The organism is Paenibacillus sp. NPDC057934, assembly GCF_042887565.1.
Taxonomy (GTDB): domain Bacteria; phylum Bacillota; class Bacilli; order Paenibacillales; family Paenibacillaceae; genus Paenibacillus_AQ.
This window is the reverse complement of sequence record NZ_JBHVPB010000002.1, coordinates 57,420-115,090: the sequence shown is the minus strand read 5'-3', so window position 1 is coordinate 115,090 and position 57,671 is coordinate 57,420. Positions and strand designations below refer to the sequence as shown.

Below are 57,671 nucleotides of genomic sequence, written 5' to 3'. Positions count from 1 at the left end.
CGACCAGCATAAACACCGCAACAGGTGAGGCCAGCGAAGGCAGAATATGCCCGAAATACGTATTATTTAGCCCTAATCCGTTGATGATGAGGTAGCGCGGGATCGACACCGTCTCCGGAGCAAACATCAGAGACAGCGTAATCAAAGATAGAATCAGTCCCTTGAAATGGAATTTGTACTTCGCCAGTACATAAGCCGCCATCGTGCTGACTACAATGACGCTGAACAGCGTCAGCGATACTACGAACAAGCTGTTAAACAAATAGCGTGTGAAGGGCACCGTCGCGTTAGATGCGTGCAGCAATAGCACTTCAAAATTGTGAATCGTAGGATGCTGTACTAAAAATCGTGGCGGGAACAGAAACAGCTCATTTTTCGGCTTGAAGGCATGGCTGAATATGAAGATGATCGGCAGTGACATAAAGGCTGCCAATGCAGTGAAAACCGTAACCAGCACTACCTGAAAAGGCGAGACTTGGCGGAGCTTGCGCAGTCTTGCGATCATAGGCTACTGCTCCCCTTTCGAGTTAAACAGACGATAGGCAAACCGCATGACAAAATAACTGATGAGCAGCAGCATGACCGATACAGCCGAGGCATAGCCAAGCTCAAATCGGATAAAGGCATAGTCATCCACATGATTAATAATCAAATGCCCTGAATATTGCGGGGTAATCGCAAGTCCGGTCAATTGAGTGGAGATCGCTCCTGCCTTCAACGTGGATACGATCGTCATGACGGCACTGAACAGCATTTGCGGCTTCATGGACGGAATCGTGATATAGAATACTTCCTGAAGACGGCTGGAAATTCCGTCAATCCGTCCAGCTTCATACAGCTCGCGATTCACTGTCTGCAGGCCAGCCAGCATCGCCAGAAAACCTACGCTGAAGCTCATCCACAGCGATACGAGAATCATGACTTTCAGCAAATATTTCGGGTTCTGCAGCCAGGTAATAGGTGCATCGGCCCAGCCCATCTGCAGTAGGAAATTATTGAGATAACCGACCCGGTCTCCACTGAAAGCAGCGATCCACACCACGGATAACGCCACTCCGCCAGCCATTGAAGGGGCATAGAATACCAGCGTATAGTAATCCCGCACACGCAGTGGAAGCTGATGAATCAGCCAAGCGAACAGGAAGGACAATAGATAGCCACCCGGCCCCACAATCAAAGCGAACAAGAAAGTATTCGGAAGCGCTTTGGTCAAAAACACAATATCTTGTGTGAACAAGGAAATGTAATTATCAAATCCGATGAAATGCGGCTTACCGAATCCGTCGTAAGAAGTAAATCCCAATGTAGCTGCCATAATGACGGGGATAACGATGAATATCAGAAAGCTGATCAGAAACGGCGCCAGGAATAGATAGCAGAACGCATCCTTCCGAATTTGCTTCACGAATCTTCTCCACCGGAGTAGTACCGGAGAGGGCGGCTTTGCCGCCCCCGGTGACGGTATGACTGGAACAACTTCTGTCTTCACGGTTTCGTATCCTCCCATTCAAAAGGCTTCGTGATCTGCGGAATATGCAGGTCTGCGCCAGAGATCCCGAAGTTCCGCTGCCTCCGCTCCATCTCGCGCTGCAATGATAGGCTCGCCTCTTCCAACGACTCGTCAGCCGGTATTCCGTCAAACACCGTCTTGTTCCAGGCGAAATCCATTTCCCGGACCAGGAAGTAATAACCAGGAACATTGGGCATGTTCTTAGCCCAACGCGTTTGCTCACGGATCACCTTCAAATCCTCAGAAGGCCAGGAATGCGCTTTCATAGCATTCACGTTGGCGGTGTTCCAGCGATATTCAATGCCATAATACGATTCCATATCAGCGGCGTATCTGCGCTGTGTTTCATCGGAAGTCCACCATTTCAGAAATGCCCAAGCGGCATCCTTCTTATCGCTCTTCTCCATAATCATCCCTGCGGTTAGTGCTTGAGGAGACCAGCGGGCCACCTGACCGTCCGACTGAGCAATGCCTGGCAGCGGAGCCACCTTCCAATGCCCTGTTATTTCGGGTGCAGCCACCTGTAGTTGAACATACGTATTAAAGTCCGAGATGCCAATCGGGATGTCGCCGTCCCGGAAATGCTGGAAGAAAGCCGGGATATCTATCGGCATGTTGTATTTGGTGAACATTTCTGTCCACAGCTTGAATGCTTTTTGTCCCTCTTCGCTGAACAGATTGGATTTTTGTCCGCTACGGGAATAAGGATCAGCACCATTTTGTAGGAACAGGGTCGAGAAATCCGCTTTAGGGAAATTCATCATCATCCCGTTTTCCTGAAGCGTAGGCAGGATATCAAATACATCCTCCCATGTATCCGGCACTTTCAGCTTCAGACTTTCTAAGATATCGGAACGATAGAACAATAACTGGAAGTTCTGTACCTCCGGAAGCCCATAGGTCCCTCCGTTATAATTCAGCGCCCGGGAAACGCCGGGAATAAACCGCTTTTGCACGTCCGCAAAGCCTGGATATTTCGACAGATCCTCTACTGCATTCCGCATCGCATAATCGGCCGGCATTGCTTCAGCGACGCCTAACGCCACATCGGGAACCTCGCCTGCGGCATTTCCTAGAATCAGCATATTGGGGTTAGGCATGAGGTTGATATTCACTTCAATACCCGTACTAGGTGTGAAGTCCTGACTAACCAGTTCCCGAAGCTGGTCGACATAGTCCCGTCCACGTCCCACCCAGATCGTCAGCGACTTGTCATCCTGATTGCCGTCCTGATCATAGTTCAAGTAGAAGGAACGGGCAAAATCCATCACTGTATAAGGCACACGGGACAGCATTGTAGGTTCCTTGAGTCCTGTCTTCGTACCCGGCGTCCGCAGCACGATGTAATCTAGCAGTAACGGCTGCTGGGTCAGTGTCGTTAGCCAGGTGCCGATGTTGGCCTGGATACTTGAGAAATCGTTAACCCGACTAGGGATTTCATTCACATCCTGGAGCATATGGTTCAGAATAGAGATGGAAGATTTCAAGGACTGTGACAAATCCGAATCGCTCTCATTTACGAAGTTAGTATACTCGCGAATCTCTGCAAGCCGGTCTGCAATGGCCTGAAGCTTCTTCTCTACATCAGGATCATATTTTTTCATCTCCCAGGTTCGAGTAGAATCCACGTTGGCATCGGCTGCATTCTTACTGTAGTTGCCCGTAATCAGCCGGATATGACGATCGAATTCAGCAATCTGCCCCAGTGTATCCCTCAGGGCCATCAGGATCGGCTGCATCTTGGAGGAGTCCGCCACCATGCGCATGGTGTGCTTGCCCTGGTTTAGATAGAACTTGTAAGGAACTCCTTGCTTGTCAGCAAGTGAATTAATTTCAAATTCCTTATGATGGTCGAAAGCATAATGCAGCATTTCCTCGAAGGGAACCTCTCCATCAATTTGAATGGTCCGATAGGCTTTGAAACCAGATCGATAGTTCTGGTAATCCTTGATGTCAATGACATACCAGCCGTCAGCAGGAGCTTCAATCTCCCATTCCACCCACTCACCGGTATTTTTCCAGCGATTTCCTCCAAGCACGTTGTAAGTGGTCCGGCCTTTAGGTTCAGGAGAAACGTATGGCTCAGACCAGTGATCGGTTTGGATGGATAAACTGGACTTGCGCTGGAACTGCTCGGTCTCCCTAATGCTGTACCAATCTTCCTGCTTACCGGCCTCAGGCTGCGCGGCAATATAATGTTCGTACGCCAGTAGTGGCTTTCTGGAATGGAACGAAATGCCGCCGATAGCGACCCCTCCCCGCTCTCCTATGAGTCTCAGGTTGTGTTCTCCTGCGTCCAGATAGTACAGCAGCGGCCTTGAAGAGGCTGTATAATCGCTTACCGCCTTATTGTTCCACCCTGTGAGCTCAATCTGCTGCGGTCTAATCTGCATCCCATTGTTATTGCGGTCGTATGGATATTTGGCATCCTTCCACAGCCGTTCCAGTTCAATCCGTTCCGATTCAGCAAAGGGATAGCTGCCATCAATCATCACACCGCGAACAACGGAGCTATTGTCGCCGGGGAGCGGCTTATAATCGATATGAAGCTCATACCAGCCGGCTTCCTTTACCTCAAAAGGCCAATCCACCGATCCGCGATCATTTTGCCAAGCCAGCGCACGTACCCCATCTTTGGTGATTTCACTAACGTCCGCATCTGAAGAGGCTTCCCCGGAAGTCAGCGCGTTCAGTATAATCTGTCGCTCTTCCTTGTAGCTAAGTTCCTTCTCGCTCTTACCATGAATCAACTGAATATAAGGGGCAGGCCCGCTCCCATGGTCGAAATCCACCATTTGCGCCTCAGACACCCGGTCGGAGAGGACGATCTCCTCCTTGGAGGTTGCCCAGAGGATCAGGATAACGACAATGGCTGCAGTCACTACCACCCGCACAGTGATTCGGATGGACCGTGGAACCTTTTTTAGCCTCATGCCTCATCTCTCCCGATGGCTAATTCCGTCGCTTCATCAAAAAAGTGAAGTTTGTTCATCTGCAGGTTCACCGATACTAACTCTCCCTGCTCATACAATACTTCAGGCGCTGTTCTTACAATCAACCGGATCTTCCCCAGTTCCACGTACACATAAGAATCCGCTCCCGTCTGTTCTGTCATTTGCACTACACCAGGTATATAATCATCATCCTTTTCATAACTCCCCCGTTTAATCAATACATGTTCTGGTCTGATACCGAGAATAATGTTGTGCGTCAGTCCAGCCAAACGCTGAAAGCGCTGCCCTTTCTCCCCGGAGAGCGGTACACGCATTCTTTTATTGGAGAAATAGTAGTTCCCGTCACTCACTTCAACCGTTCCGTTCATAAAATTCATCTGTGGAGAACCGATAAATCCGGCAACGAAGACATTAGCCGGTTCATCATACAATTGTCTGGGCGGAGCAACCTGCTGGATGATGCCATCCTTCATAACCACGATTCGCGACCCCATGGTCATCGCTTCAACTTGATCATGTGTAACGTAAACGGTTGTACGCTTCAAATCCTGTTGCAGCTTGATTAATTCTGCCCGTGTCTGTGACCTTAGCTTCGCATCCAGATTAGAGAGCGGCTCATCCATCAGGAATACTTGCGGTTCCCGTGCAATGGCCCGCCCAAGCGCAACCCGCTGCTTCTGCCCGCCCGACAGCTGGCTGGGCTTGCGCTCTAGCAGATGCGAGATCTCCAATATTCCCGCTACCCGCTTGACCCTGGAATCAATCTCGTGCTTGGCCGTCTTTCGCAGTTTAAGACCCAGTGCGATATTCTCCTGCACGGACAGATTCGGATACAGCGCATAATTCTGAAACACCATCGCGATATCCCGATCTTTTGGGGACACATAGTTGATGAATTTCCCGTCCAGATAGAGCTCCCCGCTGCTAATCTCCTCCAGGCCAGCCAGCATGCGCAGCGTCGTCGACTTCCCGCACCCGGAGGGCCCGACCAATACAAGGAATTCCCCTTCATCAATCGTTAAATGAAAGTCATTTACAGCAGGGCGGGATTCGCCTTTGTAGCGTTTGAAGACATGATTAAAAGAAATGCTTCCCACCTGTTCTCACCTCACGCTTTACTCGTCTGCGGTTCATATTTTTATGATAGCGCATTCATAAAGAAGCAAAAATGAGGGGGAATTAATTTTTGTTGTGGTTTATTAATGGGTTGGATTCCGAGTTACCACTAGTAATCTCAGTGCCCGGCTCCCCAAAATCGTTATTTTTTTGCAGCAAATTATATTCTTTTAACTTTAAACTGGCTTTCTTTAAAGCCTGTATAGTGATTCCAGGCAAACTCAAACAGCGCGCACCAATTGAATATCGGCACGCGCTGGCTTCGTAGTTTTTTCATCTGTCTACTTAACAAGGATATGACCACCCAGGGGACTTACCGGCCACGTTCAACGCTGATCCACCGCTCTCGTCAACATTTACATTGTGGGTCCATTCATCTGTTTGATCTCTTTTGTGCTCTCTTTTTGCTTCCAAGCAGTAGCTTGATGCCCCCGCCAATCAGCACCAGAGACAGAAGTATTGGTTTAAAATAAACATTGAGTCGGTGTTCTAGCCGCCACTGGGGAAAGAGTCCATCCAGGCCCGGAATCGCGAATTCCACAATGATAAAATATAGCCCCATACAGAGCAGTAGCGCTCCCAGCCAGCCTTGATGATTCATGAGGCCCTCAATGATCGGCCGGTCTTCCATCTCCTCTCTGCCATAGCGGCTGATTTGCTGCAGAGCGTCGAACAGGCTGTAGAACCAGATGACCGGTATCAGGAAGAACAACGCCGACAGGCGGAGCAAGTCCACGACATAGATGCTGCCTAGAAATAGGAGCATCAATTGAAGCCCTCTTTTCTGCAGACCCAAATACATTTGCCCTGCCCCTGGAAACACACCCAGCAATGTCGCCAGAACCTTACTTCGACGTCCACCTGCACGTCCTGCCTCCAAATCCTCGAACAACGTCCGGTCGGACATGAGTTCTCCTGCCTGTTTCCGGTGGATATGCTGAACAGCATCGAACATACAGTACAGCCAAATAACCGGTAATACACCGAACAGCAGCAGGAATGCATTACTGGATGTGATTCCGGTCAAAAATAGCAGGATCGTTATGAAGCCAAAGAAGGAAATCAGGAACGACAGCCCCCGCTGCATTAGGCCCATCTGAAAATGTCCTAGCCCGGGAATAAGAGACAGCAGAATGACATGAAAACGTTCATTATCTACGCTCTTTACTGGCGGCGTATATTGCAGCCTCTCGAGCTCTTCTGGCGACAGTACAATCGGCGGAGCCGGCTCTTTTAGCAGTTGAATCAGAAGATGAACCATACTTAAAAACCATATCACGATAAAGCCCACAAACCCGAGCAAGGCAAGTTCATCTTTTCTGCTCGCCAATGCCAGTAATATGGACAGAAATAATCCGCCAAAGCTGACCAGGAAATAGATGATGCCCGAGGTACGTCCTCCCATATAATAATGACCTACCCCGGGGAAAATATTGATAAATAAAGCTTTCAGTTTACTTTGCTGCTGCATCATTATCTCTCCTCTCACTTGCGATTACCGTTCATCAAATAATCCAGCCAGCCGCTGGTCACCTGCTTCATTTGTTGACTGTAAGACGAATGCTCCCCCTCTGGAATGAACACTCCTAGCTCCCCCGAAAGCATCCGATCAAATACACCAGAGGACAGAAAGATCAGCGTTAGTGAAGCGGCAATTACATAATGGACAATCGCTTGCTCATACCAGCGACTTCTCCGCTGAGCTTCTTGGGATGGCCCGATGTCCTCGCTATGTTGTTTTGCTAGCTTCTGCACAGCGGTTAAGCTTTCCATCACATTCTCCGTAAAATGACTAGGGCTTTCCAGCGAAGGAAGTTGTCCTTGAAGCTCATCCAGTGTTTCCAAATAACAAAGAAGCGCATCGTCATCCTCCAGTAGTCGCTGCTCCCAGACATCCCGCTCTTCCGGGCTTCCTTCGCCTGTAAGATACTGTCGTGCACGGGCGACATCCTGCTGTAATTCTCCGTCTTGTCTCATAGCCAATCGTCCTCCTTCCAATGTTTTCGAATCCAATGCCGGGCCCGGTAAAGCCGAGATTCCACCGTTTTCAATGTAATCCCCTCTTGGACTGCTATCTGTTCATAATTTTTCTGTTCAATATAGTAGGCGACGATCACATCACGATGCATCTTCGGCAACGTCTGCACTTCATTCCACAGTCGATCTCTGCGTTCGCGCCGGACAACACCCGCCAGGATGTCCTCATCATCCGAGCAGATCTGACTAAGTGTCCTCTCGCTGTCAATGTACTGCTCCCGATGGCGATCCCGTTTACGTTTGGAGTCAATTGCCTTATGTAAGGCTATACGAGAGATCCAAGTTACTAATCCCTGAAAACGATAGTCGGGGAGAGATTTGTATATTTGGAGAAAAGCTTCCTGAGCCGCGTCTTCGGCTCCCCTGGTTTCGCGCAACACCGAGTAGGTGATCTTGTATACTTGCTCGGCATATCTGTCCACGAACTGCCGGAAGGCATCCTCATCTCCCTGACAAATTCTCCTGATTAATAGTTCATCCTCGATGGCTCTCCCCTCCTTCCACAGCAACCCCCACAGTAATAGACGTAGCATGCTTCACTTGCCCCTGCGTTATGAGTCAATTTTTTCGCTGTGGAACATAAAGGGAATACAGCATTTATTAGTATCCTATATGTAAAAAAACCGTATTGGCCGGCGATAGCCAGCGCAATACGGTTCAATTTCTCTTAATACGGGGGAATCTATCTCCCGCCATTACGGAATTTCTGCGAGTATGCCTTCACATCTTGGGCATTCTTGACCCGGTTGCGGGCCCACTCTAGTAGAATTCTGTCGATATAGCGGAAGTGCAGCTTCCCTGCAAAAACAGATTCCTTGAGTGCGAGCAGAATCAACTCCTCAGGATACTGATCCTGATCAACCCAGCCGGAAATCGTCTCACACTCCATCGGGGAGAGCGGACGCCCGAATTCTTTTTCAAAAACACTGAACAAGCTTCGGCTCTCTTCTTCACCCTTGCTCTGGAGAGAAGCAGGATTCCAGCCTGACCCACCGCCTGACAAAACGTCTATAGAGGAACGCTGCGATGTCAGTAGCTCCTGTGCCTGTCCAGCCTGCTGCGCAGCTTCCGCTAGATAAGCTCCTAACTTGCTGTATAGCCCAGAAAAGTTGTAGCGTTCATAATGGATACCCCGCAGTTCGTCATTATCCTCATCGATGCCAATAAATCCATCCTTCATCAGCTTCTGGAGCTCGCCTGCGATTACGGACACACTGCGTCCGGTTACCCCCTGCAGGTCTTCCAAGGTCGGGAACTCCATTCCCTCCACCTGTCTGAACGCTAGCAGATGAATCAGCAACATGGCCTCACTTCCCGCCAAGCCAAGCTTGCGGTAATGCTTCAGCAGCGCGTAAGGAATGATGGCCATTCCGCTCTCCAAGCCGAAGGAGACGCCTTCGCCCCAGGCATTCCATCCCTTGCTGTCCATGTACGCCCCCCTTTGTTAAAAAAACAACCTATCATAAAATCCATCTAACTTGTAATTCTATAAGAAACTGCGCCTCCTTGTGAAAGGACGGCGCAGTTGTTATTGCCGAATATTATGGATATAGACGGTAAAGTGTACGTGGGAATGGAATCGTCTCACGCACGTGGTCAAGCCCGCAAATCCAGGCTACCGTGCGCTCCAGGCCCAGACCGAAGCCGGAATGTGGAACGGAACCATAAGTCCGCAGATCCATGTACCATTTGTACGTCTCCAGGGACAAATCATGCTCCTTGAAGCGTTCTTCCAGCAGTGCCGGATCATCGATCCGCTGCGAACCACCGATAATCTCACCGTAACCTTCAGGCGCGATCATGTCAGCACATAGCACGACTTCCGGACGATTCGGATCTGGCTTCATGTAGAAAGCCTTGAACGAAGCCGGATAGTGAGTGATGAATACAGGTTTATCATTCATCTCGGCAATAGCCGTTTCATGCGGCGCACCAAAGTCCTCGCCCCAAGCAATTTCGAAGCCCTTCTCGTTCAGGAACTTGATGGCATCATCATAAGTAATGCGTGGGAACGGTGCTTGAATGGCCTCCAGCTTGGAGACATCGCGGCCAACCGCTTCCAGTTCTGTACGGCAGTTCTTCACAACAGATTGCACCACATAACTGATGAATTCTTCTTGCACCCGTAAACTTTCTTCATGATCGGTGAACGCCATTTCCGGCTCGATCATCCAGAATTCAATCAGGTGACGGCGAGTCTTGGACTTCTCCGCACGGAAGGTTGGCCCGAAGGAGTATACACGGCCCAGTGCCATCGCAGCAGCTTCCATGTATAGCTGGCCACTTTGCGTCAGATAAGCATCTTCTTCAAAGTATTTGGTATGGAACAGGTTGGTCGTGCCTTCTGCCGAAGTTGGCGTCAGAATCGGCGGATCGACTAGCGTGAATCCATTGGTGTCGAAGTACTCCTGAACCGCACGGATAATCTCCGCACGAATGACGAGCACTGCACGCTGCTTCGCGGAACGAAGCCACAGGTGGCGGTGGTCCATCAGGAAGTCTACACCATGCTCTTTTGGCGTGATCGGATAGTTCTCAGTGATGTACAGCACTTCGATGCCGGTAACCGTCATCTCGTAACCAGATTGGCTGCGCGGTTCTTCACGAATGATACCAGTCACGTACAAGGAGCTTTCCTGTGTCAGGCTCTTGGCTGCATCCCATACCTCTTCAGGTACTTCCGATTTCACGACAACACCCTGGATATAACCTGTACCATCCCGCAGCTGCAGGAACTGGATTTTACCGCTGGAGCGCTTGTTGTTAACCCAACAGCCGATTACAACACTTTCTCCAACATGCTCGTTCACTTTCTTGATTACACTTTTGTTAGCCATGCCTACACTCTCTCCTCTAATTTAGCCGTTAATTCCTTGCACAATACGGTGTGTATCGCGTGCGATGACAAGCTCTTCGTTTGTCGGCACTACGAGCACCTGTACCTTGGAATCAGCCGTCGAGATGCGGCGCGGATCGCCGGAGCGGACTTTGTTGGCTTCAGCATCCAATTCAATTCCAAGGAACGTCAGGTTATTCAGCACTCTTTCGCGAAGCAGCGAAGCATTCTCGCCGACACCAGCTGTGAATACGATCGCATCCACGCCGTTCATTGCAGCCGCGTAAGAACCGATGTATTTGCGCAGACGGTATTCGTACATTTCAAAAGCAAGCGTAGAATTAGCTTCGCCTTTCTCTGCACCGTCAATAATATCACGCATATCGCTGCTGACGCCCGAAATCGCAAGCAATCCACTGTGCTTATTAAGCATCGAATTCACTTCGCCTACGGACAGCTCTTCCTTGTTCATTACATATGGAACAATAGCAGGGTCAAGATCACCGCTGCGTGTACCCATCATCAGACCTTCCAGCGGAGTCATCCCCATGGAAGTATCAACAGACACACCGCCTTGAACAGCGGTTACGCTCGCACCGTTACCGATGTGGCAAGTGATAATTTTAAGCTCCTCAAGCGGACGATCCAAATACTCGGCAGCAGCTTTGCTCACGAAATCATGGGATGTACCGTGGGCACCGTAACGGCGAACCTTGTATTTGTTATACAGCACTCTTGGAATAGCATACATATAGGCCTTCTCAGGCATAGTTTGATGGAACGCAGTATCGAAGACAACAACCTGTGGCACGCCCGGCATATTGGTCTCGGAAGCGGAAATCCCCATCATTGCAGCAGGGTTATGCAGTGGCGCTAGGTCGAACAACTGACGAATCTTCGTTTTGGCATCGGCATCTACCAGCGCGGAAGCTTTGAAGTACTCGCCCCCGTGTACCACGCGGTGCCCAACAGCATTGATTTCTTTAATGGACTCGATCACGCCGTGTTCCTTGTCAGTGAGGATAGCAAGGACTTTACGAATCGCTGTATTATGTTCCAGGATTTCGCTGACTTCTGTCACTTCCTGCTTGCCAGTCGGCTTGTGATTCAGGATGGAGGAATCCATCCCGATCCGTTCTACCAGACCTTTTGCCAAAACAGATTCATCAGTCATGTTGTACAGTTGGTATTTCAGAGAAGAACTACCGGAGTTAATTACTAGAATATTCATATACGGTCACCATCCTTGTCGTACTTGAAGAAGCCTTCGCCCGATTTCATACCCAGTTGTCCCGCACGCACCATCTTTTTCAGAATGGTCGATGGACGGTATTTCAGTTCACCATATTCGCGGAACATCCGCTCGAGCGCAGCCTGCACCGAATCCAGGCCAAACCGGTCAGCCATTTCCAGTGGTCCATATTGGAACTGGTAGCCAATCCGCATAGCATCATCAATATCCTGAGGAGAAGCGACTCCTTCTTGCAATACGTGCATAGCTTCGTTGATGAGCAAACAAATGAGGCGTGAAGTTACAAATCCCGGGGATTCATAAATCATTACGCCCTTCTTCTCTACAACCTCGTCTACAAAAGCTTTTGTATCTTCGAATGTTTTGTCTGATGTTTTCAGACCGCGTACAATTTCGACCAGATCCACTTTCGCTACAGGGTATATAAAATGCATGCCAATGACGCGTTCCGGATACATTGTGGAGCTGGCAAGTTCAGTCAAGCTGAGTGTGGAAGTATTGCTCGCCAGGATAATGTGGCTCGGACACACTTGGTCAAGCTGATGAAATACTTTTTGTTTGGCTTCCAGATCTTCAATGATTGTCTCAATAACCATATCACAGGAACTGAGCTCTGCAAAATGTGTCACTTTTTGGATGCGGCCGAGAATCAGTTTCTTCTCTGCCTGGGTGATGGCCCATTTCTCCAGTTGTTTGTCCAGACTGGTTTCGATCATATCATAGGAATAGTCCAGTCTTTCTTCTGTTTTCTCCACCAGCATTACATCCAAGCCCTTGGCTGCGAGCATTTCTGCGATGCCTTGTCCCATCGTACCGCCGCCGATGACACCGATTTTCTTAAAATTCATAAAAAAGTCTCCATCCTTTCAGGTATCTATACCTTAGTATTGTACCTTGTCTGTCGTAAAAATTTAAATAGCCCGACATATAATGATATCTTAGCATGCCTGAAAAGTAAAAAAAAATAACCGGCATAAAGAATTATGCCGGTAAAAGGACGCTGTCACGAAATTGACAACGAAATTGCTCTCCAGAAAGGACTTCTTCTTTCATTAAAATGTCAAGAGAGTAATCAAATACATTCCGTTGATTCTCCAGCATTTCACGCGTCCGAAGCATAAGTTCGTCCAGGATTTTACTGTTTTCCTTCATTAACTCTTCTGTGGTAACCATATCCAGATTGGCAATTCCCAGGGAGGTTAGTCCAGACTTCATCATCGTTTCGACAATATTCAGCGCTTGGTCGAAGTCTCCCCTTGAACCGGTACTGCGCCCGCCATAGAAAATCTCCTCGGAAGCAGCTCCGCCCAGCGCGATCATGATCTGATCCTCCAAATAATCCTTGGTGTACAGATACTGCTCTTGCTGCGGATTATGCCGCACATAACCCAGTGCCTGTCCGCGTGGGGTAAGTGTAACCTGACTGACACTGCCCGGACGCAGTAGTTCTGCCATGATCGCATGTCCCAACTCATGAATAGCAACGCGCTTCTTCTCTTCCAGATTGGTCTCGCGGTCTGTCTTCTCGCCCATCATCACCTTATCAATGGCCATGGACAAATGACGATGCTCCACCTCTGTCAGATTCTCACGCATCATGTAGATGGCTGCTTCGTTCATCACACTTTCGAGCTGGGCACCGGAAAAGCCATAAGCTTCCTCGGCGATTTTATCGAGACTCACTTCAGGGCTCAGCGGCTTGTTCTTGGCATGAAGAGCCAGGATCGATCTGCGGCCCTTGATATCAGGCATATCCACCTGAATATGACGATCGAACCGGCCTGGACGCAGCAGCGCCGAATCCAGCATTTCCTTGCGGTTCGTAGCAGCCACCAGGAGAATACGCGGAGTCTCATTGTTATAGATACCGTCCATCTCCGTGAGCAACTGATTCAGCGTCTGGTCATACTCACGCTGCTGTCCACCTTCGCGCTTACCGCCAATGACGTCAATTTCGTCGATAAAAATAATCGCGCTCTGCTTGTTCTCCTTCACAGCCCGAGCACGGGCGTCTCGGAACAAATCACGGATACGCCCTGCGCCTACCCCAACATACATTTCAACAAACTCACTGCCGGAGGCGGCAACGAATACCGAATTCGTATAGTGTGCAGCTGCTTTAGCCATCAGTGTCTTTCCGGTTCCCGGAGGACCGGTCAGCAGGATGCCCTTGAGCGGACGAATCCCGAACTTGCTAATCTCCTCATGGCGAATCAGGAAATCCAATGCCTCACGCAGTTCCTGCTTGGCATTATCCTGGCCGCCGATTTCTTCAAAAGTGAGCTTGGACGGTCCGTCCTTCTTGCGCTTCTTCTCGGCTCCGGCACCAACAGCGATCCCGCCACGCATATGCGCTATCAGCAGCAGCGCACCGATCATGCCAGCCGCAATGATGACCGGAAAAATATTAATACCAACAAATACCATGAAAATCAATACGACAGGAATAAATCCCACCAGCACCTCTTTAGTCCATTTAGGCATTGTTCCAAACCCCCATCTTGGCCGGCTTGCGCGGCAGAATAATGAATTTGCTGTCTTTGCCGCTGCTCAGGCTTACATAGACATTGCTATCATCAATCTCAGTCGTTGCAATAACACCCTTGTATTCCGTATGATTCTCCTTCAATCCATCAAGCGTTGACGGAATCAATGTATATTTTCCGCTCTCCATGGCTTCTGCCACTGAGAACATTGCTTTATTCCAATAATCATCCAGCATTGCGTTGGAGTGCTGATCAACATCCAGCTTCAACGTACGGCCGTTAATAGCCGACTTGCCTTCTGTCGAAACATATTGAACCAGTTCGCGCATTTTCGTGCCTGGCTGAAGATCAAGTTTCAAAGTCACCTGATCGCGGTTAATAGTAATCTGAGACTTGTTGACACCTTCATAGCCAGCCACAATCTTTTGGAGCGGTTCCTGAACCACGAATTCACGATAGAGAAACCATCCACCAAATAACAAGGCAGCCGTCAACAGTGACGTTAGTAGTACAGGTACAAGACGCAGTTTCAAGAAACGTCCTCCTCTCGATGATTACAACAAGTAATATGAATACGTCCTGGTATGCTATGATCCCTATACTCGGGGATTCAGTTCAGCATGCCCTCTTGAATACAAATAGTAGTATATCACAGGTGTATATACGAAAACGAAAAAAAGTGTGAATATATTTTAAATTTTTGATTCTAATTTTTACAGATTTATCTAACCTCTTTTTAATGTTTATCGACAAAAAAAGCCGCAGAACTAAGTTCTGCGGCTTTTTTTGATAAAATATCTGGCCGTGGATGTGATGTCTGCATCTATTCGAATCATCACCGCTACACCATCTGATATAAATTAATCAACCTATTTGATATACCTTAATCAATACGAAATGATATATAAGACGAACAAAAGAAAGTAAGAAAATAAATTTAGTAAAAGAAATTCACAAAAACTAAGAGGAGTAAACGTGGAATTTGGAACTGTAGGAGCGGAGCATTCGCCTGAAAGCTTACATAGGAATGGTTTACATCCGGATATTTCACATATATAAACCCCTCCCAGAATTCTTATATTCCATAACATGTAATACATTGTTTTTGCTCATTGGCTGCCACCTGATTTCAACCGATATTCCCCTACATCAATCCTTTTAACAGCGAGAAAAATAGCCAGTCTCCCTAACTAACGGCATTTTTGTATCTTATTTCGAAAAAAACACGGTTCTGCGATTATTTTAGAAGATTTAAGGTACAATTTTGCACTTAATTGCCGTTAACCGTTGGCAGTCGAGAATTTAAGGTACAAAAATGCCTTTAATCCAACTTCAGGCCTCCTAATTAGACCATGAGTCCCCGTAAAAAATCGTCGTTAAGCACTCTCGTTAATGAAAATTATCAGACAGCATATTCAATTTCCAATTTGTACGCAAACAAGCGAACCGCCATCCGGTTCGCTTGTTTGTTTTTTCTTAAATCCTCTAACTTCCCCTTACTTTTCCCGTCAAGGAGTGTCCAAGCAGGTTCAAACTCAGCGCTTCGGCAAACTGAAACGGCCTCCGATAGGACTCCCGTCAGAAAAACGGTAGAACTGATAATAATATCGGTCTGCCTGTTGATAAAAAAGCTGCCAAGTATATTCCCCATTGTATACACCCGGGATCAGCCTTTGAATTTTAATATCCGGAAGCTGTGCGCTGATGATGGACCTGATTTTTGCCTCCGATGTGCCCTTACTCACTTCTTCGCTGAATACCACGTTGTCGCCCTCAGCGACCTTTCCGTCCGTTGTAAAGCGAACCCACACCATTAGCTCGGTACCCGCCTCATTTTTACCTGTCAGCACCCAATACACCGAGTTTTCATCCCAGACCGATTTCTGGGCCTTCTCCATCAGAGTCAAGCCCGCACGGCTCTGGGCAACCACCTTCGCTGCATCCCGTTCTTTCCATTGGTCTTTCATGATAAAGGCATAGAACTGAATTAGGCCGAGCAGCAAGAGCAGAAACAGCGCCACTCCTAGCAGGATCCATTTTTTCCTCTTTTTCAAGTTACAGCTTCCTTTCTACATGTTCCGCGGCGGTGGTGCCTATTCCTGCCTACCGCTTCAGCAGGCCTTCAAAAGCTTCCTGTGCTTTGCGACGAATGGCCTCTTCATCCAAGGTCAGGCATTCCCCGTTCTTCACAATTTGCTTTCCGTTCACCCAAACATGGAGCACGTCTTTGGCACTGGCTGAGTATACCGCATGCGAGAGCAGATCCGTATGTGGCAAGAGGTGGGGCTGATCAATATCAATGGCAAGAAAGTCAGCCTTCATGCCGGGAGCAAGTCGGCCCACCCCATCCAGGAAGAGCGATTTTGCACCGTACTCCGTAGCCATCTGCATGGCTTCTGCAGCCGGAATAGCTGTTGGGTCTCCGCTGAATCCCTTATGAATAAGCGCCGCCAGACGCATCTCTTCGAACAAGTCCAGATTATTGTTGCTGGCTGCACTGTCCGTACCCAGCGATACGGTGACGCCTGCATTTAGCAGGTCGATAACCCGGGCAATCCCGCTGGCCAGCTTCAGGTTACTTCCAGGGTTATGGGAGACACCGACATGGTGTCGGGCCAGGACCCCGATCTCCTCGTCATTCAGATGCACACCATGGGCAACTAGAGACGGTCGTGTAAACATGCCTACCTTTTCCAAGTGCTCGACTGGGCGTAGTCCATATTCCGCAACGTTCTGCTCCACTTCTCGCTTCGTCTCCGACATATGCGTATGTAGCGGCAGATTCAGATCATGGGCCGCCTGCACGAACTTTACAAAAAATTCCGGCGGGCAAGTATATGGGGAATGCGGGGACAGCATCGTTGTAATTCTGCCGTCTGCCTTACCATGCCAGTCGCGAGCGAACCGTACAGCATCAGCTAGCTTCGTATCTTGTACCTCCGGCGGACATAGACCGATAACCCCGCGTGTCAGCACCCCACGCATACCGGACTGCTCCGTAATCTCAGCTACCCGGTCCATTTTGTCATACATGTCCAGAAAGGTCGTCGTGCCACCCTTCATCATTTCCAATATGGACAGCGAGCTTCCCCAATAAATATCTTCCGGGGTAAACTTGCCCTCCATCGGCCACATTTTCTCCTGCAACCAGACCTGAAGAGTCCGATCATCACCATAACCGCGCAACAGCGACATCGCCGCGTGACCATGGGTATTCACCAGACCAGGCATGAACAGTTGGCGGCTGCCATCGATCACTTGCAGCTCTTCTTCAAGGAATGGCTCTTCTTCGCCTATGTATGTGATGAGATCATTCTCTATGATCATACAGCCGTTCAACACAGACAGAGGAGTCCCAGGCACAAGAAACTTCCCGTTACGAATAAGAATCTTACTGTTGCTCATGCCCAAGCTCTTCCTTTCCATCCTGCAAATAATAAGCCAGGCTTTGCAAATCCGTTGTAAAGTCGGCTGCATGGACACGGATATGGGACGGCGTTTTCAGAATCACAGGTGCAAAGTTCAAAATCGCTTCAATGCCAGATTCCACCAGGATATCGGCCACATTCTGCGCTTCGGTATCCGGTACGGTGATAATGCCGATGCGGATGCCCTGCTCACGAATGGTGCTGCCCAGATCCTTCATTGGTTGTACAGTGAGCGAGTTGATTTTCTGACCTACCTTGGGTTCATAGGAATCAAAAATAGCGCTTATTTTCATCGTGTCCTTCAAGTAAGCATTGTAGTTGGACAAGGCGTGTCCAAGATTACCTGCGCCTACCAGTGCCACGTTAATTTGCTGATCCAGTTTCAGGATATGACGGATCTTCTCAATGAGATAAGATACATCATAACCGATGCCTTTACGGCCAAAATCGCCAAAATAAGCCAGATCCTTACGGATCTGGGCGGGGTTAAGATCCAGCTTCTGACCAAGTTCTTGAGAAGAAACTGTCGAGATTTCACGTTTTTGAAGATCGTTGAGGAATCGCAGGTATACAGGAAGTCTGCGTACCACCGCCTCCGAGATTTTATCCGATTTCATGTTTTCTCCTCCTAAATTAATCTGATTGTTGAAAATAACGCCTACCAAACGGAATGAAAGGGGCTCTAATTGCCCCCCTCCTCCAACCATTCTGCAATTCGGGGAACCATCTGCTCGGTCTTCATATGCTCCATCTTGGGACCGGGCAGCGAATACAGAAAATATTTACCGTAATAGGATTCAATCACCCTGGTATCATAAACAATAACGATCCCCCGGTCTTGTGCCGTCCGAACGAGACGACCAAAGCCCTGCTTGAAGCGGATAACCGCCTGCGGCACGGAGAGCTTCATGAACGGGTTCTTCTTCTGCGCCTGTAGCAGCTCAGCCTTAGCCTCCGCGAGCGGATGGTTCGGCGGCTGAAACGGCAGTCTGACAATGGCCAGACAGGTTAGGGCATCGCCGGGAATGTCTACGCCTTCCCAGAAGCTGCTTGTGCCAAGCAGTACTGAAGCGTTGCTATCCTGAAAACGGCGGATCAGCTTGCTGCGGCTTCCACCTTCTACTCCCTGGCCCAGTACACTGATATCCTGTGAAGCCAGAGCTTCCTTCAGAGGATCATAGACCTGCCGTAGCATACGGTAAGAAGTGAACAGTACGAGCATCCGTCCGCGTGTGATTACCGCAGCCTCCGCCAGAGACTGCACCAGCGTATCCACAAAACGGGCATCGCCAATGCTACCCTTGACGCTCGGGAAGTCGCGTGGAATGACCAGCAGGGCCTGTTCACGGTACTTGAACGGAGAAGGCAGCAGCGAGGTCATCAGACGCCCCTGCTCCGCAGCTTCGCCGAGCCCCAGATTGTCAATCATGAATTGGAATGATTTATCGACCGACAATGTGGCCGATGTCAGCACGATGCTATTCTTCTTGTCGAAGAACAGCTCCTTGAGCTGGGTGCTGACATCGACAGGCACCGCATAGAGCTGCAGGGACTTGCTGCGGTAATTAGTGCTGGCTTCCAGCCAATAGACAACATTCACGTCGTTCAGATTCATAAAGAAACGCACCTGTTCGCGAATGGCGCCCAGATCCTTAAAGAGACCACCAAGATCGGTCACCAGACTGTCCGAACTGGACTGACCGTCCTGTTCACGCATCTCGCTCAGCATCTTCTCACCCTTGCGGATAACTTCGCTGAGGCTCAGGTGCATTGTATTCTCCAATGCCGCAAGCTCTTCCCAGTCCTTCGGCTTGCTTCCCGGCTGGAGACGAAGTACGAGCTGTCCCGCTTCCCCTGCGGCCGCATCGCTTCGCTCTGGCAGGAGAGTGTACAGCTTCTCGCTTAATACATCCCATGTCTCTTTTACCGTAAGCAAGTCCGGATAAAGCCTGTCAATGATGACACTCCATTCGGAAGCCTGCTCGCTACCAGAAGTTTGCAGAATCTGACGCAAGGCCGGAAGCTGTCCGTTACGGCTGTCCTTGTAGAGTCTGCCGAGCGTATGTGACACCGTAAAATGCTTCATGTGCATGCCGAGATGCTTCCCGGCTACATCCTCCAGATGATGGGCCTCATCAATAACCAGATGCTCATAGGCTGGCAACAATTGATGCCCGGCCTTCACATCTGCAAACAGCTTGGAATGGTTCGTAATTACCACGTCCGCTATACCGGCCTCATGTTTGGCCCGGTGGTAATAGCACTTACGGAACCAAGGGCAGGACCGGCCCAGGCAGGAATCGGTGTCGCTTGCCACCGTCTCCCAGAAATCCCCGCCGCGTCCACCGAGGTTCAACTCCTCGTCATCCCCGGACTCACTCTGAGTCAGCCAAACGATCATCTGGGCGGCAATGATAGCATCTTCCCGCGGGCTGGTAAAGTCCCTTTTATTTATTTTATGTTCAAACTTGCGCAGACACAAATAGTGCCCTCTTCCCTTGAAGATAGCAGCCTTGAACGGAAATGGAACAACTTCGGTCAGCAGCGGAATATCGCGCTCCCGGAGCTGGTCTTGCAGATTAATCGTATGAGTGCTGACCATGACCTTTTGTTCGCTACGAACGCTCTGATAAATAGCCGGAAGCAGATAACCCAGCGATTTGCCGGTTCCTGTCCCTGCCTCAATCAGCAGGTGCTTGTCCTCAGAAAGTGCGGTTATAACCTCGTTAAACATAATATCCTGCGCTTCTCGGCTTTCATAATGGGGCAACTTGTCCTTAAGCCGTTGTCTAACCTCATCCATATAATCGGAGAAAGATAATGAATGCAGCGGATTAGCACCATGTTGATCCCTTGGAGGCTCCAGCTCTGTCCAGTCGCCTATCTTGAGAGCAAGCTGCCGATAAAAAGTTAAATCGCTCTCCGGCTGGAAAGTCTCCATCTCCCGCTCCCGCAGCAACCCGTCGAAATACCAGCCGAGATCGCTGTCTTCTGCGGCGAACAACTCGCTAAGCCGCTGTATCGTAAGCAGCGGCAAGCTATACAGCTCCTCTAGACATTGGAGCAGCACGAGCGCGGTAGCCAAGGCATCGCTGTCGGCCTGATGTGGCCGTTCATGCGTAAGGCCGAAATGGCTGCTGACCGCCCCGAGCTGATATGTTGTCAGCGAAGGAAAGCAAATTTTCAGGAAATCCATCGTATCCAGAATACGGCCTTGAAACGGCAAATAGCCGCATCGATCCAATGCATTTTGCAAAAAATGGAAGTCAAAGGCGACATTATGCCCTACCAGAACCACATCGTCCAGTAAAGGCACAAGCTCCATCATCATCTCATCCAGCTCTGGCGCATCCGCCACGTCGCTGTCGGTTATGCCTGTCAAGCCCGTAATAAAAGGAGGAATCGGCGCTCCGGGCTTGACGTAGGAACCATAGACCCGGGAAATGGACCGGTCTTCTTCTATAATGGCAAGACCCACCTGGATGATTTCACCCACCGATTGGGTTCCCGTTGTTTCAAAATCAAGCACGGCAAATTTCATTGTAAGTTCTATTCCCTTTCACTTGAGACTCTTAATCAGCATAACAGAAGTTGCGAAAAAAGGCGATGCACCCCGCTGTCAACAGTGGAGGCATCGCTTCTGTGGCAAGACTGATGGTTATAAAAGCGAGACAAGCTGGCTGCCATACTGGAGTTGTCCCCCACGTTTACGGCACACTTCCAAATTCACAGTCGGTTCCGGCAGGGCCGGATCATGCTGGAGAGACAGACCGAACAGCTCCTGCGCTTCAGGGAAGCGCTCCTGCGAGGCCCGGATACAACCCATGGCATTATAGATCATCGCCTTGAGCTTACGTTCCCGGACGAGATTCAGCATATGATTCAGATGAACCCATGCGGCTTCGCCCTCCCCTTCCTGCAGATAGGCCATGGCGAGATACAGTCGAGCGGCGAGGCTGTCCGGGTACTCCTGAACGACGCCCTTAAACTGTTCGATACACTGCCGATACATCAGCAGCTTGTAATAGCCCTGACCTCTGACGAAGGACTCCATGGACAGCTCTGGAGCTTCCTGCGGAGCAGCAGGCTCCAGAGGTTCATCCGGCAGCTCCATGTTGTCACGGAAATGGCTGAGCTTCTCCGCAAAGACCAGCCATTCATCCATGACATGGTCGCTGATTCGGTGCAACAGATTATACTTGCATAAAAGCTCTTCCCGGCGGGCACCCTGCGCTTTAGGATAGTCAGTGACGACCTCCTGTAGCATCTGGTTCATTTCAGCAAATAAATGTTGAAACATGACTTCATCCCACCCTTACTGAAAATGGTATCAGTTCAGTCCAGCTTGCCTGACTTCATTTTTCGCAAGGTAAGGGCCTTTCATGCCTGCCATTGATTACATGCTCGTCAGACCAGTCAGACTATGGTCGCGTGGATCTCATGATCGGCGAGTTTGACCGGCTTGTTCAGTTCATCTACAAAAACTACAGTTGGCTTGTGGCCCTGAAGCTCCTCTTGGGAAAGCATCGCATAAGAAATAATGATCACCGTATCGCCAGGGTGCACCAGCCTTGCTGCCGCACCATTGAGACAAATCACTCCGCTGCCACGCGGACCGGGAATGACATAAGTCTCCAGACGGGACCCGTTGTTGTTGTCCACGATCTGCACCTTTTCATTCTCCAGCAAGTCTGCGGCTTCCATCAAATCCTCATCAATGGTAATACTGCCCACATAATTCAAATTGGCTTCTGTCACCGTCGCGCGGTGGATTTTGGATTTCATCATATGTCTAAACAATTGCAGCTACCTCCTTAGGAGTAAACACAATATTGTCGATCAGGCGGGTTTTGCCGAATTTGACGGCCAGTGCCATAATGATCTCACCATCAGCCTGTGTCAAAATGGAATCGCCAGTCAGTGGCTCAAGGTCTGGAAAGCTCAGGATTTCCGCGTAATCTATCACCGCGAGTGGCGAAGAAGAAATGATCGTTGTCAGCAATTGCCGGATTTCATCAGCCGTCTTGGCTGTTCCCTCTTCAACGGCTTCACGAGCCGCCCGCAGGGAACGTGACAGTACGAGCGCCTGCAGTCGTTCTTCCTCCGACAGATACACATTGCGGGAACTGAGCGCCAAACCATCGGCTTCACGAACAATAGGACAGGCAACAATCTGTACATTCATATTCAGGTCAGACACCATTTGGCGAAGAACCGCTACTTGCTGGGCATCCTTCAGACCGAAAAAGGCATAATCGGGTTGCACCATATTGAATAGCTTGGAAACTACGGTAGTGACTCCGTCAAAGTGACCCGGGCGTGAAGCCCCGCATAGTACATTCGTCAGTGAAGAGACGGACACCCCTGTACGAATGGGACGTGGATACATCTCTTCCAGAGAAGGGATAAATACGATATCCGCACCTTCCCGCTCCGCAAGCTCCAGATCACGGGCTTCGTCACGGGGATATGAAGCGAAATCCTCATTTGGCCCAAATTGCAGCGGATTGACAAATATGCTCATTACCACTGTACCGGACATTTCCACTGCCCGGCGCAGCAGGCTAGCATGTCCGTCATGCAAGTAACCCATGGTCGGCACAAAGCCAATCGGCGTATGACCACCGCCCCGCATATATTCCAGCGCTTCGCGCAATTGTTCTACTGTTCTGACCACTCTCATCTTATTTCGCTCCTTTTGACACGGTGCCGTACAATGATTCTAGAACCGTCTCATCCGCTTTGAAAACATGGCTCTCATCAGGGAAGGCGCGCTGCTTAACTTCCTGTACATATTGAGTGATCCCTTCACGGATTTGTGTTCCGATATCAGCATAGGTTTTGACAAAACGTTTCTCCCGGTAAGGGGAGGCATAACGCAGTACATCATGGTACACGAGAACCTGACCATCCGTATAACGTCCGGCTCCGATACCAATAGTTGGAATGCTGATGGCTCGGGAAATGGCCTCGGCTACTTCCTCTGTCACAAGCTCCAGCACTATGGCAAAAGCACCAGCAGCCTCAAGCGCCTTAGCCTCATCCATCAACCGCTGTGCGTCCGCCGGGTCTTTACCCTGGATCCGGTAACCGCCAATAGTATTCACGGACTGCGGAGTCAAGCCGATATGTCCAAGTACGGGTACACCTGCAGATACAATTTGCTTAACGGTCTCACAGATCTCAACGCCGCCCTCCACTTTAACCGCATGAGCACGTCCCTCTTGCATTAGTCTGCGCACTCCGCGGAGACTTTCGTCAATGCTACCGTGGTAGGTCATAAAGGGCATATCCGCCACAATAAAAGTGTTATGTGCTCCGCGCACTACGGAACGTGTGTGGTATACCATATCATCTAATGTGACCGGAAGGGTCGTATCATAGCCCAACACCACATTGCCCAGCGAATCGCCAACAAGGATGATGTCGATGTCAGCCTCTTCGGCCAGACGGGCTGAAGGGTAATCATATGCAGTAATCATAGTTAGCGGAATACCGTCCGCCTTCATTTTTTTCATTTTCACAATGTTCAATGCCTGTTTGTCTGCCATTGCTCCTCATTCCCCTTTTCCTGAGTAGATAGCGCGTAAACGCGCAAATAAAAAACCCTTTAGCATTAGTCCGCTAAAAAGGTCCGAAGGGCAAAAAAGAGTCACTCGCGATCGTCCCTTCTGTCTCGGTCCTTACGGCTCAGAGCAGAATCCAACGTAACCGTTCATTACAGTTATGAAGGTGAATCCAAAGAAACACATGATCTATTTCGGAGTGCAGCTCGCTTAAGTTCCGATACCGCCTCTGTCCATAGTATATCAAAAGATTGCCGTAAATACACGAAAAAAATGTGACAAGTCATGGTACAAAGTCTCAGATTAGCTCGATTTCGCCAGAGGATACGCTGTGAATTTGTCCCGCGCGGTCCATCAGCAGTAGGCTGCCATTATCGTCCAATCCTGTCGCAAGACCCTCCATTCGCCCATGCGGAGTATTTCGGGCCACTTGACGACCCAGCGTCACCGACATAGCTTCCCATAACCGGGCCACCGGGGAAAACCCATGGTCCATATAAAAATCATACAGACTGTCCAACTCGGTCAGTACAGCTCCTGCAAGAACAGAACGGTCAACAGAAACCCCTCCCCGTTCAATCAGCAGCGAGGTGCCCACTCCGTTCAGAAAATCCGGGTAATCCTCTTCCTTGAGATTAACGGAAATGCCAATACCGGCAATGCAATAGGCCAGCTCATTCTCGGAGCAGGATGACTCCAACAGAATCCCGCATATTTTGCGGTCTCCGGCGAGTAGATCATTCGGCCATTTGATCCCGACGTCCACTCCCGATACACGCCGAATAGCCCGACAAACCGCTACGCCCGCCATCAACGTAAGCTGCGGAGTAGACAACAACGGAAGTCTCGGCCGAAGCACCACGCTCATCCAGATGCCCTTGCCGAACGGGGAATGCCATTTCTTGCCCTGTCGGCCTCTGCCACCCGTCTGTTCCTCGGCAATGACGGTAGTGCCTTCGGGCGCACCGTTCTCGGCGAGCCGCTTGGCTTCCTCTTGGGTTGACTCCACAGTCTTCAGCATATGTACATGTCCGCCCCAACGGGAAGCCGAAGCTTCCTGTTGTAATCCGGACAGCGATAACAATTCAATATTGCGTTCAATGTTGCTCATGTCCTACCATCCTTTTTGCTTCCAGTAACAATTCTTCTGGATGATTGCGCAGGTCACCGGCTGCTACGGCCTGAAGAAGACCTTGCAGCAGCTTCCCTACCCATGGCCCCGGCCGTTGTTCCAAGGCCGCGGCCAAATCGTTGCCGGTCACCGCGAGACCGGCAAGTGCCTGCACCGGCATCTGCGCCATCCACTGGCGCGCGATGGCCGGGAAATCCTGGCCTTCCCCAGTACGGGGAAGGCCATCGGCTGCGGCAGCATCCGCAGGCGCTGCCACAAGGAAGGCGGCGTGGTCTGCGCCGCCGCCCGGGGCGCTCCCTGCTGCTGCAGGGAGCGCCTCCAGCAGCGCTAGCCAGCCTTCGGCGGCGGCGCTGCCATGGGCCAGCACGGCGGCGATCCATTGCCGCCGCAGGGCCTCCACAGCGCCCGGGTCCCCCGCGGGCGCTGCCTCAAGGGCTGCGGTCCAAGCTTCGCGGACCCGCAGCACACGGACGACGGAGGTGCGCGTCGTCCCGGGGAACGTCCATGCCCGCAGCAGCGTATCGGCCTCTGTGGCCGACACGCCTAGGGCATGCAGGAGCAGCGCCCACCTCAGATGGGCGCCCTCCAGTTCCCCGATCCCGGCCGTCAAGGCGGCAGCTGCCGCCAGATGGGCATCGGTCCAGGGGAAAGGGGCCTTGCCGCGCGGCAATAACCCGCTGCGCGCCAGCATGCCAAGGCCGCGCAGGGGATGCGGCCCCTCTACGATACGCTCCAGCTCTGCGCGGAGCCGCTCCACAGCAATATGCGCCAGCTTATCCCGCTGGCGCAGCAGCCCGCGCCACGTATTCTTGGCGACGGAGAAATCCAGCACGGACGCGAAGCGCACGCAGCGCAGCATCCGCAGCGCATCTTCTGCGAAGCGCTCCTCCGCGTCTCCTACACATCTTACGGTCCGGCGGCTCACATCCTCCGCACCGCCAAAAGGGTCCGTCAGTACACCATCTGCTCCACAGCAGATGGCATTCATCGTAAAGTCGCGACGCCTTAAGTCTTCCTTAAGATCCCGGACAAAGACCACCTGCTGCGGACGGCGATGATCGGCATAGCCGCTTTCCGTCCGGTACGTTGTCACCTCAAAGGCATGACCTTCCTTAAGAACAGTTATGGTTCCATGCTGAAGTCCAGTGGGGACTGTCCGCGGAAAAAGCGCCACCACTTCCTGCGGAAGCGCCGAAGTGGTGATATCCATATCATGAACCGGACGGCCCATCAGCTCATCGCGGACACAGCCCCCGACCCAAAATGCCTCATGGCCATTCTCCACCAGCTTGTCTATCACATTCTCCGCAGCTTCCGCCATGCCGGCAGGCGCCATCTTCCACTCCATCAGAAGCTCCTAACTCCCGAACCATAACCCAATTCCGGCACCTTACGGTCAAGTACCCGGTAATAAATGGATTCATATTGGTCCGTGATCGTATTATTGCAGAAATCCTCACACGCTCGGTGCAAACAAGCTGCTCTGAATTGCTCGATCATGACTTCATCCGACAACAGGTTGATAGCATATTCTGCCATAGTCTTCGTGTCGCCGATCGGGGCCAAGAAGCCTGTTTTGCCATGCTGAATCAATTCCGGTATGCCACCAGCCTCGGAACCAATGGTCGGAACGCCACAAGCCATCGCTTCCAGTGCGACAAGACCAAAGCTCTCCTTCTCGGAAGGGAGCAGCAACAGATCGGCCAAAGAAATAACTTGAGCAATCTCGTCCTGCTTCCCGAGGAAACGAACCTTGTCGTCTAGCCCCATCTCGCTGATTTTGGCCTGAATCTTCGGCAGATCCGGCCCTTCACCGACCAACAGAAGCTTGGAAGGAATTTTCTGACTGACCCGAGCAAAAACATCTACTACATCTCCGACACGTTTGACCGGACGGAAGTTAGAGATATGCATGAGAATTTTCTCATCAGGTTTGGCAAAATCTCCGCGCAAATCCGTTACATCCCGCGGATAGTACACACGCTTGTCTACAAAATTGTAAGTAAGATCAATATCGCGTGTGATATCAAGGACCTTACGCGTTTCTTTTATCAAGTCCTGCGACACGGCGGTGACCGCATCACTTTCGTTAATGCCGAGCCTGATCAAATCCTTCAGTGACTCATCCTGACCCAACACCGTGATATCTGTTCCATGTAGCGTGGTTACGACCTTCATATCATTGTTTAGCATCTGTTTGGCGAGAAACGCACAAACCGCATGCGGAACTGCGTAATGGACATGCAGAATGTCCAGATTTTGCATTTTAGCAACCTGAGCCATCTTATTAGCTAGTGCCAGATCATAAGGCGGATAACGGAACACGTAGTAATCGTTGACCTCAACCTCATGGTAAAATATATTCTTCTGAAACGTTCCGAGCCGGAACGGGATACTGTGAGTGATAAAGTGGACCTCATGGCCTTTTTCAGCCAGCAGCTTGCCCAGTTCAGTTGCCACTACGCCCGAGCCGCCCAGAGACGGATAACAAGTAATGCCTATCTTTAACAACCGGTCCATCTTTGCGTCCCCTTCTTGTCTAATGTTGGTAACTTCTTTATATAAAGTTGTTTATTCGTTTTCTAATTCTTGTAAAAAAGCAAGCACTGCATCTTTCATTTGCTCCATACCTGGAGATTCGAGCGGGAAATGCCCGGCCCCTTCCAAAATCACACATTTTTTTCTAACCCTAAGTTTATTATAAAAGGGTTCGCTAAGTGAAATCGGCGTCATTCGATCCTCCTGTGGATGAACCAATAGGACCGGACAGACCTCAAAATGCTCAGGTTTAACGGACAGCTTCATATCCAGAAAGGTTCGTAACAGGCGTAACGGGATCTTGGTGCCTGCCGCCCCTGAATCATTCATAATCAGTTGGTTTAACTCGTTATTATTAGAAATGAAATGCATGCGCGAAACATGGTTCACAGATATTTTCAAGGAATCCAATACCATTGGAAAAGCATCCATCATAGATTTACCGAATCGGCTGATCAACTTATTGGGCGCCAGTTGATCACGAACCTCCGTCCGGCTAGTGTCGATAAATGTGGTGGCAATCAGGCCTTTTACTTTTTTGTTGTGTACAGCCGCATGATAGGCAAGCATACCACCAATGCTGCTGCCGAGTAGAACAACAGGTCGTCCATCCCGCTCCAGCTCCCGGTCTATCAAATCCGAGATCAGCCGGGTCCAGAGCTGGTAGTCCATTGATTGAGAAGAATGCACACGGCTTAGTCCGTAAGGCGGCAGGTCGGGTGACACAACTTCGTAGCCGCTGTTCTGCAGCATTTTGGCATAAGGTGCAAGCATCCTGCCATTACCGCCTGCCCCATGAACTGAAATGATCTTCAGTTTGGAGCTTGTCACCAGCATACGATCTATATGAATACTTCCCTTGTCCCATTCCCACCATTCCTCGGACGGAAGATCCCCTGCTTTAAGCTGAATTTCTTCAGGAAAGAACTTCTGGTATTGCCGCCAATATAAATCACTTTCATTATAAGATGGCGGCAATTCCCTTTGAAGTACCCTGTCACGCCTCGTCACGATGACTGCTGCGAACCATTCCCGGCAGTGAACATTTCCACAGCATAAGGAACCTTTGTCGCAAACCCTTCCGCATAAGGAATGAGTCTGCGCTGTCCAAGCAGCATGTCTCTCGACCGAACACGTTCGATATAACCTTCTGTCAGAGGAGTTGACACGGCGTCCTCTCCTTCTGGCTTGGTGAACTGGGAGCGGTAGCAGGACAGCGCCTGCTCCTTCACTCCGTATTGTTCTGTTACATCGACGATCAAATCCGTCCGGCCTAGATCATTGATGAAGTAAAAATACAGCTGCGGCGCAGGGACCGCTGGCTTGTCCGGCATATATTTACGCAGCTTGGCGTTAAAAACCGCTTCTTCTACAAGTTTAGAACAAGCAATATGATCGGGATGTCGGTCTTCCCAGTACGGCGCGAACACAATATCAGGTGCATACTTGCGAATCTCAGCGGTTACCGCAGCCACGTGTTCTTCAGTAATATGAAGACCTCTGTCAGGCAGCCCCAGATTGCTCCGCACGGTAACGCCAAGCACGTCAGCCGCACGCTGTGCTTCGATCTTGCGCAGCTCAACTGTACCATTGGAGGACATTTCTGCGGCCGTCAAATCGCACAGTCCCACCTTCAGGCCAGCTGCTGTATGCTTGGCAATGGTTCCCCCCATACCGATTTCAGCATCGTCTGCATGAGCGCCGAATACGAGAATATCCAGCTTCATTCGTCTACCCCCGGTTTATATTTATGTACCAGCTCACGCCAGGCAAAATCCCCTCGGTCAATCGCCTTGACCAGAATTTCCGCGGTAGCGATATTCGTAGCCACTGGTATGCCGTATACATCACACAGACGAAGCAGCGCCGTAATATCCGGTTCATGCGGCTGCGCCATCAGCGGGTCGCGCAAGAAAATAATGAGATCCAGCTCATCCTGAGCCACCATGGACCCGATTTGCTGGTCTCCTCCGAGAGGGCCACTCATGTAGCGGTGAATGACTAGCTCTGTGACATCCATAATCCGCTGTCCGGTAGTTCCCGTAGAAAACAATTCATGCCCTTTAAAAACATGCTCATACGCCGTCACAAAGTTAACCATTTCATCCTTTTTGCGATCATGCGCAATAAATGCGATTCTCATCATGGTGTACTCTCTCCCGTCTAATCTATAAAATGCTCAAATCCGTAGATCATTCCTGTATATTCCATTACCTTTTGAATCCCGATTTTGACTCCCGGCATATAACCCGCACGTTCATAGGAATCATGACGGATCTTCAAGGATTGCCCGAAATCGCCGAATATCACTTCTTCCTGGGCGAAGATGCCCGGCAGACGGACACTGTGAATACGAAATCCGTTATAATAGCCGCCGCGTGAACCTTCAATTGTCTCTTCTTCCAACGGGTTACCTTGGCGAAGCTCTTGCCTTACTTCAGAGATCATCTCTGCCGTCTTAATGGCCGTACCCGATGGCGCATCCAGCTTCTGGTCTCCATGGTACTCGATAATCTCCAGATTAGGGAAGTACTTGGAGGCCTGGGCTGCAAATTTCATGAGCAGAATAGCTCCGATAGAGAAGTTCGGTGCAATCAAACCACCGATACCTTGCTCCTTACACTGCTTGTCCAGCTCGGCGATTTGTTCCGGAGTAAAACCGGTTGTACCGATCACAGGACGAACCCCATATTTAACAGCCAGCGCGGTATGCGGATAGGCTGCTTTAGGGTTCGTAAAGTCTACAAGCACATCCGCGTTGCTACTGGCAAGCGCAGTCTCCAAGTCACTCACCACTACGATACCAGCTTCCTCCAACCCAGCCAGACGGCCTGCATCGCTTTCAGCTGAGGACCGGTCTACCGCTGCGGCCAATTCCAGTTCTTCATCCTGAAGAACCAGCTTCAAAACTTCCTTGCCCATTCTTCCGCCTGCACCTGCTACAATTACTCTAATTTTCTTACCGCTCATATCAAATTCATCCTCGCTTTCGCTGGTTCTGTAGTTATTGCATATAAGTCTGCAATGATTTCTGTAGGTCCTTCATCAATTGCCGTAGTCCGGCATCATCCGGATGCAAGGAAATAACTTCTTTCAAGGCGGAGATCGCCTGTACATGCTCATTCATCCGGCTATGCGCAATGGCCAGCCATACATAAGCGTCACCAAATAAAGGATCCAGCGTGACCGCTTCTTTTAATAATGTAATGGGGTGATACGGATTGAGAGTACCTGCCTCTTCATCTTCCAGCAATCGTTTGGCTTCGTTGACAAGCCTCATCGCCTGCAAATGCTGCAGGTGGAGATTATATTCCGGCTTACTGCCGTCCAGCTTCACTGCGACAAGGGCATGCTCGACCGCTTTATCCAATCTGCCACTACGCGCATAAGTAATGGAACAGCGGTATCGAACCTCCGCATCGCAAGGGCTGGCGGCAATCGCCTTCTCGAAGCAGGATACGGCCTCCGCAAAATCGCTGCGCAAAATGGCACGGTAAGCATCTTTGATATAATCAGTATTACTCATATATGCACCATCCTCACGGCTTCAAGTGCCGATCGTTTGGTACAGCATATGATACATTCGCCTAATCGGTGTTTTTCTTCGTCCAGCGATCGGCATCACGTGTATTGAACTTGTGCATGACCTTGTCATGAGCCTCTGTGAGATCAATGCCAAGTGAATTGGCAAAACAAATGGTGATAAACAAGATGTCCCCAAGCTCAAGCTCGATGGAATTGTCCGCTTCATCCGCCTTCTTCGGCTTCTCGCCGAATTGATGGTTCACCTCGCGGGCCAGTTCGCCGACTTCCTCGGACATACGGGCCAGCATCGCCAGCGGGCTGAAGTAACCTTCCTTAAATTGCGAGATATATGCATCTACTTCACGCTGAATTTCATTAAGACTTTTTTCCATAAAATGTTCCTTCGCCCCCTGTTGCATCTTGCCTATTGTTTGCCCCTATGTTATCGTAAAGACGTTTTGAAGACAAATCTTTTTTAAGAATTTTAAGGATCAGATAAAAAAGGCATACTTATTAAAGGCAAGTGCAAGACCAGAAAAATGCCCTATAGAGGCCTAACGAGGGATTCCATGAATTCATCCAAATTGTTTGCGATTACAAAAACTGTAGCGCCAATCATGCTGGGAAGCGCCATCTATGCCTTCGGACTGCTGTATTTTATCATTCCGAACCAACTGATGGAGGGCGGTGTTACAGGGATTACCATCCTGCTAAACTACGCATTCCACATTCCGATCTTTCTGACCACACTACTGATTAATCTGCCGCTCTTTCTAATGGGCTGGAAGGTGCTCGGCGGGCGCCAGATCGTCTATACCGGGGTCGGTATTGGTTCTCTGACTATATTTCTATGGTTATTCGAAAAAATGATCGATCTGGGCTGGATCAACCCGTTTAGCACAGAGCATGATTTTATTCTCGCTTCATTATATGCAGGGGTGACCCTAGGCCTTGGTCTGGGTATCGTATTCCGCTTCGGAGGGACCACCGGCGGCGTCGATATCGTTGCACGGATTATCGGACGCAAATTCGGCTGGAGCATGGGACAGGTTATCCTCACCACTGATGTCGTCATCATTGGTGCTTCTCTGTTGTACATTTCGCGGGAAAAGATTCTGTATACCCTTGTGTCCGTATTCATTGCCTCCCGGGTCATTGATTTCATCCAAGAAGGCGCCTACGCCGCCAAAGCCTTCACCATCATCAGCGACGAGGCCCCGAAGATCGCCGATCTCATTAGTGAGGAGCTGGAGCGAGGCGTAACCTTGATCCCTGCCATCGGTGCTTATTCCAAACAAGCCAAATACATGGTGTATTGCGTGGTATCCCGCCAAGAGATCCGCAGACTCAGTCAATTAGTCAAATCCGTTGATCCGCGCGCCTTCGTTATTATCAACGATGTCCACGACGTGCAGGGGGAAGGGTTCCGGGAGACGTAACGAATTACAGCCGCCTGATAAAACAAGCAAAAAGTCGCGGTTCGGTTGCAAAAAGCAACCAGATCAGCGGCTTTTTAGTTGAAAAGTTAGCGGGCTGTCTACAACATATACGCACCACAGCCCCAGCATCAACACCGACGTTCGTGAGTCACATACTTTCCAACCATTCTCTATCACAATTTTCTGGTCAATAACTAATGCATTCCGCGGTGCCGAAAGCATCAGCTATCGGAAATAAGTGCAGTATTGTACCTTAATTTTCTCGCCAGCTTATCATTCCAGTGATTAAGTGCATTTCTGTACCTTAATTACCTCGAGATTCGCTGTTGCAGGCTTTATCGCAATAATTAACATACGTTTTTGCCGCTAAATGCCTCTAAAACTATATTTCCAACAAATTAAGGTACAAAATTGCGCTTAGTTCTCTCATTGCCTCCACAGCTCAGTCCACACAGGATTAAACTCAGCTTACTCGCTGCCACCACTGCTCAATACAGGCAGGATCGCACCAAGTTCTCCACTCCCTTTAGCTCAGTCCAGTCAAGATTGCACTTAGTTTCCTCATCAGCTCGACCGCCCCGTACAAGCAGGATGCACTTAGTTTCTTATCCGCTCCAAGCCCGGCCAGAAATGGCTCACCTTAGAAAAGAAACCCTTCCTCACTCTAGTCATCAGCACAAAAAAAGACCGGCGTGCCTCACCGATCCTCTTCATTTCCCTGGTTCAATTCCACCACTGAACCTTGTCAGAAAGACTACCCGCCCCTTTAAGGGGGGCCCTGTGTATTGATTTCCAATCTTCAGGTTGTCCCTCTCTAAATCGACTTCCAGCTCTCAGGGAATACCCTTTTACTGACTCCCATCCCTTACGTTGTCGCTCTATATAGGCTTCCAATCCTCAACATGTCGCTCTATACCGGCTTCCAATCCTCGTTCTGGCCACGGTATTTGCGGTAGGCGACATAGACTAGAGCGGCAATAATAAATCCGGCTGCCAGCAGCCCCCAGGCTCCGTATTCCTTAGGCGCCAGCGGGAGCGACAGGGCAGGCTCATCCTTTTCCTTGCCAAACATCACCCGAACTGCCTCCTGGCCGTATGAGATGATCTCCAAAAGCCGGGCACGCTCCGGCTTTTGGCTTTGGGACGGTACGCCCGCTGCGTATGACAACCAGGAATCTAAGGCGTTCACAACCTCAGGCTGACGCGAGATCAGCACCGCCGGACGGATATTGTCATACCTGCCCTGCAGCCGCTCCAGCGCCGTTTTCCACGCTGTCAAATCACTAGCAGAGGCACTCTGCTCCATCGCGTTCAAATCCTCACGCAGCAGCTTGTAGTAATGAAGCCACATCGGCTGGCGAGGATGGTTCAAGCTGTTAGCCGCCAGCCTCAGCTTCGCGGCAGCAGACTCCCAGCGTTCAGGAGAGATTTTCACCCCGGCAATGGCAGACTTCAGGTCTATAATTACAGCCGACAGTGCATTGATGCCTTCCACCGAGGTCAGCCCTTCAAAGGAAGAAGACACAAAAATCCGCGAGATTTCCTCGGTCAGCTGCCGGACCTTGGCAACATTACCATCTACCACATACCCGTAGAGCGCTTCAGCTGCCTGTTCCAGCTGCTGTGCATCACTCCTTGCTCCAAGTACAGCCGAACCGTCATCAGGTACCCCTGGAACGTTCTGCACTGCACCGCTACCCGAATGATCCGCTCCGGCACCAAGGGCCTCGGCTCCAGCCCCTCCATACAGCCCGGCCACCAGCCAGCAGAATATCAGGCCAATCAACAAACAATACCTTCTGCTCGGCATGAGACATCCCTCCTACCCTAAATGTATGGCAGCAGGACAAGGGATAGAACAGATGTAAGGAAGCAAATAACGCCTCAGTTAAATCTCACTCAGAGTCGGTTTTGCCTGCCCTGAAACACCCAGGCGGCGGCTGTGCTAAAGATCGTGAGCGCGAACGTAAAATACATCACCTGCTCCACATGATCTGTAAGCACCGATGGCAACCAAGGGAATACGCCAAAGGAATAATCTACCGTATCATTGAACAATGTGTAGACCAGAGCCAGTGGTAGCATTTTTCGATACGAGAAGAATCTCGCATATAACAAAGCCTCCACAGCCATCCCTGTATGAGAAATGACTAACATCCAATCCTGCCAGGTTATTGCATCCCCAAGATAGCCCCCGGCAAAAATAATGCTGACTGCCCAGATCCCGTACTTCACAGAAGTGACCACCGCAAGCGCTTCAACAATCCCGCGAACAATATTCCCGTTTAAGCTTTTCGGCGGATATAGCAGCAGCAGTAGTGCTATAGTAAAGAAGAGGCTAGCCGTTGGGCTGTCAGGCACCATTGGGAGCAGCCAAAGCGGATAGTGCTCCGCCGTGTATGCGAGCTGGTTGCCGTACCACATATACCCATAAATCGTACCGAGTAGGTTCACAATGAATAAGAGCCAAAGAATTCCCCTATGTTTAAACAATTTTTCAACCCAATGTTGCGACATTCTGACTATTAACCTCCCGACGGCACTTTATGCTAGATCAAGCAGAAACGGCTTGCCATCCTCTAATGGACGGTACCCGTTTCAGCGAGAAATATAAGGATGATTTTTAACATAAAACATATAAATCCTTATATTTATACAAAAAACCTGACCGCATGCACGATCAGGTTTGCGTTAACTCTATTTTACTGTTGACTTTTTTGTTTCGCAAGCCACCCGGCCAGATCGTCAATATCCTTATCTGACAAGCCTGCACCCGTTGCAGCCTCCAGCATAGATGGCATCTGCCCCTGGCCGTCTTTAATGATTTTAAGAATCGCTTCCTTGTCATGGGTATCCCCCACCCCGCGGAGAGAAGGACCTGCCGCGCCTTTCAGATCGGTAGCATGACAGGAGATACAGGTCGCCTGCTTGAAGAGCGCCATGGCTGGGTCATCCTTGTCCACAATTGCAATCTCCTTAGCCTTAACTGCACTAGACGTAGGCAAGCCCTTGGCGTGGTTCTCCGCCGCTTTTTCCTCACGCTGAACATCTTCCGGGATTTGACCCGTCTCCGCCATCTCATGCTTGTATTCCGTCCAGGCGGTGTTGGTCAGGTAAACAATGGCCGCAAGGGACAGGAACATCAATGAAGAGGCGATCGGACGACGATAGAAACGGCGCTCTCGGCCTGTATCCAGGAATGGAGCCAGAAGCAGTGAGCCGAACGCTACGCCCGTAACACCCAGGGTACCGAGAACAATGTAATCCCCCGAAGCATAAGGCAATTTCAAGTATTGATAGAGAAAAAGGAAGTACCAGTCAGGGATGGGAATGACTGTCGCGCTTGCATTTGCAGGAAAGCCCAGCGGCGCTGGCTCGGAAATGGTTAGCACTAGAATACCGACCAGAACTACCACGCCGACCATCCACTCTTTTAATAGAAAGTTAGGGATAAAAGCTTCCGATTTACCTGGATAAGCAGTATAGTCTGGCGGCGTAATGAATCCACTTCCCCTACGTACACGGGAATCGCCGACATACACAACCTTTTCTTTGGAGTTATCTCCGTGTGCCATCTGTACTCCTCCTTATAAGTGTTGCTCCGCATCACCAGCACCGTTAAGCCACGATCCAGTACTTGTCTTATAGCGGACCGGAGATACCCTGTCTGCGGATCATGATAAAGTGTCCTACAAGCAGAATAAGCAATACCGCCGGAAGGAAGAATACATGCAGTGCAAAGAAGCGGGTCAGCGTTTCCGCGCCGACGATCGTACCTCCCTGCATCAATTCCTTAAGCACAGGTCCCATAACCGGAACCGAGTTGGCAATCTCCAGCGTAACCTTGGTGGCGAAATAAGCTTTGTTGTCCCAAGGCAGCAAGTAACCAGTCAAACCCAGACCCAGCATGACGAAGAAGATCAGCATGCCCACGATCCAGTTCATTTCGCGCGGTGCTTTGTATGAGCCGGTAAAGAACACACGCATCGTATGAAGGAACATCATAACGATTACGAGACTTGCGCCCCAGTGGTGCATCCCGCGTACAATTTGTCCGAATGCAACCTTTGTCTGCAAGTATTCCACACTGGCATAAGCATTAATGATATCGGGTACATAGTACATCGTGAGGAACATTCCAGAGAGAATTTGGATCACTGTGATGAAGAACGTAAGTCCGCCAAAACAGTATACGAACGCCGAGAAATGATGCGCCGGATTGACATGCTCGGGAACTTCGTGGTCAGCCACATCTCTCCAGATCGGCGTAATATCCAAACGTTCATCAATCCAGTTATAGACATTTTTAAACATCTGAATTTACGCCTCCTTGTTGGCTACGGTATTCGGTACGATGTCTCCGAGATATACCCAGCCGTTATCAATTTTCGTCTTGTATTGATCCAGAGGTTTCGGTGCCACCGCCAGATTCTTGCCCAGCTTGGTATAACGCGCACCGTGACAAGGGCAATGATATTCATCCGGGTGGGCCTTGTTATTATTCCAGCCAATCGTACATCCCAGATGCTTACAAATTGGTGAAAGCGCATAAATATCTCCGCTCTCATTTTTACGGATCCAGGCCGTCAGCGTAGCTGTACTGGCATACCATCCGTCTTGTTGCTGGAGCTCAAATGTAAATTCCTGTGGCTCATCGGTGATTTTTCCGGTTTCCACAACCTTGATGAACTCCCCTGCGCCTTTCTTATGTAGTATCGGGTCCGCAGCAAAGCGGATCATGGGGAGGATCGCACCCACTCCCATAAAAGCAGTGGCACCGCCGAGCGTGTACGTTAAAAATTGCCTGCGTGACATCTCTTTACGGCTGGGTGGTTGGTCGGGCCAGGTCTCCTGTTGCTCATTATAGCTACTCATATTGCAATATAACCCCCTCTTTCAATATATAAGAAAATGTATATCGCCGTAAGATTAAGAGGCTGGACCGAATATGGGTGCCCATTTGGAAATAAAAGCGCTTCAGTTATTCTGTTTCATTATTGCTAAATTCGATTTCAATGAATAAGATCACATGTCACATAAGTTCAACCTAATCATAGCCCAGGCTCCAAAACCCGTCAAGAATATTGTCTATTTTGTGACAAGCCAAATGAGGCCTAAATTTATAAATTGTTGATTTTTCGTCACATTTTAGTCTCTTTTATTCCTGCCACATTTCCTGAATTCTGTCCCCCACGATGCTATTTAAACGCCCTCCTTGAGGCACCTCAATATTAGGCAGGGCCAGCACTAAATCGCTTTCAATAATCTCATGCCCAGACAGGTTCACATCCACAGTCAGCACTACTGCATACTGGAAGCCACTGGATTTGACTTTATGACAAAGCTCATTTATCAAACCCTTATATCCGGCCCCCATGTACTGTAAAGCGGGATAGGTCACAATTCGGCCACGAAATGGAATTTCAACAATGTCCATAAAATCACGTAGTCTTTCAAGTGCGGCAGCTGTCTCAACGGGGCTCTCTGTACCCTGCAAACCGGTGAAAGGAATCAGACAAGTATCATAGAACCTTCCATTTTCTTTCCAGACTTCGGGGTCAAAATCACTAAATTTCATCCTCTTCCTCTCCTTTGTCGATATTATAGAGTTAAGTAAGAATTATACAGGTCCTATTATAGTGAACGTGCGAGATGATCGTCTACCTTTGAATCCATAAAAGTCACTTCAACAGAAATATCAGGACATCCGGCCTATGTAAGCACCGTACGTCCTGATATTCCAAAACAGCCCCACTGCGTGAGGCTGATGCCTTGATTTTTTTCTCAGGTACTTTGCGGGTCCTGAAAATGTATAAGATCCTTAAGCTAGGTTTTTCAGCTCTGCGGTCAGATTCCGGAAAGCAATCTCGTCCCCCGCAGCCAGCGCCGTGTCAATCTCCCGGTACAAGATGTCGGTACGCCGCTTTCGCAGCGCGTCGTCCCACACCATTTCTGCTGCAAGTCCAAGCATCACTTCATAGGTAGCCTTCATTTTGTCCATTCGATACACCTCCGCTGTTTAAGAGATTCCGTGTTTTCGGGCCTTCTTTTGTTTTCGGTTACATTGAAGCCGGCTCCTACTAAATCATATTCACCAATTCCAGCTCTGTTCAACATTATGGGTTCCACATCGTTGAATGTGTCTGTGCCTACCTCCGGTTGTGCTTCTTCTGTTTTTCTACTGCAAAAGCTTCTTTGGCGCCGCAGCCTGGATTCCCCATGATGTCATCATGACGGCAGGTCCTTCTGAACTCTCTCCGAGCCTCAGCATTCCCAGATGTACCATCATCCGCAAAACCCGTCCTTCCATAATGGAAGTGGCATCATCATAATAAAACGGTTTGACTAGCCAGCCTACTCCCCTGATCAGTGAAGGAACACCGACCCACCGGTCTGCACTTGTACTGATCCAGTACACCAGTGAGGGTAGATTGGGTATGGCACCTTTATACAGTCTTAACCAAAAGGCGAATAACTGCATCAGGCTTTCACATTTTCCAGCTTCCAGCACTGCCACCCCTGCCCCAGTCAATCTTAGTCGGAACCCTGTCTCAGATATCCAGTGACGATGACGGGCGTAATCATATAGCAGGGCCAACCGGGGCGGATAATGTTCGCCTGCCCTTCCGTATCCGAACCTCCACCCCCCCTTGCTAAGCAGCGGCTCCGGTATATGGAGAGCATTCATCAGCCCCTGCTGGTAACGCTTGTAAAGCGCTCCTTCTTGATTTAGCTCCGGCTCATTCTCCCCAATATACCGCAGGAACAGCAACAGGTCACTCTCCAGCATATCACCTTCGCTCCGGTACCCTTCAGGCTCGGGACTCCCGTCAACCTTCTCCCGAATATGCCGGCCCAGGGCTTCCCGAAAACGTGCCTTCAAGTCACCCGGCATCTGGTATAAATACCGTGTTTGTTGTGAAGCACCGTTAAAGATCCAGCCTCCATTCTTGAAGCGCGATACCAATTCCCGATAGTTCCCTTGCTTATCTGGAGGAGCATCAAAGGACGCCTGCCTCGCTGCCGCCAATAGATCTTCAAGACTGAAGTGACTGCGTTCATCAAACAGCAGCGTATTCAAGAAGCGTAATTCTTCCGGTCTGCTCCCCTGGATATAAGACTCCAGAAAATCCCGGCTTCCCAGCGTAACCAAGATGCTTTGGATCAAATCATGCTTGGAATTCTGCTTGCATTGGCACTGGTAGCGTCCCGCGATGGCGGTTAGCTGACCAATATCTGCGTAAGTGAGCATATCCGCCAGATTCATGTTTTATCGCCTCACCGTTTTACTACCATTATGGGATTTAATGCCCTTTTTATTCCTTTTCACGCAAAAAAAATAACCCGAATGGTCGGGTTAACGCTGGTTTTGCAGGATATGACGTGAACAATTGTATAACAGCGGGTTCCATTCCTGTCCTTTTTTCTCGAGAATAGTGAGTGACAGGTTACCGATCCGCTCTACATATTTATCCTTATATAAAGCAATGTACAGTTGGGCCAAGAATCCACCATGCGAGATAACCAAGATATTCTTGTCCAAATATCGGGCGGAAATGTCCTCCATGAAGTCAAGTGCTCGTGCCTGCAGCTGCTCATCCATCTCCTGTCCGAGCTCAAGAGTATTCCATTCCTTGCCCCATCTTTCTTCACGCTCCGCCGAGGTTAGTCCTTCCACCTGGCCGTAAGCCCGCTCCTGGATTCGTCCATCTGCTTCAAGCAGCGGAATGCCCAGCTTCTCGGCAACAATACTTCCGGTCTCTGCCGCTCGGGACAGACTGCTAGTAATGCAATAATCCCAACGATAAGGCTCCTGCAATAGTCTTTCTCCTAACATGACTGCCTGCATTTTCCCCTCGTCATTTAGCGGAATATCACTCTGCCCTTGTATCCTACCAGCCGCATTCCAATCTGTCAGCCCGTGCCGCACCAAACCCAGCAGCATCCGAATCACCCTTCCTCATAGTATTGCTTCTTAATGTACCACGGATATAAGCAAAAGTCTTCTTTTTAAGAGAGCAGGTGGAATTATGAAAGTTGTTGTAAAAAAACAAAAAGATCCTCTTTACAGATGTAAAGGGATCTCTCATTGTCTACGATAACGGTTCAAACGGGTCAACGAGAATACTGACAGCCCTACACCAAGCATGGACAGCATCATCCAATATTGCGGATGTGTAGGTCCCATGCTCACTACAAAAGGTTCAATAATCCCGCCTTCCGAGGTCATTCCGGGATAAGTTGACTGCCAATCCAGGGAAACGCCAGCAATGCCGGTCTCCACAATCCCACTCTGCGCAGACATAGTATTACTTGGTGTCTTGAACAACGTAAAGTAAAGGAAGCTACAAATAAAGACCGCTAAAAAACAGGCAATCCAAAGGCTGATCCGATGGCGGAAAATCGTGGAGTTCCCTGCTGATCTGCCGTCACCCGGCATAAGCCAAGGACTTTCCAGGTAAATCCGCTCCATAACCTTTGCATTTACTGCTTCTGCACGCTCGTCGCTAACATCTTCTTGCAACTCATAAACCAACTGACTACTCTCCTGCCACAACGCCCATTCGGCCGCGCAGTAAGGACAACTCTCGATATGCTTCTCAAGCAATTTGCGCTGGGGGTCGTTGCGGGGAGCGTCCCATAAAGCGGGGATACTATCTTGCGCTTCCCTGCAGTCCATTGACCTTACATCCTCTCAACCTGCTCCTCATCATAGGCAGGCTCATAGAAATAGGATTCGAGTTGGAGCTTCACACTGCTCCTGGCACGGAACAATAATGATTTCACGGAGCTGACACTCTGATCGAGAATCACGGCAATTTCCTGATAATCCATCTGATCGTATTCACGCAGGATCAGCGCGGACCGCTGCTTCTCAGGAAGATTGTTAATGGCTTCACGAACTAGGTTCATCCGTTCTTTGCGAAGTGCAGCCTGCTCCGGGGCTACCTCCAGTGGTGCTACAGGCGTATATCCACTCTCTTCGAGGGATACGTTACCTGCACGGTTCTTACGAAGTTCACTAAGCACCGTATTACGAGCGATCGTATATAGCCAGGTCGAAAAAGATGCATCTACTTCCCGGAAGGAATGTAAACTACGGAACGCCTTATAAAAGGTCTCCGAGCAGAGATCCTCTGCGATGAGCTCCATATGGGAATTCTTCAGCATATGGTACACAAACGCCAAAATCTTGCGCTGATAACGCCGCATCAATTCCGAATATAATTCTGTATTTCCTTGCTTGATTTGCTGGATCAACTGGGAATCCGTCATGGTGAGTTTCGGCCTCCTCGCCTTCCACGTCTTTCCCGTCCCGAGCACTATATATTAGTACCGGGCAGGGCTTGAAAAGTTGCGGTGGTACTGAAAAAAATGAATTGCCTGACGAACAACACTTCTATGTATATTCACATACCCAAATATTAAGGCATGTATCTATGCAGCGCAGTAAAAAAATCCCGGCTACAGGACATTGACGACATCACGAAACTAGCAATCTCTAAAAATACTTTCCTATTGTACCACACATCTACACAGGATTACATTAATAGACTTGGCTTTGGGAAAAACGTCGTATCCTCTCATTCCAAAATACGAATAACAAAGATAGAAGATCGGTTTATTGAAAAAAAGATAAACCTCTGGTCCTAAAATTAGCCAAGCGTCATCAATGAAACGGGCAGTTTAGTTTAATACAATTTCAGTTGAAAAGATTTTCTCTAGTCGTCGTCAGACAATTACTGATTACAGTGCTATAGATAACAATGTAGAGATACACATTGATTATGAAGCAATATTGGCTGTTGATTTGCCTAACGGATTAAAGATTGGAGATAAACTTCAACTAAAAGGAACGTCAGTATTTGAAGTTAAAGAAGGAAAAATATCATTGATTGAAGATTATAGTTAATGATGAGACATCGCATGATTAAGCTACCGGGTACAATAGTTCAATATTAGAACGGCAGTCCAGGACGTTATTCTCTCGTCCATGGCTGCCGTTGTTCTATTACTGGGGAGTCTAAATATTTTATTCTCACTGATCACATGGACAACAATAATATCCAGCAGCAAGAAAATTTTTCAAATAAAGTGTTGACAGAATGTAAACGGATACAATATACTATAACTACAGTATGGTTTCTCTCCACTCCTATCCAAAACTGCACGGTTCCAAAGTTTCTTTGTGAACTGTAACCGCTTATAATGTAAGCGGTCTTTTTTTTGTCTATTTTTAGAAATGATTGGAATTTGATTGGGCGTAGTGGGTTGTAGCTCGTCGCTCATGCAGGTAGGCCCTCCCGGCCACTCACAATTGGTGAATGGTTGCTCGTAGTTGCGTGGTTGGTGACTGATGATGCTTGTGGCTTGTGGCTTGTGACTTGTGATTTGCATTGTGGCTTGTGGCTTGTGACTTGTGATTTGCATTGTGGCTTGTGGCTTGTGACTTGTGATTTGCATTGTGGCCAGTAACGGGATTTTCTCCTGTTATTTTGGGCACTGCTTCCCTTTTCCTTTGAATAACAGGATTTTCTCCTGTTATTCAGCCTCCTATTTGTTAAAAAGCCAACAATACCACTTATTAACTGGAGTTTTTCCCGTTAATTTATCCAAATATGGGTCAGGAGACAAATTTAACTGGAATTTTTCCTGTTATTTATCTTCACAATATCGCAGACGGCTGGGTCAAGGCTGTGTTGCAATAATTCTGTGTAACATAGTTCGAATACCAGAGTTGTACACATTAGAATAAACATATCGGAGTTCGGAGCACTTGAGTCCGTACACCCGAATTCACACAGCTGAGTTCCTTACATTCGATTTCACACCACTGAGTTCACGCACCTGAGATCGCACTCCAGATTTCCCCTCTCCCGAGTCCGCACACCAGAATTCGCACATCAGAGCACACACGCCTGAGTTTCACATACCAGAGTTTACACATCACTCCAAAGTGCACACATCAGGGTTTCCTGTCAGCAGAGCTCGCACGCATGAATTTCTCACACACAGCGTTCCAGAGTTTTAATCACAAAAAAACCGGGGCATCACGCCCCGGTTCTTACACATATACCGTATAGTCTCTTTGCTGCAACAGTATCTTGGCTCGTTCCATGTCTGTCTCCTGGCGGAAAGACAGGCGCATGATTCCGGGAACATCTTCCCGGCTCTCAATAATCTGCACGTTGCTAAGGTTGATCCCCTGATCGCCGAGTTCGGTCGCAATCCGCCCGATAATACCTGGATGGTCCGGAACATCAATATGAAGGTCGAACAACGGCGTGATGATGCCCTTACGCCGCTCCGGAAGCTGACTGCGGAAGCTGTTCGCTTCGTGAAAAGCCTGTTCAATCCCCGTTCCATCCCCGGCCTCCAGCAAGCCGATAAAAGCATCGACCTCCTGGTTCCAGTCCTTTAATAGGCGCAGCATTACGGAACGGTTGTTGAGTAGAATATCACGCCAAATCACCGGATCACTGGAAGCAATCCGTGTAATATCACGGAAGCCACCCGCAGCCAGTGTGCTATATAGCGAATCCTTATTGTCGTAAGCATGTATCTGGTTCACCAGCGCCACAGCTATGATGTGCGGCAGGTGGCTAATGGCACCAACGATCTCGTCATGGTGCTCGGGGTCCAGCCTTACAATCTGTGCTTTCGTATGTAAAAGCAGAGATGACAATGAATGATAAGCCTCCTCCGGTACATCAGGTGGAGGTGTTAGTACATAATAGGCGTTCTCGAACAAGAGTGAAGAGGCGGCTTCCACCCCGGAACGCTCGGAGCCTGCCATCGGATGCCCACCGATAAAATGTACATCCGGTAAATCAAGCGTGAGCGCACAAGCGGCGATGCTGGCTTTGGTGCTGCCGACATCTGTGATGATGCAGCCTGGTTTTAGCGGGAGCTTACTGAGCTGAATAAGATATTCCTCCAGCAGTCCTACCGGTACACATAAAAAAATAAAATCGGCATCAAGTGCCGCTTCCTCTACAGAAAGCGTGGCACTGTCGACCACGCCTCTGCTGATGTATTTCTGAGCGAGTTCAGGACGGTGGGCATGGCCTACAACGGTCAGGCCCTCCTTGCCTTTAAAGCAAAGGGCCAGAGAGCCTCCGATCAGACCGACACCGAATATTGCTATTTTTGTCGTCATGTTCTTTGAACTACCTGCCTTCTGTGATTTCAGTTCACTTGTAACCGGTTATACCCGTACACCCTGCTCGGACAATACTTCTTCCAGTGCGGAGATCAGGGCTTTATTCTGCTCAGTGGAACCCACCGTAGCACGAATGTAAGTTGGATACACTTGATGACCTGCTCTGACGATGACCCCTTTGCGAAGTAACGCATCAAAGATCTCTAGTCCAGGTTTACGTACATCCACCATAATGAAATTACCGTGCGCTGGGAAAGATTTCAGACCAAGGCGTTCAAACTCTCCCTGAAGCTGTACAATGCCGGCACTGTTAAGACGACGACATTCTTGTACATAGTCCTGATCCTGCAGAGCAGCCAACGCTGCGGCCTGAGAGACTCTAGTCGTATTGAATGGCTCACGAACCTTGTTGATCAGCGAAATGATAGCTGGGCTGGCAACGCCATAACCAATCCGCAGGGCGGCCAATCCGTAGATTTTGGAGAAGGTACGCAGCACTACAAGGTTAGAGTAGGTGCCAAGAAGCTTGATGCCGTCCGTATAGGAAGGATCGGTAACATACTCGCAGTATGCCTCATCGAGCACAACCATGACATGTGCAGGCACTGCATCCAGGAAGGCAAGCAGAGCATCATGCGCTACAATGGTTCCTGTAGGGTTATTAGGGTTGCAGATCCAAATGATCTTGGTGCGGTCCGTAACACGGGCCAGGATGCCGTCTAGGTCATGTGTTCCGTCGATCAGCGGCACTTCAATTGTAATCGCGCTTTCGATGTCCGCATTACTCTTATAGACAGAGAAGGTCTGATCAGCCATGATCGTCTCATCCCCAGGCAAGAGGAATGCACGAGTGATCAGCGCGATGATTTCGTCGGAGCCACAGCCAAAAATAATATTATCATTCTTCACGCCAAGATGGGCAGCCAGCGCGGTTGTCAATTCAACAGCTGACCCGTCCGGGTAAAGATACAGATTGTCCAATTCCTTGATAATCGCAGCTTTCGCGCTGGGCGAAGCCCCGTAAGGATTCTCATTCGAAGCCAGCTTGATAACTTCCTTTAAGCCAAGCTCTCTTTTAACATCTTCAATAGGTTTCCCTGGTTTGTAGACTGGCAAGTCTACGATATTCGGTTTAGGATTCATGAACCGTCCTCGCTCTCCACATTGTAGTTATGGTTTTAATTGTGCCACAAATTCACGAATTTGCAACAGCCCCTCCTGGCGTGTGACAGGGTTATCCAGTAGAGGAATCACATCCTCCACTTTGCGGACGATAGCACTCCCCACCACAACTCCATCACATATCTTCGCGAAGCGGGCTACTTGTTCACCAGTTGAGATTCCAAATCCCACGGCAACCGGAAGATCTGTCGCTTCGCGTACGGATTGGATAAAGGCATCGACGCCTTCATGAAAAGAGGAACGTTCCCCCGTAACCCCCAGCGAGGATACGCAATACACAAAACCGCTGGCCCCATTCACGATTCGGGCGATACGTTCGCTAGAGGTTGGAGCCACCAATGGCACAAGATTAATCCCGGCGGCGCGGCTGCGGCGGCGCATTTCCTCCGCTTCCTCGATGGGCAGATCAGGAATAATCAAGCCACTGATTTCATGAGCGTCCAGCTCTGCAAAAAAGGTGTCCAGGCCCATTTGCAGAACAGGATTGTAGTAGGTGAACAAAATGAACGGCAGCTGGCTGCCGGCTTGACGCGCTTGGAGCGCGGTTTCCATACAAGTGCGGATATTAACCTGTCCGCGCAGCGCCCGTGTGGAAGCCCGCTGAATAACCGGACCGTCAGCAAGCGGATCGGAATAAGGTACTCCCAGCTCCAGGATGTCCGCTCCGGCGGCTTCCAGTTCGGCGATAATGGCCAATGTCGTCTCCAGATCGGGATCACCCACGGTAAGAAAAGGAATCAACGCCGTACGTCCTTCTGCCTTTAGCTTTCGGAACACCAGATCCATCCGGTTCGTCGTTTCGGTTGTCATGCTTTTTCCGCCCCTTCCGTGTACGCCATAATCGATTCTACATCCTTATCGCCACGACCGGACAAACAGATGACTACGATATCATCCTTCGTCAAGGTTGGCGCAATCTTCACTACCTGAGCAATGGCATGAGCCGACTCCAGGGCAGGAATAATACCTTCCGTGACACATAGCAGCTTCAGCGCATCCAGCGCTTCGGCATCGGTAATCGGCACATATTGCGCACGCTTGATATCCTTTAGATAGGAATGCTCTGGGCCAACCCCCGGATAATCCAGACCTGCCGATATCGAGTGGGCTTCTTGCACCTGACCATATTCATCCTGCAGCAGATAGCTCATCGAGCCCTGGAAGACCCCATGGGTTCCCTTACTCATGGTAGCTGCATGATAAGGCGTGTCCACCCCTTTACCCGCTGCTTCAACACCGATCAGTCCAACATTCTCATCTTGCACAAAAGGATAGAACATCCCGATGGCATTGCTGCCTCCTCCAATTGCAGCGATCAGCAGATCTGGCAGACGGCCTTCGGCCTCCAGAATCTGGCGGCGGGTCTCATCCCCGATCACGCGCTGGAAGTTGCGGACCATCATCGGATACGGGTGCGGTCCTACCGCTGAACCCAGTACGTAGAACGTATCATCTACATGACTGACCCAATAGCGGAGTGCTTCATTACCAGCATCTTTGAGCGTACGCGTACCGGAGGTTACAGGAATGACCTCTGCGCCAAGCAGCTTCATGCGGAAAACGTTTAAGGCCTGACGGCGAGTATCCTCCTCACCCATGAATACCTTGCACTCCATCCCGAGCAGTGCTGCCACAGTCGCGGTAGCAACACCATGCTGGCCTGCACCGGTCTCGGCGATCACCTTCGTTTTCCCCATCTTTTTAGCCAGAATCCCTTGCGCGATAGCGTTGTTGATCTTATGCGCACCAGTGTGGTTCAGGTCTTCCCGCTTCAGATAGATTTTGGCTTCACCAAGATGCTTGCTTAGGCGTTCCGCGTAATACAGCGGCGTTTCCCGCCCGGAGTATTGCTTGAGCAGATAATCTATTTCTTCCTGAAAAGCAGGGTCTGCCGAATGCTTGCAGTAGGCTTCCTCCAGCTCAATCAGTGCGTTCATCAAAGTCTCGGGTACGAAGCGGCCCCCGAAAGAACCGAAACGTCCATGCTGATCCGGTACCTGTGTCATGATTGCTTCACCCTTTCCACAAAAGCGGTCATTTTGATAATATCCTTGATGCCGTCGCTCTCAACACCACTGGAGACGTCTACGCCGTCCGGCGCGTATTGCTCCAGCAGCTCCCCAACATTGCCGGGATGAAGCCCGCCAGCCACAAACAGCGGCAGTCTATGTGCAGCAGCCGCTTCTCGGTAAGCCGGTATCAGTTCCCAGGCAAAGGTACGGCCGGAACCTCCACTCTGCAAAGGATCATAGGTATCGAGCAGGAGCGCATCTACAATCCCTGCGTACAATTCAATGGAAGCCAGACCCTTCCCGGCAGCAGCATCGTCAGTCTCCTGCACCGATAGTGCCTTCCATACCTGAGCTCCTGGAAAAGCAAGCTTCACCGCCCGGCAAAACGCCGGGCTCTCGTTCCCGTGCAACTGAATGACATCCAGCTGCACGACATCAAGTAACTCTCTGAGCTCTGCCAGCTCAGGGTTGACAAAGACACCGGCAGCCTTGGGAATGCTGCCGGTCTTCCAATTCCGCAGCTCCGCAATCAGCTCTGCGGCTCTTTCCGTCGTCACGTTTCGACGGCTGGGAGCAAAGACGAACCCGATATAATCCAAAGGCAAGCGCTCCATAGATTTTAGCACTTCAACGTCCTGAAGTCCACAGATTTTTACCTTTGTCTCAGTCATGACGGACACGGCCCTTTCCTTCGGGGAGAGGACCCAGCAGAACATTCACTGCCGTCTCTACATCCGGCTGACGCATCAAGTACTCTCCGACCAACACACCCTGCGCCCCTGTTGTACTTAAATAGGCGATATCTGCAGGCCCGGCAATTCCACTCTCGCTGATCACCGGCACACCCGCCGGAATTTCTCCGGCCAGCTCCGCTGTGGTGGCAAGCGAGGTCTCGAACGTCCGCAGATTACGGTTATTGATCCCCAGCAGCACATGCGGGGCCGTTCCTTTTCCGGTATCCAACACAGTCGCAAGCTCGCTGCGATCATGCACTTCGATCAGCACATCGAGTCCAAGATTCGCAGCCGTATCTGTGAACGAAGCCAGCACTGCGGGTGTAAGGATGGCTGCGATCAGCAGCACCGCATCCGCACCAAGCAGACGGGCTTCATAGATTTGTTTCTCATCAATGATGAAATCCTTACGCAGCAGCGGTAGTCCAACAGCCTCGCGAACCTGCTGTAGATAAGCACCGCTTCCTTGGAAATATTCCTTGTCTGTCAGCACGGACAAGCAATCCGCGCCTCCTGCTTCATAACCCTTGGCGATAGCAACAGGGTCAAAATCGGCACGGATCAAGCCTTTGGAGGGCGACGCCTTTTTCACTTCGGCGATCAGTCCCATTCCTCTGTTCCTGCGGCTCACTAGGGCTTCACGGAAGCCTCTGGTTCCCGGCAGTGCTGCAATATCACGTTCAGCCTGGGCTAGCGAAAAGCTGGCCGCCAGCGTCTCTACTTCTTTAATTTTGGTGGCAACAATCTTATCAAGATACATAGTTAAGCTCCTCCGTCATCGCTACAAGCTGTTCCAGCTTGGATAATGCCTGCCCTGAATCCACTACTGCCTTAGCTTTCTCCACACCACCAGCCAGCGTATCGGCAAGACCTGCCACATAGATGCAGGCTCCCGCGTTCGCCAGGACAATATCCCGATATGGGCTGACTTGGCCTTGCAGTACCGACGTAATAATCGCCGCATTCTCAGCTGCATCTCCGCCCAGTACGTCTTCCAGCGGGTGCATGGTGAGACCCAACTCCTGTGGCGTCACCTCATAGGTAGTAACCACACCATTCTTCAACTCCGACACCAGTGTCGGTGCCGAGATACTGATCTCATCCAGACCATCCAGGCTGCTGACGACCATAGCCCGCTTGGAGCCAAGCTCCTTCAGAACAGTCGCTACGGTTGCTGTTTTGCTGCGGTCATAGATGCCCAGAAGCTGGCGGTCCGCACCAGCAGGGTTAGTCAGCGGCCCCAGCATGTTAAATACTGTACGAACACCCAACTCACGGCGCGGTGCCGCCGCATGCCGCATGGAGGGATGATAGATCTGCGCGAACAGGAAGCAAATGCCGATGCTGTCCAGACATTGACGCGCCTGCTCAGCATTGAGATGGATGTTAACGCCCAGAGCCTCTAGCACATCAGCACTGCCAGCACGTCCTGAGGCCGAACGATTGCCGTGCTTGGCGACCCGTACAGAAGCTGCAGACGAAATAATCGCCGAGACTGTGGAAATGTTGAACTTATGAATACCGGAGCCTCCTGTACCGCAAGTGTCCAGCAGACGGGCACTCTCTGTGGATACATGTGTGCCGAAGCCGCGCATCGCTTCCGCGAACCCGGTAATTTCATCTACGGTTTCACCTTTGATCCGAAGTGCGGTCAGCAGGCCGCCAATCTGTGCAGAAGATGCCTTTCCGTCCATAATAGCGCCCATAATGTCCCTCGCCTCGTTACGGGAAAGATCCTTGCCTTCTATCAAACCGGCGAGTCCCGATTGTATCAATTTCGTTGCCTCCATGCTCTCTTCCTCCTGTTCAGTTGAATGATTCTATCAAGGGGTATATTCATACATGTAATCCTGATTGATTACCTGCTTCTCTTTGACCTGCGCCGGAAACATCGCTTCTGCCATCCGGATCGCCTTCAGCATGCCTTTCGCCTTGTTCATGGTTTCTTCGTATTCCTTCTCAGGAACAGAATCCCACACAATTCCCGCCCCAGCCTGCACATAAGCTCTACCTTCACGGAAAATAATGGTGCGAATCGTGATGCAAGAATCCATGTTCCCGGAAAATCCGAGATAACCTATAGCGCCAGCATAAGCACCACGTGCTTCCTGTTCCAGCTCCGCGATGATTTCCATCGCCCGTAGCTTCGGTGCACCGGAGACTGTTCCCGCTGGCAAGCAGGAGAGGAAAGCATCGAAGAAATCCTTATCCTCGGCCAGTGTGCCTGACACTCCGGAGACCATGTGCATGACATGCGAGTATTTCTCAATCTCCATGAATGAATCGCATTTTACAGTGCCGAATTTCGAGACCCGGCCAAGATCATTGCGTCCAAGATCGACGAGCATCAGATGCTCGGCGCGCTCTTTTTCATCCTCCAGCAATTCAGCAGCCAGCGCACGGTCTGCAGCTTCATTCGTACCCCTGGGACGAGTTCCGGCGATCGGCCGCGTCTCCACCCGGCTACCATCCACTTTGACCAGCGCCTCTGGCGAGGTACCCACGATGATCTCCTCAGCCATTTTCAAATAATACATATAGGGTGAAGGATTAAGTGTTCTCAGTAGACGATAGACATGAAGCGGTGAGACCTCAGTTTCAATATGTAGCCGTTGTGACAGCACCACTTGAAAAATATCTCCGGCCCGGATATACTCCTTGGCCTGCTCCACATTGTTCATGTACTGTTCTTTCGTCAGATTCGAGTGGATATTCCCCAGCTCAATATCTTCTGGAAGACTGCGCTTGTTGACGTTCTCCTTGGGCCCTTCTTTCTGCAATTCTTCGGCCATCTCCTCTAGTCCCGCACTAAGGGCCTCATAACTTACACGAATGTCTTCATCGGTGTCGCCGTCCTTAATATGCAAGTTGCCAATCAGCAGAAGCTGCTGTTTCACATGATCGAACACAATAATCCGGTCGCAAAACATAAAGCGGATATCATCCATCTTCAGATCATCATTAGCATGCGGGGAGAGCTTCTCGTAATATTGCAGCAGATCATATCCGAAGAATCCAATGGCTCCACCCGTAAACGGGGGCATCTCAGGCAGCTTGGGACTACGATAGGAACGAAGTAGCGCCTTAAGCTCCTCTATAGGTTTCCCTTTCAGGTGCTTTTTCTCGCCGCCAACCTCAACCTCGATCACTCCCTTTTTGCCAGAGATCAACAGGAACGGGTCGCTGCCAATGAAGGAATACCGGGCCCACTGGATGCCGCCCTCCACACTTTCAAGCAAAAATGCATGGTCACGTGAAGCAAAACGCTGGAAGAGCCGGATCGGCGTCTCCATATCGGCAAGCAGCCGTTTTACGACAGGGATCAGATTATAGTCCCGCGACAGTGCCACTACTTGTTCAACACTCGGATTCGTCATTGGGTTACCTCCTGAGGGAATGGTTGGTTTATAAAAATCAAAAAAACCTCTACCGAAGTAGAGGTTTGTGTAAGTAAGTATATGAAATAGAGCATAGGATAATCAGCATCGCATTTGCAGAAATATCCTTAAATGGCTGCACTGAATACACTTACCCCGTAATCAGTCAACTCAAAAAAGAATCTTTCTCACTCTATGCTCTCAGCTAATCTCATCTAAATCCTGTACTCAACTCTGCTATACTCATCTCAACTAAACTAAACTCTGCTATACTCGGCTAACTACACTATACATGATGACAGAGGTCACTGACAACCCCGAATCATTAATTTATGACTTGCTCTGTGATAGGTCTGGACGAAGCTTACGCGCTTCATTCAAATAAACATGATGAATCTCACGCTGTGCCTTCTCGGTATTGACCTGTACCATCAGACGGATACATTGGGGCAGGCTGCCCTTGACCGGAATCTCAACGGCACACATTAGCGGCACCATTTCCCAGCCTTCCATTTCCCGAATGGCTCGAGCCGGGAATGTAGCATCCAGGTCCTCAGTCATCGTAATCCAGACACTACAAATGTCTTCGGCAATAACTTCATTGCGTTCTACGATCTCCCGCAATAGTACAACTGTCTCCCGCAGAATCTCTGCTTCTTCATTGCCCGTCACGGTTGTTGCTCCGCGAATCCCCCGGTTTACCACGGGCTTCCCTCCTTCTTAAGCTGCGCAATAACCTCGCGTACCAGCGATGCTTGCACATCATCAACAATACTTACCGCTCCGATGCCATCCGGTACGATAAAGGTCATTCGACCTTCCTTGAATTTCTTGTCATGCATCATGGCTTCCATCAGCTCGTCCTCACTGTACTGGGCAGGAAGAGTAACTGGAAGTCCAAGCGACGTCAACATGGAGACCGTCTCATTATAGATGGATTGGTCACGACCCAGCTTCACAGCCAGGAGCGCCGAACCTGCCATCCCAATGGCAATAGCTTCTCCATGTAGGAAAACGCCATAGCCACCGACTGCTTCAATCGCATGGCCGATCGTATGGCCAAGGTTCAGTATGGCGCGTTGCCCGTACTCGCGCTCATCGCCTGAGATGACATCAGCCTTAATCGCACAGCCGCGCTCCAGCGCGTATCCAAGATCCTCCAGATTGAGGGCAAGCAGCCCTTCCGCATGCTCTCGGCACCAGTAGGCAAAATCTCTGTCCAGAATCAATCCATGCTTCACCACTTCCGCAAGACCGGATGAAACCTGACGTGCGGGAAGTGTATTCAGCGTATCCAGATCATATAGAACCATAGATGGCTGATAGAAAGCGCCGATCATATTCTTGGCAAGGGGGTGATTCACCGCCACCTTACCGCCTACACTACTGTCATGTGCCAGTATCGTTGTAGGAATCTGGAGGAATCCGATTCCCCGCATGTAAGTCGCGGCCACGAAGCCCGCCAAATCGCCAACAACACCACCGCCCAGGGCCAGCACCGCCGAACGGCGGTCCAGTCCAGCCTGGATGGCTGTGGTCATTACCTCTTCATACACGGCCAGCGACTTGGAAGCTTCACCGGCTGCAATAATGTGATGAACAACAGTATATCCATAGTCCTGCAAGGCAGCTTCCAATGCTGGAAGGTAACGCGGGGCTACTTCTGAATCGCTGACGATAAGTAGCGGGCTGCGAACCGGGAATCCGGCCTCCGCACATCGCTCCCCAATCTTCGCCAGCAATCCGCTGCCGATATGAATCGGATAAGAACGTTCACCCAATTCCACCCTGATGCTACGCATGACTAGTAACGCTCCAGTTGGGCAAGGTAGTTGTCATAGTTAGCCTTGATTTCTTCCATGGAATCTCCACCGAATTTATCGAGGAAGCCTTTCGCGATCTCCCAAGCTACAACGTTCTCCAGAACTACACATGCTGCTGGCACTGCACAAGCATCCGAACGTTCCACTTGGGCCGTGAATGGCTCCTTCGTGTCAATATCCACGCTTTGCAGTGGCTTGTAGAGGGTAGGGATTGGCTTCATAACGCCGCGAACCACTACCGGCATGCCGTTAGTCATGCCACCTTCAAAACCGCCCAGACGATTGCTCGCCCGGTAGTACCCTTTGGAGGCCTCGTAGGCAATCTCGTCATGCACTTGCGAACCGCGCAGCTTGCCTGCTTCAAAGCCGATACCAATCTCCACGCCCTTGAACGCATTGATGGACATTACAGCTCCGGCAATGGCACCATCCAGCTTGCGATCAGACTGAACATGACTGCCTAGTCCGATAGGAAGACCTTCAACAATACACTCGACGATGCCTCCGATGGAGTCGCCTTCTTCCTTGATCTTGTCTATGTAGGACTCCATTTTTTGTTCTGTCTCTTTATCCACAACTCTTACAGAGGATTCCTCTGTACGGGCGATCAATTCATCAATTGGCAGATCATTCGCTGGCGCTTCAATCTCGCCGATTCGAATAACCTGTCCAGCAATTTTTACGCCAAACGCTGCCAGAAACTGTCTGGCCACCGCGCCGCAGGCCACTCTTGCTGCCGTCTCACGCGCGCTAGAGCGCTCCAATACATTACGCAGGTCAGTATGGTTATACTTCAAACCACCGTTAAGATCTGCATGACCTGGACGTGGGCGATTAACCCGGCGTTTCTCTTCGTCACTGCCTGGAATCGGCTCGATGTTCATGATATTTCTCCAGTGCGTCCAGTCCTTATTCTCTACAACTAGCGCTACTGGCGCACCTGTGGTGTAACCATGACGCACACCCCCGACAATACTGGCGGTATCTTTCTCAATTTGCATCCGCCGACCACGGCCATATCCTTTTTGACGGCGCTGCAATTGGAAATTCAACTCTTCAAAATTCAGTGTAAGATTGCTTGGCAATCCCTCAATAATGGCAGTAAGCTGGGGGCCGTGCGTTTCCCCCGCTGTTAAATAGCGTAAACTCATGCTGCGTTCCCCCTTCACACTTTTAAACTGTAAACCGCTAAAATGTTGATGATCTTTGCTCATTATAGTATAGGGAATCCGCTTTGACAAGGAACTTCAGTTCCTAGCAAAGATCCCCCCAGGAAGTTAAAAAGCGTCGGTTATACCCTTTTGGGTATAACCGACGCCACTCTGGGTCCAGATGATGCAGATTAACTACCGACACGCCGTCTGGCCGCGGGCAAGACTTTTTTGTCCGCCTCTAGCTGTAACAAGGTCTTAAGCTGCACATCATCCATGCCGAGAATTTGCCCGCACTCACGAACGGTAATGAAACCACGCCGATAGGCGGCAATAACCTTACTTTTGTCCATCAGTTAATCGACCTTTCGCTTCGTACTGAGATTGCTATCTACGATCCAGTATCGCTGGAACCCGTGCAAAGTATACGTGCAGGCTGCTTAAAAGATGGAAAAGAAGGCTTTATTTTTTCCGGTAGAAGAACGTTTCCGTCGTCTCAAAGCCATACTGACCCGGGGTGAAAATCTGTTCCGTGCTGCCGACAAAAAGATATCCGCCAGGGCGAAGGCTTTGCGCGAATTTGTGATACAGCTTATGCTTCGCTTCCTCCGTGAAATAGATCATCACGTTGCGGCAAATAATGAGGTCGAATCCGTCATCGAACTTGTCCAGCAGCAGATTCTGCTTGTGGAAGTCAACATGCTTCTTCAGAGAGTCACTGACCTTGAGAACCGGACCTTCCGGTGCAAAGTAGCGGTCCGCCACATCCTTCGGCACATCCTTGATCGAACGTTCCAAGTACAGACCCTGCTTCGCCTTCGCCAAGGCACCATCATCAATGTCTGTAGCAAGAATACCTGTATGCCCCAGAATGCCCTTATCGGCCAAGATCATCGCCAGCGTATACGGCTCTTCCCCTGTCGAACAGGCTGCACTCCACAGCTTCAGCTTGCGGCTGGAACGCTCCAATTCAGGAAGGATAACATCCCGTAGCACTTCCCAGCGATTAGGATTACGCCAAAATTCGGAGACATTGATGGTCATCCGATCCAAAAATTCATAGAATAAGGCCTTGTCCTTAAGCATCGCCGCATAGAAATCGGTGAAGCTTCTATAATTATTTTTCATCCGCAACGTCGTCAGCCGACGCTTCATCTGCGCTTCTTTGTACTGAGCCAGGTCAATACCTGTGCTCTGCTTGACGTTATGGATAAACCCGAGATAATCCGGGTCTGTTATTACTGTTTGATTGTCAAGATCAGACATTCTATCTCCTGCCTCCCGCCCGTAACTTACATCCAGACTGCGATGTCTTTGTTATACTGCACCAATTCTTCGGGAGCAAAGAAATTGGCGATTTCCCGTTCCGCACTTTCCGGCGAATCGGAGCCATGAATCAGGTTAAGCGGGGTGTGGCTGGCAAAGTCGCCGCGGATCGTTCCCGGCAGTGCCTCCCCTACTTTGGTCTTGCCGATGAGCAGACGGCTCAAGGCAATCACATCATCGCCTTCCCAGACCATTGCAAATACAGGACCAGACGTAATGAAGCCCACCAGCTCGTGGAAAAAATCCTTGCCTTCATGCTCTGCATAATGTCTCTTAGCCTGCTCTTCCGTAACTTGAATCAGCTTGGCAGCAGCCAGCTTAAAGCCCTTGTCTTCCAGACGGGCCACAATCCGCCCGATCAATCCGCGCTGAACACCGTCCGGCTTAATCATCAGATAAGTTTTTTCCATGGGTCACTCTCCATTTTCCTATACATAGGATGGGTGTTTATGAGAATTAAGGAAGTATATACTTTCTGATATTAGCAGAAACCTGGGCTGATGTGAACGCTTAAATCATTTAATAGTTCCGGCCTGTTATAAAAAAGGCAATATCGCGAAGGCTTCGCTTCGTCTTGTTATTCGGCAGGGCTTCAAGCGCAGCCAGAGCCTTCTCAATATAACGGGAAGCCAAATCCTCAGCCCTGGTAATTCCCTCTCCCGACAGGATCAGGTCGATGGCACGTCCTACCCCACTATGCCCTTTGCGAATGGCATCCAGTTCCTCAAGCAGCGGAAGCCGCAAGCGCTCATCCTCCAGGCTATAAATGACGGGAAGGGTAATGTTGCCCTGGCGCATATCACTGCCCGGCGGTTTCCCGATTTGTTTCTCCGTCCCGGAAAGATCGAGCAGATCATCACGAATCTGAAACGCCATGCCCACGTTGTATCCGTAATTGTAGAGCAACCGAGCCATCTTTGGGTCCGCATCTGCAGCAAGCGCGCCAAGTTGGCAACTGATTGCAATTAGAAGCGCTGTCTTACGGCGGATACGCCGCAGATAATGACGTACACTCTGCCCACTGTTAAAAAAATCCCGGATCTGTTCCATCTCTCCGATAGACATTTCCACCATCGCTCTGGAT

Annotated in this window: 57 protein-coding genes (2 of these 57 cut by a window edge); 1 reads left to right on the top strand and 56 read right to left on the bottom strand. The window is 50.0% G+C overall.

Annotated elements, in window-relative coordinates:
• From ACFVRY_RS05065 to ACFVRY_RS04920, 30 genes are all read right to left on the bottom strand, one after another.
• Positions 1-505: the 5' portion of a carbohydrate ABC transporter permease gene (locus ACFVRY_RS05065; protein WP_387497966.1), read on the bottom strand. 362 nt of this gene lie to the left of the window's left edge; only the first 505 of its 867 coding nucleotides appear in the window; its start codon is at positions 503-505; its stop codon lies off the left edge, out of view.
• Between the two features lie 3 nt (positions 506-508).
• On the bottom strand, positions 509-1,489 hold the full coding sequence (locus tag ACFVRY_RS05060; RefSeq protein ID WP_387497964.1) for a carbohydrate ABC transporter permease: 981 nt from the start codon (positions 1,487-1,489) through the stop codon (positions 509-511).
• Positions 1,486-4,443, bottom strand: coding sequence for an extracellular solute-binding protein (locus ACFVRY_RS05055; RefSeq protein WP_387497962.1), 2,958 nt, complete (start codon positions 4,441-4,443; stop codon positions 1,486-1,488). Before ACFVRY_RS05055 ends, ACFVRY_RS05060 begins: the two co-directional genes overlap by 4 nt.
• A complete protein-coding gene (locus ACFVRY_RS05050) occupies positions 4,440-5,561 on the bottom strand; it encodes an ABC transporter ATP-binding protein (protein WP_387497960.1) in 1,122 nt (373 codons plus the stop codon). The genes ACFVRY_RS05055 and ACFVRY_RS05050 overlap by 4 nt, the downstream gene beginning before the upstream one ends.
• Before the next feature lie 392 nt (positions 5,562-5,953).
• A complete protein-coding gene (locus ACFVRY_RS05045; RefSeq protein ID WP_387497958.1) occupies positions 5,954-7,054 on the bottom strand; it encodes a hypothetical protein in 1,101 nt (366 codons plus the stop codon).
• Between the two features lie 11 nt (positions 7,055-7,065).
• Positions 7,066-7,557 carry a hypothetical protein gene (locus tag ACFVRY_RS05040; RefSeq protein ID WP_387497956.1) on the bottom strand — a complete coding sequence of 164 codons (492 nt, stop codon included), beginning with the start codon at positions 7,555-7,557 and terminating at the stop codon, positions 7,066-7,068.
• Positions 7,554-8,150: an RNA polymerase sigma factor gene (locus tag ACFVRY_RS05035; protein ID WP_387497954.1), complete on the bottom strand. Its 597-nt coding sequence runs from the start codon at positions 8,148-8,150 to the stop codon at positions 7,554-7,556. Before ACFVRY_RS05035 ends, ACFVRY_RS05040 begins: the two co-directional genes overlap by 4 nt.
• Before the next feature lie 149 nt (positions 8,151-8,299).
• The gene (locus ACFVRY_RS05030; RefSeq protein WP_387497952.1) at positions 8,300-9,046 is read right to left on the bottom strand and encodes a DnaD domain-containing protein; all 747 of its coding nucleotides are present in this window, start codon (positions 9,044-9,046) and stop codon (positions 8,300-8,302) included.
• 112 nt (positions 9,047-9,158) lie between these two features.
• Positions 9,159-10,454, bottom strand: coding sequence for an asparagine--tRNA ligase (asnS, locus tag ACFVRY_RS05025; protein ID WP_387497950.1), 1,296 nt, complete (start codon positions 10,452-10,454; stop codon positions 9,159-9,161).
• 21 nt (positions 10,455-10,475) lie between these two features.
• Complete coding sequence (locus tag ACFVRY_RS05020; protein ID WP_387497948.1) at positions 10,476-11,684, bottom strand: acetate/propionate family kinase; 1,209 nt, start codon at positions 11,682-11,684, stop codon at positions 10,476-10,478.
• On the bottom strand, positions 11,681-12,553 hold the full coding sequence (locus tag ACFVRY_RS05015) for a 3-hydroxyacyl-CoA dehydrogenase family protein (RefSeq protein WP_066363139.1): 873 nt from the start codon (positions 12,551-12,553) through the stop codon (positions 11,681-11,683). The genes ACFVRY_RS05020 and ACFVRY_RS05015 overlap by 4 nt, the downstream gene beginning before the upstream one ends.
• 133 nt (positions 12,554-12,686) lie before the next feature.
• Positions 12,687-14,189: an AAA family ATPase gene (locus tag ACFVRY_RS05010; RefSeq protein ID WP_387497946.1), complete on the bottom strand. Its 1,503-nt coding sequence runs from the start codon at positions 14,187-14,189 to the stop codon at positions 12,687-12,689.
• A complete protein-coding gene (locus ACFVRY_RS05005; RefSeq protein ID WP_066363143.1) occupies positions 14,182-14,724 on the bottom strand; it encodes a hypothetical protein in 543 nt (180 codons plus the stop codon). Before ACFVRY_RS05005 ends, ACFVRY_RS05010 begins: the two co-directional genes overlap by 8 nt.
• A 1,002-nt stretch (positions 14,725-15,726) precedes the next feature.
• The gene (locus ACFVRY_RS05000; RefSeq protein ID WP_387497944.1) at positions 15,727-16,245 is read right to left on the bottom strand and encodes a cell wall elongation regulator TseB-like domain-containing protein; all 519 of its coding nucleotides are present in this window, start codon (positions 16,243-16,245) and stop codon (positions 15,727-15,729) included.
• Between the two features lie 49 nt (positions 16,246-16,294).
• The gene (locus ACFVRY_RS04995; RefSeq protein ID WP_387497942.1) at positions 16,295-17,596 is read right to left on the bottom strand and encodes an amidohydrolase; all 1,302 of its coding nucleotides are present in this window, start codon (positions 17,594-17,596) and stop codon (positions 16,295-16,297) included.
• A complete protein-coding gene (locus tag ACFVRY_RS04990; RefSeq protein ID WP_387497940.1) occupies positions 17,583-18,236 on the bottom strand; it encodes a redox-sensing transcriptional repressor Rex in 654 nt (217 codons plus the stop codon). Before ACFVRY_RS04990 ends, ACFVRY_RS04995 begins: the two co-directional genes overlap by 14 nt.
• Before the next feature lie 65 nt (positions 18,237-18,301).
• Positions 18,302-21,160 carry an ATP-dependent DNA helicase DinG gene (gene dinG, locus ACFVRY_RS04985; RefSeq protein ID WP_387497938.1) on the bottom strand — a complete coding sequence of 953 codons (2,859 nt, stop codon included), beginning with the start codon at positions 21,158-21,160 and terminating at the stop codon, positions 18,302-18,304.
• Positions 21,161-21,277: 117 nt separating this feature from the next.
• On the bottom strand, positions 21,278-21,919 hold the full coding sequence (locus tag ACFVRY_RS04980; RefSeq protein ID WP_387497936.1) for a tetratricopeptide repeat protein: 642 nt from the start codon (positions 21,917-21,919) through the stop codon (positions 21,278-21,280).
• Positions 21,920-22,035: 116 nt separating this feature from the next.
• Positions 22,036-22,419: an aspartate 1-decarboxylase gene (gene panD, locus ACFVRY_RS04975; protein ID WP_387497934.1), complete on the bottom strand. Its 384-nt coding sequence runs from the start codon at positions 22,417-22,419 to the stop codon at positions 22,036-22,038.
• On the bottom strand, positions 22,412-23,302 hold the full coding sequence (panC, locus tag ACFVRY_RS04970; RefSeq protein WP_387497932.1) for a pantoate--beta-alanine ligase: 891 nt from the start codon (positions 23,300-23,302) through the stop codon (positions 22,412-22,414). Before panC ends, panD begins: the two co-directional genes overlap by 8 nt.
• A 1-nt stretch (position 23,303) precedes the next feature.
• The gene (panB, locus tag ACFVRY_RS04965) at positions 23,304-24,170 is read right to left on the bottom strand and encodes a 3-methyl-2-oxobutanoate hydroxymethyltransferase (protein WP_387497930.1); all 867 of its coding nucleotides are present in this window, start codon (positions 24,168-24,170) and stop codon (positions 23,304-23,306) included.
• A gap of 313 nt (positions 24,171-24,483) precedes the next feature.
• Positions 24,484-25,296, bottom strand: a complete 813-nt coding sequence (locus ACFVRY_RS04960) for a biotin--[acetyl-CoA-carboxylase] ligase (RefSeq protein ID WP_387497928.1) — start codon at positions 25,294-25,296, stop codon at positions 24,484-24,486.
• Positions 25,283-26,665 carry a CCA tRNA nucleotidyltransferase gene (locus tag ACFVRY_RS04955; protein WP_387497926.1) on the bottom strand — a complete coding sequence of 461 codons (1,383 nt, stop codon included), beginning with the start codon at positions 26,663-26,665 and terminating at the stop codon, positions 25,283-25,285. Before ACFVRY_RS04955 ends, ACFVRY_RS04960 begins: the two co-directional genes overlap by 14 nt.
• Entirely contained in the window at positions 26,665-27,837 is a 1,173-nt protein-coding gene (gene bshA, locus ACFVRY_RS04950; RefSeq protein ID WP_387497924.1) for an N-acetyl-alpha-D-glucosaminyl L-malate synthase BshA, read from the bottom strand. Before bshA ends, ACFVRY_RS04955 begins: the two co-directional genes overlap by 1 nt.
• 51 nt (positions 27,838-27,888) lie before the next feature.
• The gene (locus ACFVRY_RS04945) at positions 27,889-28,866 is read right to left on the bottom strand and encodes an alpha/beta hydrolase (protein ID WP_387497922.1); all 978 of its coding nucleotides are present in this window, start codon (positions 28,864-28,866) and stop codon (positions 27,889-27,891) included.
• A complete protein-coding gene (bshB1, locus tag ACFVRY_RS04940; RefSeq protein WP_387497920.1) occupies positions 28,863-29,582 on the bottom strand; it encodes a bacillithiol biosynthesis deacetylase BshB1 in 720 nt (239 codons plus the stop codon). Before bshB1 ends, ACFVRY_RS04945 begins: the two co-directional genes overlap by 4 nt.
• The gene (mgsA, locus tag ACFVRY_RS04935) at positions 29,579-30,001 is read right to left on the bottom strand and encodes a methylglyoxal synthase (RefSeq protein WP_066363183.1); all 423 of its coding nucleotides are present in this window, start codon (positions 29,999-30,001) and stop codon (positions 29,579-29,581) included. The genes bshB1 and mgsA overlap by 4 nt, the downstream gene beginning before the upstream one ends.
• Before the next feature lie 17 nt (positions 30,002-30,018).
• The gene (gene dapB / locus ACFVRY_RS04930) at positions 30,019-30,825 is read right to left on the bottom strand and encodes a 4-hydroxy-tetrahydrodipicolinate reductase (RefSeq protein ID WP_387497918.1); all 807 of its coding nucleotides are present in this window, start codon (positions 30,823-30,825) and stop codon (positions 30,019-30,021) included.
• 34 nt (positions 30,826-30,859) lie between these two features.
• Positions 30,860-31,381, bottom strand: a complete 522-nt coding sequence (locus ACFVRY_RS04925; RefSeq protein ID WP_066363191.1) for a tetratricopeptide repeat protein — start codon at positions 31,379-31,381, stop codon at positions 30,860-30,862.
• Between the two features lie 61 nt (positions 31,382-31,442).
• Positions 31,443-31,772: a nucleotide pyrophosphohydrolase gene (locus ACFVRY_RS04920; protein ID WP_066363194.1), complete on the bottom strand. Its 330-nt coding sequence runs from the start codon at positions 31,770-31,772 to the stop codon at positions 31,443-31,445.
• A gap of 177 nt (positions 31,773-31,949) precedes the next feature.
• Here ACFVRY_RS04920 and ACFVRY_RS04915 point away from each other — a divergent pair, with 177 nt between their 5' ends.
• The gene (locus ACFVRY_RS04915; RefSeq protein ID WP_387497916.1) at positions 31,950-32,819 is read left to right on the top strand and encodes a YitT family protein; all 870 of its coding nucleotides are present in this window, start codon (positions 31,950-31,952) and stop codon (positions 32,817-32,819) included.
• Between the two features lie 910 nt (positions 32,820-33,729).
• Here ACFVRY_RS04915 and ACFVRY_RS04910 read toward each other — a convergent pair.
• From ACFVRY_RS04910 to ACFVRY_RS04785, 26 genes are all read right to left on the bottom strand, one after another.
• Positions 33,730-34,629, bottom strand: coding sequence for a sporulation protein YpjB (locus ACFVRY_RS04910; RefSeq protein ID WP_387497914.1), 900 nt, complete (start codon positions 34,627-34,629; stop codon positions 33,730-33,732).
• Between the two features lie 89 nt (positions 34,630-34,718).
• Positions 34,719-35,336, bottom strand: a complete 618-nt coding sequence (locus ACFVRY_RS04905; protein ID WP_387497912.1) for a DUF1405 domain-containing protein — start codon at positions 35,334-35,336, stop codon at positions 34,719-34,721.
• Between the two features lie 185 nt (positions 35,337-35,521).
• Positions 35,522-36,394, bottom strand: coding sequence for a menaquinol-cytochrome c reductase cytochrome b/c subunit (locus ACFVRY_RS04900; RefSeq protein WP_387497910.1), 873 nt, complete (start codon positions 36,392-36,394; stop codon positions 35,522-35,524).
• Between the two features lie 67 nt (positions 36,395-36,461).
• Positions 36,462-37,133 carry a menaquinol-cytochrome c reductase cytochrome b subunit gene (gene qcrB, locus ACFVRY_RS04895; protein WP_038594453.1) on the bottom strand — a complete coding sequence of 224 codons (672 nt, stop codon included), beginning with the start codon at positions 37,131-37,133 and terminating at the stop codon, positions 36,462-36,464.
• 6 nt (positions 37,134-37,139) lie between these two features.
• Positions 37,140-37,694: a Rieske (2Fe-2S) protein gene (locus ACFVRY_RS04890; RefSeq protein ID WP_387497908.1), complete on the bottom strand. Its 555-nt coding sequence runs from the start codon at positions 37,692-37,694 to the stop codon at positions 37,140-37,142.
• Positions 37,695-37,977: 283 nt separating this feature from the next.
• Complete coding sequence (locus ACFVRY_RS04885; protein ID WP_387497906.1) at positions 37,978-38,397, bottom strand: DUF2487 family protein; 420 nt, start codon at positions 38,395-38,397, stop codon at positions 37,978-37,980.
• Between the two features lie 243 nt (positions 38,398-38,640).
• On the bottom strand, positions 38,641-38,820 hold the full coding sequence (locus tag ACFVRY_RS04880; RefSeq protein WP_387497904.1) for an IDEAL domain-containing protein: 180 nt from the start codon (positions 38,818-38,820) through the stop codon (positions 38,641-38,643).
• A gap of 177 nt (positions 38,821-38,997) precedes the next feature.
• Complete coding sequence (locus ACFVRY_RS04875; RefSeq protein WP_387497902.1) at positions 38,998-40,086, bottom strand: hypothetical protein; 1,089 nt, start codon at positions 40,084-40,086, stop codon at positions 38,998-39,000.
• Between the two features lie 90 nt (positions 40,087-40,176).
• The gene (locus ACFVRY_RS04870; RefSeq protein ID WP_387497900.1) at positions 40,177-40,764 is read right to left on the bottom strand and encodes a histidine phosphatase family protein; all 588 of its coding nucleotides are present in this window, start codon (positions 40,762-40,764) and stop codon (positions 40,177-40,179) included.
• 141 nt (positions 40,765-40,905) lie between these two features.
• Positions 40,906-41,499 (bottom strand): anti-sigma factor family protein, encoded by a 594-nt coding sequence (locus ACFVRY_RS04865; protein ID WP_387497898.1) that lies wholly within the window; start codon positions 41,497-41,499, stop codon positions 40,906-40,908.
• A 5-nt stretch (positions 41,500-41,504) separates the two neighbouring features.
• Positions 41,505-42,095 (bottom strand): RNA polymerase sigma factor, encoded by a 591-nt coding sequence (locus tag ACFVRY_RS04860; protein WP_066363226.1) that lies wholly within the window; start codon positions 42,093-42,095, stop codon positions 41,505-41,507.
• Positions 42,096-43,884: 1,789 nt separating this feature from the next.
• Complete coding sequence (locus ACFVRY_RS04855; RefSeq protein ID WP_387497896.1) at positions 43,885-44,979, bottom strand: prephenate dehydrogenase; 1,095 nt, start codon at positions 44,977-44,979, stop codon at positions 43,885-43,887.
• A gap of 48 nt (positions 44,980-45,027) precedes the next feature.
• Positions 45,028-46,125, bottom strand: coding sequence for a histidinol-phosphate transaminase (gene hisC / locus ACFVRY_RS04850; RefSeq protein WP_387497894.1), 1,098 nt, complete (start codon positions 46,123-46,125; stop codon positions 45,028-45,030).
• A 27-nt stretch (positions 46,126-46,152) separates the two neighbouring features.
• A complete protein-coding gene (trpA, locus tag ACFVRY_RS04845) occupies positions 46,153-46,974 on the bottom strand; it encodes a tryptophan synthase subunit alpha (RefSeq protein ID WP_387497892.1) in 822 nt (273 codons plus the stop codon).
• Positions 46,971-48,170 (bottom strand): tryptophan synthase subunit beta, encoded by a 1,200-nt coding sequence (gene trpB, locus ACFVRY_RS04840; RefSeq protein WP_387497890.1) that lies wholly within the window; start codon positions 48,168-48,170, stop codon positions 46,971-46,973. The genes trpA and trpB overlap by 4 nt, the downstream gene beginning before the upstream one ends.
• The gene (locus ACFVRY_RS04835) at positions 48,167-48,847 is read right to left on the bottom strand and encodes a phosphoribosylanthranilate isomerase (RefSeq protein WP_387497888.1); all 681 of its coding nucleotides are present in this window, start codon (positions 48,845-48,847) and stop codon (positions 48,167-48,169) included. Before ACFVRY_RS04835 ends, trpB begins: the two co-directional genes overlap by 4 nt.
• A complete protein-coding gene (trpC, locus tag ACFVRY_RS04830) occupies positions 48,840-49,670 on the bottom strand; it encodes an indole-3-glycerol phosphate synthase TrpC (protein ID WP_387497886.1) in 831 nt (276 codons plus the stop codon). Before trpC ends, ACFVRY_RS04835 begins: the two co-directional genes overlap by 8 nt.
• Positions 49,660-50,700 carry an anthranilate phosphoribosyltransferase gene (gene trpD / locus ACFVRY_RS04825; protein ID WP_387497884.1) on the bottom strand — a complete coding sequence of 347 codons (1,041 nt, stop codon included), beginning with the start codon at positions 50,698-50,700 and terminating at the stop codon, positions 49,660-49,662. Before trpD ends, trpC begins: the two co-directional genes overlap by 11 nt.
• Before the next feature lie 33 nt (positions 50,701-50,733).
• Positions 50,734-52,287, bottom strand: a complete 1,554-nt coding sequence (gene trpE / locus ACFVRY_RS04820; protein WP_387497882.1) for an anthranilate synthase component I — start codon at positions 52,285-52,287, stop codon at positions 50,734-50,736.
• A gap of 330 nt (positions 52,288-52,617) precedes the next feature.
• Positions 52,618-52,992, bottom strand: coding sequence for a chorismate mutase (gene aroH, locus ACFVRY_RS04815; protein WP_387497880.1), 375 nt, complete (start codon positions 52,990-52,992; stop codon positions 52,618-52,620).
• Positions 52,986-54,089 (bottom strand): 3-dehydroquinate synthase, encoded by a 1,104-nt coding sequence (gene aroB, locus ACFVRY_RS04810; RefSeq protein ID WP_387497878.1) that lies wholly within the window; start codon positions 54,087-54,089, stop codon positions 52,986-52,988. Before aroB ends, aroH begins: the two co-directional genes overlap by 7 nt.
• A 2-nt stretch (positions 54,090-54,091) precedes the next feature.
• Positions 54,092-55,261 carry a chorismate synthase gene (gene aroC / locus ACFVRY_RS04805; RefSeq protein WP_066363259.1) on the bottom strand — a complete coding sequence of 390 codons (1,170 nt, stop codon included), beginning with the start codon at positions 55,259-55,261 and terminating at the stop codon, positions 54,092-54,094.
• Between the two features lie 191 nt (positions 55,262-55,452).
• Positions 55,453-55,614: a hypothetical protein gene (locus ACFVRY_RS04800; protein WP_175406343.1), complete on the bottom strand. Its 162-nt coding sequence runs from the start codon at positions 55,612-55,614 to the stop codon at positions 55,453-55,455.
• Positions 55,615-55,723: 109 nt separating this feature from the next.
• Positions 55,724-56,527, bottom strand: coding sequence for a CheR family methyltransferase (locus ACFVRY_RS04795; protein WP_387497875.1), 804 nt, complete (start codon positions 56,525-56,527; stop codon positions 55,724-55,726).
• Between the two features lie 26 nt (positions 56,528-56,553).
• The gene (ndk, locus tag ACFVRY_RS04790; protein WP_175373695.1) at positions 56,554-56,997 is read right to left on the bottom strand and encodes a nucleoside-diphosphate kinase; all 444 of its coding nucleotides are present in this window, start codon (positions 56,995-56,997) and stop codon (positions 56,554-56,556) included.
• A 109-nt stretch (positions 56,998-57,106) separates the two neighbouring features.
• Positions 57,107-57,671, bottom strand: the 3' portion of a protein-coding gene (locus tag ACFVRY_RS04785) for a polyprenyl synthetase family protein (RefSeq protein WP_387498791.1). Its footprint extends 404 nt past the window's final position; the window shows 565 of its 969 coding nt (coding positions 405-969); its start codon lies off the right edge, out of view; it ends in the stop codon at positions 57,107-57,109.

Bases quoted from the DNA above. Each gene is read 5' to 3' on its own strand.
- panC (WP_387497932.1), bottom strand. From the start codon at position 23,302: ATGAGAGTGGTCAGAACAGTAGAACAATTGCGCGAAGCGCTGGAATAT.
- ACFVRY_RS05055 (WP_387497962.1), bottom strand. From the start codon at position 4,443: ATGAGGCTAAAAAAGGTTCCACGGTCCATCCGAATCACTGTGCGGGTG.
- ACFVRY_RS04855 (WP_387497896.1), bottom strand. From the start codon at position 44,979: ATGACGACAAAAATAGCAATATTCGGTGTCGGTCTGATCGGAGGCTCT.
- ACFVRY_RS04795 (WP_387497875.1), bottom strand. From the start codon at position 56,527: ATGTCTGATCTTGACAATCAAACAGTAATAACAGACCCGGATTATCTC.
- ACFVRY_RS04800 (WP_175406343.1), bottom strand. From the start codon at position 55,614: ATGGACAAAAGTAAGGTTATTGCCGCCTATCGGCGTGGTTTCATTACC.
- trpE (WP_387497882.1), bottom strand. From the start codon at position 52,287: ATGACGAATCCGAGTGTTGAACAAGTAGTGGCACTGTCGCGGGACTAT.
- panB (WP_387497930.1), bottom strand. From the start codon at position 24,170: ATGGCAGACAAACAGGCATTGAACATTGTGAAAATGAAAAAAATGAAG.
- ACFVRY_RS04955 (WP_387497926.1), bottom strand. From the start codon at position 26,665: ATGGAGTGGAAGATGGCGCCTGCCGGCATGGCGGAAGCTGCGGAGAAT.
- bshA (WP_387497924.1), bottom strand. From the start codon at position 27,837: ATGGACCGGTTGTTAAAGATAGGCATTACTTGTTATCCGTCTCTGGGC.
- ACFVRY_RS04880 (WP_387497904.1), bottom strand. From the start codon at position 38,820: ATGGACAAAATGAAGGCTACCTATGAAGTGATGCTTGGACTTGCAGCA.
- ACFVRY_RS04865 (WP_387497898.1), bottom strand. From the start codon at position 41,499: ATGGACTGCAGGGAAGCGCAAGATAGTATCCCCGCTTTATGGGACGCT.
- ACFVRY_RS05010 (WP_387497946.1), bottom strand. From the start codon at position 14,189: ATGCCTAAATGGACTAAAGAGGTGCTGGTGGGATTTATTCCTGTCGTA.
- ACFVRY_RS04990 (WP_387497940.1), bottom strand. From the start codon at position 18,236: ATGAAATCGGATAAAATCTCGGAGGCGGTGGTACGCAGACTTCCTGTA.
- ACFVRY_RS04925 (WP_066363191.1), bottom strand. From the start codon at position 31,381: ATGAGTAATACTGATTATATCAAAGATGCTTACCGTGCCATTTTGCGC.
- ACFVRY_RS04860 (WP_066363226.1), bottom strand. From the start codon at position 42,095: ATGACGGATTCCCAGTTGATCCAGCAAATCAAGCAAGGAAATACAGAA.
- ACFVRY_RS04915 (WP_387497916.1), top strand. From the start codon at position 31,950: ATGAATTCATCCAAATTGTTTGCGATTACAAAAACTGTAGCGCCAATC.
- ACFVRY_RS04920 (WP_066363194.1), bottom strand. From the start codon at position 31,772: ATGGAAAAAAGTCTTAATGAAATTCAGCGTGAAGTAGATGCATATATC.
- ACFVRY_RS04960 (WP_387497928.1), bottom strand. From the start codon at position 25,296: ATGAGCAACATTGAACGCAATATTGAATTGTTATCGCTGTCCGGATTA.
- ACFVRY_RS05040 (WP_387497956.1), bottom strand. From the start codon at position 7,557: ATGAGACAAGACGGAGAATTACAGCAGGATGTCGCCCGTGCACGACAG.
- ACFVRY_RS04870 (WP_387497900.1), bottom strand. From the start codon at position 40,764: ATGCTGCTGGGTTTGGTGCGGCACGGGCTGACAGATTGGAATGCGGCT.
- ACFVRY_RS04875 (WP_387497902.1), bottom strand. From the start codon at position 40,086: ATGAATCTGGCGGATATGCTCACTTACGCAGATATTGGTCAGCTAACC.
- ACFVRY_RS04835 (WP_387497888.1), bottom strand. From the start codon at position 48,847: ATGACTGAGACAAAGGTAAAAATCTGTGGACTTCAGGACGTTGAAGTG.
- ACFVRY_RS04910 (WP_387497914.1), bottom strand. From the start codon at position 34,629: ATGCCGAGCAGAAGGTATTGTTTGTTGATTGGCCTGATATTCTGCTGG.
- trpB (WP_387497890.1), bottom strand. From the start codon at position 48,170: ATGACACAGGTACCGGATCAGCATGGACGTTTCGGTTCTTTCGGGGGC.
- ACFVRY_RS05020 (WP_387497948.1), bottom strand. From the start codon at position 11,684: ATGAATATTCTAGTAATTAACTCCGGTAGTTCTTCTCTGAAATACCAA.
- ACFVRY_RS04900 (WP_387497910.1), bottom strand. From the start codon at position 36,394: ATGGCACACGGAGATAACTCCAAAGAAAAGGTTGTGTATGTCGGCGAT.
- bshB1 (WP_387497920.1), bottom strand. From the start codon at position 29,582: ATGAAGCTGGATATTCTCGTATTCGGCGCTCATGCAGACGATGCTGAA.
- aroB (WP_387497878.1), bottom strand. From the start codon at position 54,089: ATGCGTAGCATCAGGGTGGAATTGGGTGAACGTTCTTATCCGATTCAT.
- trpD (WP_387497884.1), bottom strand. From the start codon at position 50,700: ATGGAGGCAACGAAATTGATACAATCGGGACTCGCCGGTTTGATAGAA.
- ACFVRY_RS04980 (WP_387497936.1), bottom strand. From the start codon at position 21,919: ATGTTTCAACATTTATTTGCTGAAATGAACCAGATGCTACAGGAGGTC.
- hisC (WP_387497894.1), bottom strand. From the start codon at position 46,125: ATGAATCCTAAACCGAATATCGTAGACTTGCCAGTCTACAAACCAGGG.
- trpA (WP_387497892.1), bottom strand. From the start codon at position 46,974: ATGACAACCGAAACGACGAACCGGATGGATCTGGTGTTCCGAAAGCTA.
- asnS (WP_387497950.1), bottom strand. From the start codon at position 10,454: ATGGCTAACAAAAGTGTAATCAAGAAAGTGAACGAGCATGTTGGAGAA.
- trpC (WP_387497886.1), bottom strand. From the start codon at position 49,670: ATGTATCTTGATAAGATTGTTGCCACCAAAATTAAAGAAGTAGAGACG.
- ACFVRY_RS04995 (WP_387497942.1), bottom strand. From the start codon at position 17,596: ATGAGCAACAGTAAGATTCTTATTCGTAACGGGAAGTTTCTTGTGCCT.
- dinG (WP_387497938.1), bottom strand. From the start codon at position 21,160: ATGAAATTTGCCGTGCTTGATTTTGAAACAACGGGAACCCAATCGGTG.
- mgsA (WP_066363183.1), bottom strand. From the start codon at position 30,001: ATGATGAGAATCGCATTTATTGCGCATGATCGCAAAAAGGATGAAATG.
- ACFVRY_RS05045 (WP_387497958.1), bottom strand. From the start codon at position 7,054: ATGATGCAGCAGCAAAGTAAACTGAAAGCTTTATTTATCAATATTTTC.
- ACFVRY_RS04885 (WP_387497906.1), bottom strand. From the start codon at position 38,397: ATGAAATTTAGTGATTTTGACCCCGAAGTCTGGAAAGAAAATGGAAGG.
- ACFVRY_RS05035 (WP_387497954.1), bottom strand. From the start codon at position 8,150: ATGCTACGTCTATTACTGTGGGGGTTGCTGTGGAAGGAGGGGAGAGCC.
- dapB (WP_387497918.1), bottom strand. From the start codon at position 30,825: ATGAGCGGTAAGAAAATTAGAGTAATTGTAGCAGGTGCAGGCGGAAGA.
- ACFVRY_RS05030 (WP_387497952.1), bottom strand. From the start codon at position 9,046: ATGGACAGCAAGGGATGGAATGCCTGGGGCGAAGGCGTCTCCTTCGGC.
- aroC (WP_066363259.1), bottom strand. From the start codon at position 55,261: ATGAGTTTACGCTATTTAACAGCGGGGGAAACGCACGGCCCCCAGCTT.
- qcrB (WP_038594453.1), bottom strand. From the start codon at position 37,133: ATGTTTAAAAATGTCTATAACTGGATTGATGAACGTTTGGATATTACG.
- ACFVRY_RS05015 (WP_066363139.1), bottom strand. From the start codon at position 12,553: ATGAATTTTAAGAAAATCGGTGTCATCGGCGGCGGTACGATGGGACAA.
- ACFVRY_RS04890 (WP_387497908.1), bottom strand. From the start codon at position 37,694: ATGAGTAGCTATAATGAGCAACAGGAGACCTGGCCCGACCAACCACCC.
- ndk (WP_175373695.1), bottom strand. From the start codon at position 56,997: ATGGAAAAAACTTATCTGATGATTAAGCCGGACGGTGTTCAGCGCGGA.
- ACFVRY_RS04905 (WP_387497912.1), bottom strand. From the start codon at position 35,336: ATGTCGCAACATTGGGTTGAAAAATTGTTTAAACATAGGGGAATTCTT.